This window comes from Streptomyces carpinensis, from assembly GCF_002154505.1.
In the GTDB taxonomy this organism is placed as follows: Bacteria; Actinomycetota; Actinomycetes; order Streptomycetales; family Streptomycetaceae; genus Streptomyces; species Streptomyces carpinensis.
The window spans coordinates 1-56,555 of the sequence record NZ_MUBM01000072.1; the positions used below are offsets into that span (position 1 = coordinate 1).

Below are 56,555 nucleotides of genomic sequence, written 5' to 3' on the forward strand. Positions count from 1 at the left end.
TCTTCGGCGGCTTCGGCGCGGCGTGGCGCGGCGCCTTCGTGGGCGGCGAGCTGCTGGTACGGGCGGTGACCCAGGGGGCGGCGGGGGAGCGGCTGCCGGGGAACTTCCCGGAGTACCAGCTGATGCCGTAGCGGGCCACCGCGAGCGGCGCGGTGCCGGTGGGTGAGCACTTCCTCACGTGGGGTGACGTGCGTGTGGCGTGTCACGGGAGGTGGCGCGCACCCCTCCGCCTCCACCGCCCGGGGCACGGATACGCAGGTGAAAGCCACTCCGAAAGCTTGGTATTGTTGTGTCTGTCGCCGCGGGGAAGAGTCCCGGTCAGGCGGCAGACACCTGGTCCGGGTGGCGGAATGGCAGACGCGCTAGCTTGAGGTGCTAGTGCCCTTTATCGGGCGTGGGGGTTCAAGTCCCCCCTCGGACACTCGCCATAGCGATACGGAAGCGAGGGCCTCGACCTTACGGTCGTGGTCCTCGTTGTATGTCCCAGGTGGTGGAGATGCCCAAGACCTCTTGAGAGCGGGCCCTTCTGCCCGGCGCCGTCTGCGCGCGGCTTGAGTTGTCTGCCATCGGCTACCTCGGTCGGAAGACGCTCCTCGCGGAGCTCAGCAACCGTGATCGCGTCCTCGGTGGCACGCGTGAGGAAGCGGATTGCCTCGCGTAGCTCCGCCCTGCGGGAAGTACCCCGTGATCGTAAGGCTGTGGGAGGACTCCTCACTCCCGCAGAACGGGGGAACCTCAGACGAGCCGAAGTCAGTGTGCAGCGATGCCCCTGGCGTGCGGGAAGACGCCCTCAGGTGGCGGGTGTAACGGTCGATTGCGTGGTGTGCGCGTGATGCGCTCAGCGGGTCGGCGACCGTCGGACGGAGAGGACCGCCACGTCGTCGTGCTGGCCTCCCTCCCCGGCGAACACGCGCGAGTCGTCGTAGAGGGCGCGCGGCAGGTCGGTGGGCGAGAGAGTTGCACGCTGGGTGAGGCGTTCGGTGAGGGGGTAGAACGTGCCGTCGGCAGCGCGCGTCTCGGTGAGCCCGTCTGTGGTCAGCAGCAGAGTCGCGCCGGGTGGGAAGGCGAACCAGTCGACGGTCGCGGGTTCGGCGGCGAGTTCAGCGAGACCGAGGGGGACGCCGGCTGCGAGCGCCGGCATAGTGACGGTGGCATCGTGCACCAACTGCGGGAGAATGTGTCCGCAGTTGATGACTTGCACCTCTTCGTGCCCGTCGACGTTGACGATGAGCGCTGTGACGAACCGTTCGTCGTCGCCGGTCTGCGCGGCGTAGGAGTTGTGCCGTACGACAGAGGCATCGAGGGCATCGACGAGGGCGGTCAGGGTGGGTTCTCGGTGGGCCGTCGCACGGAAGGTGCCGATGACGGCGAACGCGGCGCCGACCGCAGGCAGGCCCTTGCCCTGGACATCGCCGATCAGAACCCGGGTTCCCCACGGAGAGACGACGACGTCGTAGATGTCGCCGCCGACGAGCCGGTCCTCCTGTACGGGCTCGTACACTCCGTCCACCAGGACGTCGTCGGTGAGCATGGGAAGAGGGCGCAGGATCTGGCGCTGCATCGCTGTCGCGGTGGAGCGCAGTCGCAGCATCTCGTGCTCGCGGCTGATCCGACGGTGGCAGGTGTAGACGGACGCCGCGCCCAGGGCGAGGGTGAGCAGCACCATGAGGATCCTGTCGAGCCACGGCCGCCCGTCACCGTGCCGGACCAGCATGGTGACGATGACCACAAGTGTGGTCCACGCAAACACGAACTTCGTCTGGCGTACGGTGCCCAGCGCTGACACCGCTCCCGGCAGGAATACAAGGAGCCCGAGAAGCCACACCGGGGACTCGGACAGGGCACCGAGGACCATCACCAGGGCCGTCATTGCCACCACACCGATCAATACTTCGGTGTCGCGAGGTGGTTCGACGGCCTCGAAGGGACGAGCGAAACTCTTCGGATGCTTACGGGGCACGGGACCTCCCGGGCAGACGGTGCACTCCCCGTACGGTAAGCAGTCCCGGCCGTCGGCGAGCCGCGCCCTGCCGGACACAGTCCCTGCGCCGTGACCAGCGCTGCATGCAGGCTGCACGGCCCGTGCACTCCTTCGGTGGCTCCCGCTGCTCCAGATGGCCGGGCTGGTCCGGAGGAAGCCATCGGACCATGGCAACGCTGTCCGCGCTGTTCCCACGACGCCGTTGGGCACGCGCGCTCCCGGTCATGCCCGCGACCCTGCTCGCGTGGCAGCGCAGGCTCATCGCGGTCGGGCGACTGGCCGGGCGGGCTGCCTGTTACGGAAGTCCGCCCGACCGTACGGTCTGGCTACCGCACGTCGTAGGCGCGCTTGATGGTCTGGGTGACCGCGTTGCCGTTGGCGTCGGTGAAGGTGGCCTTCATCGTGACCTCCTTGCCGGACCCGCCGGTGTGGTCGAGGACGGCCGTCCACTTGCCGTCCTGCTGCTCGGTCGGCGCCTGGGTCCAGGTGGTGCCGCCGTCGTAGGAGTAGGACAGCGAGGCCGCCTTGATCGCGGCCGGGGTGTACCCCGCGTGGCCCTCGACCGACAGGCCGACCCTGATGCCGCTCTGCGCGGGCAGGGTGTTCAGGCCGTCCACCGGCATGTCGTACGCCGGGAAGAGGATCGGCAGGCCGCGCGAGTAGACGTCCGGCTCCCGGTGGGAGCGGAAGCTCCAGGTGGTGGTGACGGCGGTGGAGCGCAGCCAGTTCCGGTCCGAGGTCGGGATCTTCTCCAGGTTCTGGGTGAGCTCGTACGCGGAGTCCTCGTCCGGCACCCTGAACACGCCGTCCGGCCAGGCGCTGGTGGCGATCTGCTCACCGTTGCGCTTCAGCACCAGGTTGCCGAGGTCGCCGAACGACCCGCCGGAGGACCAGTGGTCGCCGGAACCGTCGAGCCAGAGTGCGGTCTGGATGCCGATCAGGTCGCCCTGCCGCTCGGCGGCCAGCATCAGGTTGCCGTCGGCGTCGCGTGGCGCGGCCGGCCGCAGGGGGCCGCCGTACCACTCCTCGGCGCCGCGCTGTCCAGCCTGGTAGGTGCGCTCGTGGTCGCTCATGAACGCGGCGAACGGGAAGCTGGTCATCGCGCCGTGGTACCAGACGTCGTCGCCGGTCGTGTAGTAGGCGGTGCGGGTACCGGGCACATGGACCGTGCCGAACGGGCTCACGGGGACGTAGGCGCTGCCGCTCCAGGAGGGGCGGATGAACATCGCGTCGATGTAGTCGCCCTCCTTGCCCATGGCCTTCCACGTCTCGGTGACCTGGGCCAGCTCCGAGTCCTTGGGCTTGTAGACCTGGTCGGACTGCAGCGGACCCTGGGTCGGGAACGACAGGTTGTAGACGTAGGACGAGCCGTTCTCGGAGCCGGTCGCCCGCCAGGTGGGCCGGAACTCGAAGGTGCCGTTCTTGGCACGTCCGTCGACGTCCGCGTAGAACTTCTGGACGGTGTTGGCGGCCGTGAGCGATCCGGTGATCTGCCACGTGTCGTCCCACGTGCGGGCGTAGCTGAACGTGGTGTTGCCCACCGTCGAGGGGCGGTCGGTGCGCAGGCTCAGCCGGTGGGCCTTGCGGGCGTCGAGGACGACGGTCGTGTCACGGGTGATCCGAAGCTGCGGGCGCGCGAGGTAGCTGACCGATTCGGCTGCGTTGTTCGCGTCGTACGTCGCCACGAAGCTGCTGAGGGAATAGTCGCCCGGGCGCACGCGGTACGTCTGGTCGGTGGCACCCGAGTTGCTGCGGCGCTCGCCCTTGTTGGTGTCGAGGCTGACGAGGTCCAGGGAGGACGTGCCGGTCGCGGGCTTGCCGTTGCGGTCGACGGCCTCGACCCGGAGGGTGACCGTCTTCGGCTGGACGTAGAGCGTGACGGGCACGGAGACGTGCACATCGCTGCCGGTGGCCAGGATCCGACCGGTGACCGCACCGTACTGGGCGTCCTTCAGAGGAACGGTGGGATCGATCCGCAGCGGCACCTGAGCGGTGGCCCCTGCGGGGATCCTCACCTTGCCCTCCTCCAGCTTGACGATGCCGGAGTCCACATCGCTGCCGTCGTTGCCGTGTACGCCGCTGACCTCCAGGCTCAGGGTGAGGTCGTTGCCGCTGGTGTTGGTGAAGGGCACCTGCACGGTGGCGCGGTCCGAGGCATCCTGCGGCCAGTTGTAGCTGCCGGCCTGGACGGCGGGCGCGGAGAGCACCTTCTGGTTCACCGCACCGAACACATCGAGGACCCCACCACCGGTCTGGTCGGCGTCGGCGACCTTGCCGCCGGTGCGAGCTGAGGAGACCAGGGCGACCTTGATCTGCTGTGCGGTCCAGTCCGGGTGGGCCTGGCGGACGACGGCCGCGGCGCCCGCGACATGTGGGGTTGCCATGGAGGTGCCGGACATCGTCCGGTAGGCGTAGATGCCGCGGCCGCCTGCGTTGGCCGCCGAGATGTCGACGCCGGGAGCGGCGATCTCCGGCTTGAGGGTGTGGGTGACGGCCACGGGACCGCGGCTGGAGAATCCAGCGGTGGTGTCGTCGCGGTCGACGGCACCGACGGTCAGCACGCCGGGCACGCAGCCGGGCGAGGAGACGGTCTCGGTGTTCGGGCCGGCGTTGCCGGCGGCGACGACGAACAACGTGTGGGTGTTCTGCGACAGCTGCTTCGTGGCCTGGGCCATCGGGTCGCTGCAGTCGCCGATCGTGGGGTTGCCCAGGCTCATGGAGACCACGTCGGCCTGCTGGTCGACGGCCCACTGCATACCCGCGATGATCCAGGAGTCCAGGCCGTAGCCTTGGTCGTTGAGAACCTTGCCGATGAGCAGGGAGGAACCGGGGGCGACCCCCTTCTTGCGGCCGTCACTGGCCGCTCCGGACCCGCCGACCGTGGAGGCGGTGTGGGTGCCGTGGCCCACCCGGTCGTCGGTCGTCTTTGAGTCCGTGAAGTTCCTGGACTCGGCGACCCGGCCCACCAGGTCGGGGTGCTCGGCGTCCACCCCTGTGTCCAGTACGGCGACCTTGGTGCCCTTGCCGTCGTAGCCGGCCGTCCAGGCCTCCGGCGCGTGCACCTGCGCGGTGGACCGGTCCAGTGTGGCCTCGACCTTGCCGTCCAGCCACAGCTTGTTCACCGTGGAACCGGTACGTGAGCGGGTGTTGGTGATGTCCTGCCAGAAGGTGGCGGCCGTTTCCTTGCTCGCCCTGAAGGCGACGCCGTTGACAGCTGGGAGGTTCAGGCTCGGCTCGGCCCCGCGAGGAGCCGCCGGCGCCCTGTCGGCGACGTTCACGCTGTTCCGGTAGGTGGCGATGAGCGGCAGCGTGTAGGTGTGTGTGTCGTCGTATCCCTGGCGGATGAGCCCAGTGACGTTGAACAACTGCTCGTCGACCCTGCCCTCGGCGACCGCCTGGGAGGCGTTCTCCGGGTAGACGTAGAGGTCCTTGCCCAACTGATAGGTCTGGGCCATCGGCTGTGTGCCGTCCTCGCGGGGCAGCACGGCCGCCGAACTGCGGCCCGAGGTGTCCGTGGTCACCAGTACCTTGTCGCCGGTGACGAGGGTGACCGTCACCTGCTTGCCGCCTGTTGCCGCGGTTGCGCTGCCGACGACGGGTCTCGTCCCCGGAGTTCCGTCAGGTGGCGTGTCCGCCGCCCCGGAAGGCGCGACGGCGGTGACGGCCAGGACGGTGGCGGTCGCCGCGCCCAAGGCCATACGGGTTATGAGGCGCATGAAACTCCTAGTTGCCGCAGTGAACGTGCCGTGCTTGGGCTGCAGCCTGGCAGACCTGCGGATCACGTGGGGACGTCGGGCGCGGCGGGTTTCCCGCATGACGGGTTTCCGTCAGCAGGTCACATTGCTTGACTCGCCCGCACGGTGACGGTCGGGAATTGGCCGGTCGAGGTAGGCCCGGCCGACACGACGTTCGCCCAGTGATCTTGCTTGAGAAAGACGCGGGCGCATCTTCGCTACCCCGGCCGGCAAGTACGTCCCGGACGTAGGCTCCGCGCTCCGCCTCCCGGAGGCTCTGTGTGAGTCCCGCGTGAGCTGGCGGCGACCCTCGCAGGGCGCCACCGACAGAGGCAGACTCCTCGCGGGCCTCAGACAGACGTGGTCAAAGCCAGCCCGCACGTGCGGCGTGCCACCCGAGTTGCAGACGCGAATCCGCGCCGGCAAGGTCCATCAGACGGCGTGTCCTTCTCTCCACGGTCCGTATCGAGAGGCCGAGTTGGGAGGCGGCCCGCCGGTCGGAGAATCCTGCCAGCAGCAAGGCGAGGACTTCGAGTTCCCCCTGGGTCGGGTGCTGATCAACCGTCGGCTCCGCGCGCACACCCGTGGTGGTCGTGTGCAGCGGCCGGGCCTGGGCCCATTCCTTCTCGAAGAGATGGACCAGAGCCGTCAGCAGGCCGCTGCGGTGCACCACGATCGCGCTCGGCTCGCCGCCGGAGTCGGCCGTGTCCAGCGGTACCATGGCGCGCTCCCGGTCCGAGACGACCATTTTCAGTGGCAGCGAGTCGACCAGGCGAATCTCGAGGCCTGCCGTGATGGCCGCGCGCACGTCCCTTGCTAGGTCGGGACCGTCGAGGTAGTCCCTGGCCGCCACGACCCGGAAGTCGACTCCGCGATCCAGAGCGAAACCCTCCGATACGTCGGTGTCCTCGCGCGGCACCGCGACGGGCGCGCCGACGAGGAAGAGGAGCAGCTCCCGCTGGGCTCCGCGCTGCAGTTGATGGAACCGGTGGGCGACTTGCTCCACACCGACCACCACCTCCACGACACCGGCCGCGGACTGTACGGCGGTATTGCGGTACTGCTCGATGAGCACGGAGAACGCGCTCTCGGCCTGGTGCAGAGCATTGCGCTGTTCGACCAGGAACGGGGCCAGGGCCACCGAAGGCGGTGTGAGCCGGTAGCGGACGAACTGGGACCCGGTCGGCTGCCCGACCGGGCCCGATTCCTCATGCTCCGGCTGGGGGGCGACCGACACCAAGCCTCGCGTCTCCATGTCCGCCAGGACACGGGCGGTCTCGGCCGCCGCGATTCCGGTGCTCCGGGCGAGGTCATGCGCGGAGGCCGTCGGCTGGGCCATCAGTGCCGTGTAGACGGCTTCCTCGGTCGGCCCCAGTCCCAGGGCCTGCAGCATCCGGTCCTCCTCGCGGGGCAACTGCGGTGGTCGGTCCTTACCGCAGCTCGCGTGGACCGAGCGGATTCGTGTCACCCGAACCCTATCCCGCTGTCCGGCCTCGGCATCGTGCCCGACGGCCTCCTCCGGAGTTGGAACATGACAGCTAGTCAGGGTGTCCTCCAGCCCCGAGCTCGTCGCGATCCACACCGGGAACAGCGTTTGTGATCGGCGGACGCCGCTACGCTGACCTGCGCCGGCTCGCAACCACATCACGGTGACGTTCGAGTCCGGTTCCCGGAGGTCTGGGGCGTGACGACGATCTCACGCTTGAGGATCTTGCCCGTCGCCCCTTTGGGCAGTGCGTCGGCGAAGGTGACGATCCTTGGGTACTTGTAGGCGGCCACCCGCTGTTTGACGTAGTCACGCACCTGGTCGGGCGTGGTCCGCGCACCGGGTCGGAGGGTGACCACGGCTGCGACCTCCTCCCCATGGATCTCGTGCGGCACGCCGACAACTGCGGCTTCGGCCACGGCGGGGTGTTCGTAGAGCACCTCCTCGATCTCGCGCGGGTAGACGTTGTATCCGCCGCGGATGATGAGGTCCTTCTTCCGGTCGACGATGAAGTAGTAGCCGTCTTCGTCGACACGGGCGAGATCGCCGCTGTGGAACCATCCGTCGCGGATGGCTTCCGCGGTCGCACGCGGCCGGTTCCAGTAGCCCTTCATGACGTTCTCGCCGCGGATCGCGAGCTCACCGACGCCGCCAGGGCCCACGGGCGTGCCATCGTCCGTGACGAGTTTCAGTTCGACTCCGCGGACGGCCAGGCCGATCGAGCCGGCCTTGCGCGGCCTGTCCGGGGGATTGAAGGCGGCGACCGGCGAAGTCTCCGAGAGCCCGTATCCCTCGAGCACAGTGACGCCGAATTCGCGTTCGAAGGCGTGCAGTACCTCGACCGGCAGGGACGCTCCACCGGACACGGCCAGATGAAGCCGGGAGAGGTCGTCACCGTCGCGGATACCGGCGTGAAGCAGGGCCGTGTACATCGTGGGAACCCCCAGGAAGACGGTGACCCCGTCCCGGTGCATGATCTTCAGTGCCTTGACCGGATCGAACCGTGGCAGCAAGGTCAACGTGGCGCCCGCGGCGACGGCGGTGTTCAGAGCGCAGGTCTGCCCGAAGGCGTGGAACAGCGGCAGGCCGCCGAACAGCACGTCGTTCGGCCCGACATGGAGCAGGGTCTTGGCGGCGGTGGCCGCGTTGGTCATCAGGTTGCGGTGAGTCAGCTCGGCGCCCTTGGGGGTGCCCGTCGTGCCCGAGGTGTAGAGGATCACGGCGGTGTCGTTGTCCGCCCGGTCGATGATCCCCGGCATCGGTTCGGTGGTCCGCATCAGGGCGTCGAAGGCCGTCGGGTCCGTGACCACGCATTCGGCCCCGACTTCTGCCGACGCTGTGGCGACTTCGTCCTCGCACAGCGGGGACGCAAGGACGATCCGGGCTCCGGAATCCCGGAGGGCGTGCTCGATTTCACGCGCCTTCAGCAGTGGGTTCATCGGCACTACGACCGCGCCGGCCCGGAGGATTCCGTAGTACGCGACCGGAAAGTGAGCGACGTTGGGCATGACCAACGCGACGCGGTCGCCTGCCCGCACTCCCTTGGTCCGCAACAGCGCGGCTACGCGGGAACTGATGTTGTTCAGTTCGGCATAGGTGAGGACGACGTCGTCCTGGCGGATGGCGACTCGGTTGCCCTCGGACCAGGCGGATTCTGCCAGGAGCGTGGCGAGGTTGTTCATGCGGGCTTCTTCCCCTTGGTCTGCGCTGTTGGCGGACACCGACGGAGGACTGGGACGGTGCGCCCCGGGGAGTCGTGGGCCACGATCACGTCGCGGGGGCTGATCCCGCCGTGGCCGGGGCCGCTGCCCGAGCTGTGCATGTCTCCCCAGAAGTGCGGTGGCAGTTCACGTCCCTGCCGCAGGGTCAGCCACAGCCGTAGTACGTGGCGCTTGAGGTCGGGCTCGTCGAAGTCCTCGTATCCCGTGCGGGAATGCAGGATCGCGTGGTTGCTGAGCAGCAGCAGGTCTCCGGCTTCGAAGTCGACGTCAAGTCGGAGCGCTGGGGACTCTGCCAGTTCGTCGATGAGGTCGAACAGTTCCACGTCCGCCGGGGCAAGACGGGGCACGTCTGGAAATCGCTGAGCGGACTCGAGGTAAGTGCGGTTGTAACGCATGCTGAGCTTGCCTGCCTGCCAGCACGCGAGGGGAACCGTCGAGTACGGACGTTCTTCGGGCGTCTGCTCCTCCCGGCGGTCGAGGAAGTGGGACCGGTACAGGCGCTCGACCAGGTCCGGCCGCCGGGCCAGGACCGCGTTGTAGACCGCCGCCGAGCTGACCACGGAGGTCCGTGCGCCGCGGCGGGCTGTTCGCAGGCACAACAGCCCCAGGGCATCGGATCCGTCGGTGTGGAACGGAAGTCTCTCTCGCGTTTGATATCCACGGGTTGTGGAATCGGACATGGTCCGTCCGGTGTCCCGGGCGTGCCCGAGCATGTGGCCCGCGGCGTTCTGCGACACCGGGACACCCAGGTGCTGGCCGAGCCCCCAGAACAGGGTGCTTGTTCCCGCTTGGCCGTACCGCTCGACCGGAATCCGTTTGACGAGCGCGAAGCCGCGTCCGTTCTCCAGCACGTCGGCGATGCGCTCCATCTCGGCGGCGAGGGTGCGCAGTGGAAAGTCACCGGCGCTCACCTTCAGGAGAGGAACACCCCGCTCGCGCACCGCGCGCAGGGCGGCCTCCAGTTCGTCGATCTGCGCCGGTGAGAGACGGAGGACCCACTCGTCGGAGTCCGCCAGGTCCGGCCCCTTCCACACAGCCGGCCCGGTGCAGGATCGGCGTAGAACGTTGGTCAAGCTCGTCATAGTGATCTCCCCAAGGTCGTGCGCCCGCCCAGCCGAGGTCAGGTTCAGTCCTGCGCCGGCTGGTATCGGAAATGACGCGAACGACTCCTCTCCTTTTGCCGCGGAAAACCCCATGTATTCGGCGCATGCATTGCTCGTGAGGCCATTGATCCGCAGGGGATTTCGACACCGCTTTTCCAGGACTGGTCAACGATTGGACTGTTTGCCATGGTGTTCTCCGTCGGTTGTCCGATCGGCCCGGACGCCCGAATCCAGGCGGTGAGCTCCGTAGCAGTGGTGCAACGCTAGGTCACGAGCGCGGTCGACGCTTGACCTGGCGTGACACCCGACTTATCAATTGGGGACAGAGCCTGGAGTGCGCCCATGAAGCCCCTTGTCCGCAATGCCGCGCTGAGCAGCTACGTCGAGGTCAGCAAGTCTCTCGGCATCGACCCGCGGTCCCTGATGATGCGCGTGGGTCTGGACCCCGTCGGCCTCACGGTCCAGGACAGGTGGATATCCGGCGTGGCCGTGGCCCAGCTGCTCGAGCTCTCGGCGGCGGCCTCACGCCACGAGGACTTCGGTCTGCTCCTCGCCGAGCGCCGCCGTTTCTCCAACCTCGGCCCCATCAGCCTGGTCATCCGCGAGGAGCCCGATGTGCGCAGCGCACTGGAGCTTCTTGTCCGCCATGAGTACATGTACAACGAGATGCTCCACAGCCGGCTCTCCGAGGCCAACGGCCTGGCCACCCTCAAGCTGAGCCTCGAGCCGGGCGAGGCCATGACGGCCCGCCAGTCCATAGAGCTGGCTGTGGGTGCTTTCCATCACCTCCTCCGCAATTTCCTCGGTACTCGCTGGCAGCCGGTGTCCGTGTGTTTCACCCACAGCCCGCCGGCGGACACCGGAACCCACCGGCGCGTCTTCGGCCCCGTAGTGGAATTCGACCGGGACTTCAACGGGATCGTTCTTTACGCCGACGATCTCAACACTCCCAACCCCATGTCCGACCCGCTGCTGCGGACATACGCGCGGCAGTACTTCGAGTCCATCGCCCTCTCGAGGGGCGCGACCGAACTGGACCGCGTGCGCGACCTGATCGAAGTCCTGCTGCCCACCGGGCGCTGTTCGATCGAGCAGGTCGCAGGCAGCCTCGGAGTCGACCGACGAACCGTCCACCGGCATCTGGCAGCCTCGGGTGAGACGTTCTCCTCCCTGCTCAACGCGACGCGTACCCAGATCGCGGAGCAGCTTGTCGCCAATCCCCGCCGCTCGTTGACGGAGATCTCCGGGCTGCTGGGCTTCTCCGCACCGAGCGCCTTCTCGCGCTGGTTCGGTGAGCGGTTCGGTTGCAGCCCCAGGCAGTGGCGCCTCAGGAGGGCCGAGCAGCAGCGCTTCCCGGCGGAATGAGGAGAAGCAACCATCTGACGCCGCGACGTCCCTGGGGGCTGACGCGTCAGGGCCGGGGCGACACCAGTCGCGGAGAGCCGGTCCCCAACTGATAAGTCGGATGTCACCTCAAGTAAAGCGCCTGGCGTAACTCCGCCCTAACTTTGCCTTACCGCAAGGGAGACCGCCGGCCCCACGAACACGAGCAGGGACCCTGCCCGCAGCCGCAGATCTCCCAGGACCCGTTGATCACGTCCGGGAGCTGCCCTCGTGCCCCGGAGTCCCGTCTGCAGTCTCACTCCCATCCTCGCCAAGCCCTCAGGTCCCGCACCGCAGGCAGCGATGTGCGCAGCGAGTGAAGACCCATCATCAAAGGAGATGGACCGTGCACTTCTTCGACGACTCCCTGTACCCGGAGAACCAGGAGAAGCTGGTCATCCAGGCCGCGCCCTACGGGCCGGAGTGGCTGCCCGGTGATGCCGACGACCTCCCGCTCACCATGGACGAGCACGTACAGGCGGCGGTCGACTGCTACAACGCCGGCGCCACGGTTCTCCACATCCATGTGCGCGAACTGGACGGCCACGGCTCCAAGCGCATGTCCATGTTCAACGAGCTGATGGGCCGACTGCGCGAGGCCGTGCCGGACATGGTCCTGCAGATCGGCGGGTCGATCTCCTTCGCCCCCGAGGACGAGGGCGCCGACGCCAAGTGGCTCAGCTACGACACCCGCCACATGGTCGCCGAGATCTCTCCTCGGCCGGACCAGGTGACGATCGCGATCAACACCAACCAGATGAACATCGTCGAGCTCTTCGACGACGAGGACATCGAGGGCACGTCCATCGCCAAGCCGGCGTACTACAAGGCCTACCGGGACATGGTCGTCGAGGCCGGGCCGGACTTCTACCTGGAGCACCTCAAGCGGCTTCGCGCCAACGACATCCAGCCGCACTTCCAACTCGCCAACACAGCGCAGCTGGAGACCGTGGAGCGGCTGATCCGCAAGGGCGTCTACAGCGGTCCGCTGGTGCTCAACTACGTCGCCATCGGCGGCGGGTTCGCCGGCCGGCACCCGGCTGACCTGATCGAGTTCGTCCGCCGTGTCCCGGACGGCGCCGTGCTCACCATCGAGGCCTCCATGCGCGCGGTGGCGCCGATGAATGCGATCGGCATCGCCCTGGGCGCGCACGTCCGGGTGGGCAACGAGGACAACCTGTGGCGGCGCAAAGGCGAGCGGATGTCCTCGGTGCAGCAGGTCGAGCAGATGGTACAGATCGCAGGCGCGCTCGGCCGTGAGATCGCCACCGGGCAGGAGGCGAAGAAGATCTACAAGATCGGCGAATGGTACTCGGACGCCGACGAGACCCTGGCCCAGCTCGGCATGGTGCCCAACCGCCGTCCCGGCCGACGCGGCTTCATGTTGCGCGACGTCAAGAGCTGATCCGACCCGCGAGCGGCGGTCGCGGGACGGGGACAGCACCCAAGCTGGCGCGACTGGGGCCGTCCCGCGACCGCCACCACTCCACACACGAGCAAACGGAGCAAGTCATGGCACACGCCATTCACTTCCACGAATCCGGTGGTCCCGACGTCATGCGGTGGGAAGAGGTGGACGTAGGCGATCCGGGCCCGGGCGAGGTACGGATCCGGCACGTCGCCGTCGGGCTCAACTTCGCCGACACCTATTTCCGCACCGGCCTGTATCCGGCTGCGCTGCCCGCGGGGCTCGGGGTGGAGGCCTCGGGTGTGATCGAGGCGGTGGGCGAGGGCGTCACGCACGTCGCCGAGGGCGACCGGGTGACCTACACCGGCAGCCCACTGGGTGCCTACAGCACGGAACGGGTCATGCCCGCGGATTCGCTGATCAGGCTGCCGGAGGAGATCACCTGCGAGACCGCCGCGGCGATGACCATGCGCGGCCTCACCTCGGCCTACCTGCTGCGCCGGATCAGCCCGCTGAAGGCCGGCGACACCGTGCTGCTGCACGCGGCCGCGGGCGGCGTCGGCCTGATCTTCTCCCAGTGGGCCAAGCTGCTCGGCATCACCGTGATCGGCACGGTCTCCAGCGACGAGAAGGCCGAGATCGCCCGCGCCCACGGTTGCGAGCACATCGTTTACTACCGGCGCGAAGACGTCGCCGAGCGGGTGCGCGAGCTGACCGACGGCAAGGGCGTCCCGGTCGTCTTCGACAGCATCGGCAAGGACACCGTCGCCGGCTCGATGGCCTCGCTGCAGCGCCGCGGCCTGCTGGTGTGCTTCGGCACCGCGTCCGGAGTACCGCCGCTCGACGCCATGCAACTGGCCGTTCACGGCTCGCTCTTCGTGACCCGGCCCGCGCTCGCCGACTACATCGCCGAACCGGCGGCGCGGGACGCCCTGGCCGGTGAGCTGTTCGGACACGTCGCGTCCGGACGCATCAAGATCGAGATCAACCAGCGTTACGCACTCAAGGACGCACAGCAGGCACACCGCGACCTGGAGGCAGGACGGACCACGGGATCCTCGATCTTCGTCCTCTGAGTCCACCACGACCCGCACTACACGTCACCCAGGAGTGAGCACCATGCCCCAGACCGTCAACCCGAGGGAAGACACACCCGCCTTGGTGCGCCCGGGCGTCCTCCGTACTTCGATCAATGTCGAGCCGCTGACCTGCACCATCGGCGCCGAACTGTCCGGGGTGAACCTCGGCGACGCCGCACGCGACGACGACCTGTTCGCCGAGATCAAGCAGCTGCTGCTGCAGTACAAGGTCCTGTTCCTGCGGGACCAGGACATCACCCGCGCCGAGCACGTCGCCTTCGCCGCGCGCTTCGGCTCGCTGGAGGACCACCCGGTGCTCGGCAGTGACCCGGACCACCCGGGGTTGGTCCGCATCTACAAGGACCTGAACAGCAAGCCCGAGCACTACGAGAATGCGCTCCACTGCGACGGCACCTGGCGCGAGTGCCCGCCCATGGGAGCCGTACTGCGCTGCGTGGAGACGCCCGAGGTGGGCGGCGACACGATCTGGATCAACATGGCCGAGGCATACCGCAGGCTGCCCGAGCACATCAAGACGCAGATCGCGGGGCTGCGTGCACGGCACAGCATCGAGGCGAGCTTCGGTGCCGTCATGCCGATGGAGCAGCGGCACCGGCTGAAGGCACAGTACCCGGACGCGGAGCACCCCGTGGTGCGCACCCACCCCGAGACCGGCGAGCAGATCCTCTTCGTGAACTCCTTCACCACGCACTTCGTCAACTACCACACACCGCAGAACGTGCGATTCGGCCAGGACCACGCGCCCGGCGCCGCCAACCTCCTCCACTACCTGACCAGCCAGGCGGCCGTCCCCGAGTACCAGGTGCGCTGGCGCTGGCAGAAGAACAGCGTGGCCGTCTGGGACAACCGCTCCACACAGCACTACGCCGTCCAGGACTACTGGCCCGCCGTCCGCAAGATGGAGCGCGCCGGAATCGTCGGTGACAGAACCTTCTGAGCCCCCGACAGAGACGAGAAAGGTGACGCCGATGGGACTTCACACTGCCGGCAGGGCCGTGCCGGGGACGTCTCCTGCCGAGCCGGCCGTATCCCGCGGGTATGCCTGGCTGGTGTTCGCCCTGAGTTTCGGGCTTCTGCTGTCCGACTACATGTCGCGGCAGGTCCTCAACGCGGTCTTTCCGCTGCTGAAGGCGGAATGGCTCTTGTCCGACGCCCAGTTGGGTTCTCTCAGCGGCATCGTGGCGCTGATGGTGGGTGTGCTCACCTTCCCCTTGTCGCTCCTGGCGGACCGCTGGGGCCGGGTCAGAAGTCTGGTGATCGCCGCGGTGGTGTGGAGTCTGGCGACCTTGGGCTGCGCGGTGTCCGCGGACTACGGCGAGATGTTCCTGGGCCGGTTCATGGTCGGTGTCGGTGAGGCGGCGTACGGGAGCGTCGGTATCGCGGTGGTCCTCAGCGTCTTCCCCGTCACCCTGCGGGCCACGCTCTCCGGAGCGTTCATCGGGGGAGGCGCCTTCGGCTCGGTGCTGGGTGTGTCGATCGGCGGCGTCGCGGCCCAGCAGCTGGGCTGGCGCTGGGCGTTCGGCATCATGGGGATCTTCGGGCTGGCGCTGGCCGCGATCTATGCCCTCGTGGTCACTGAGACGAGACTGGAGCCAACGTCCGGCGGCCGTGGAGGAACGCCGGGTGAACGCACGGCCATCCGGAGCCTGCTGCCGCGGCTGTTCTCGTCGGTCTCCGTGGTCTGCGCCTACATCGGCAGCGGACTGCAGATGTTCGTTGCGATGGCCCTGATGGCCTGGACACCCAGTTTCTTCAATCGCTACTACTCCTTGGCTCCCGCGAAGGCGGGAGTGGCTGCCGGGGTCTTCGCGCTGATCACCGGTATCGGCATGATCGGCGGCGGGATCGTCTCTGATCGTCTCAGCCGCAGGACCGCGGCCCGGAAGTGGAGCGTCGCGATCACCTGCAGCCTCGGATCACTCGTGTTGCTGATGACCGGATTCCTGCTGTCGGTCGGCGTGCTGCAACTCGTACTGATCGGCGCTGGGGCACTGCTGTGCAATGCCACAGCCGGACCCGCGGCCGCCATGGTGGCGAATCTGACGCCCACGGCCATCGCCGCGACGGCCATGGCCACGCTCACCCTGGCCAACAGCCTGCTCGGGCTCGCCCCCGGGCCCGCCGTGACGGGCATGCTCGCGGATCGCCTCGGCCTGCTCGGAGCACTGCAGATGATCCCGCTCGTCGCGTTCGCGGCCGGTGCCGCGTTCACCATCGGCAAGCTCTTCTACGAAAAGGATCTACGTCGCCTGGGCGTGCTCCCCGACGTGCCGCTCAAGAACCTGGAACCGCAGCCATGAGCCCCTCCATACCGCCGGCGGTCGTGATAGTGCCCGGACTGCGTGACCACGTGCCGGATCACTGGCAGACCATCCTCGCCGACAAGATCGCCGACGCCCGTACCGTTCCACCGCTGACCAACGACCGACTCAGCTGCGACGCCCAGGTCGCCGCCCTGGATGAGGTGCTGTCGGACGTCTCCGGGCCGGTCGTACTGGTCGCCCACAGCGCCGGGGTGATGACCACCGTGCACTGGGCGCGACGCCACCGGCGCCCGGTCAGGGGAGCCCTGCTGGCCGCACCCCCCGACTTCGACACTCCACTCCCGGAGGGCTACCCCACCCTCGAAGCACTGACCGAGAACGGCTGGACGCCCGCACCGCGGACACCGTTGCCCTTCCCGAGTATCGTCGCGGCGAGCACGAACGACCCCCTCGCCGACTTCGACCGCGTAGCCGCTCTCGCCGGTGCCTGGGGCAGCCGCCTCGAGAACCTGGGCCCGGTCGGGCACCTCAACCCTGCCGCCGGGTACGGCGAATGGCCGCGAGCCGAGGAGTTCATCCGAGAGCTCGGCCTGACCTCGCCGGACACGTCCGCCTGACGTACGACGCCGGTCCCTCGGGCTCCCTGCTGTCCTCGTCGGGCAGGAGGGAGCCGTGCGTGCCGAGCGCGCATCGGTCCCACCACCCGCACGACACCGCCGTGGAGGCGCTGATGAACACCGACACCGACCTTCTGTGGTCCCCCAGCCGCTCGACCTCCGAGAACTCCAACGTCGCCGGCTTCATGCGCTGGCTGAGCGAGGCACGGGGGCTGTCCTTCTCCGGCTACGCGCAACTGTGGCGGTGGAGCACCACCGACGTGCCGGCGTTCTGGTCGGCGGTGTGGGAGTTCTACGGCCTCGACAGCGTCAGCGGCTACGAAGAGGTCCTGGCGGACCCTTCGATGCCGGGAGCGTCCTGGTTTCCGGGAGCGCGGCTGAACTTCGCCGAGCAATGCTTCGCCCGGGCCACCGACGAGCGTCCGGCCCTGATCACCGTGGCCGAGGGCGGCGCTCCTGCGGAGACGTCGTGGCAGCAGCTCAGGCACCAGGTCGCGGCTGTCGCCGCGGCCCTTCGTGACATGGGCGTGGGACCCGGTGACCGCGTTGCCGGGTACCTGCCGAATACGGCACACGCTGTGGTCGCGTTGCTGGCCAGCGCCGCGGTCGGCGCGGTGTGGACCGTGTGCTCGCCCGACTTCGGCACGCCCAGCGTGCTCGCGCGGCTGCAGCAGGCGCAACCAACGGTTCTCGTCGCCGCCGACGGCTACTACTACGGAGGCAAGGAGTTCGATCGACGCCCGGCGATCGTTGAGATCGTGGACGGGCTGCCCACCATCCGGCACCTGATCACAGTCGACTACCTGTACGCGTCCTCAACCGCGTCATCGTGGTCGAAGCGGCGGGAGGTGGTGCAGCATCCGTGGTCCGCACTGCTCGACACCGAGGAGGAGCTCGGCTTCGCCGACGTCCCCTTCGACCACCCCCTGTGGATCTTGTGGTCATCGGGCACTACGGGAGTGCCCAAGGGCATCGTGCAGGGCCACGGCGGCATCGTCGTAGAGCTGCTCAAGGCGCTCGGTCTCGGTGCCGATCTGCGCAGCGACGACCGCTACTTCTTCCACACATCCACCAGCTGGATGGTGTGGAACTTCATGGTTGGTGGCCTGCTGCACGGTGCCACGATCGTCTTGTACGACGGCAGCCCCACCTTTCCCGACGTCAGTGGTGTCTGGGAGGTCGCCGAGCAGACACGCGCCACGATGGTCGGCGTGGGAGCGGCCTACCTGGTCGCGGGGGAGAAGGCGGACGCACACCCGGCAGCCGAGATCGATCTGAGCGCCCTGCGATCCGTCCTGCAGACCGGCTCGTCCCTGCCCGGGAGCACCTGGCGCTGGGTCTACGACCGTCTCGGTTCCGACGTGTGGTTGCAGTCGATCTGCGGAGGTACCGACATCTGCTCGGTCCTCGCCGGAGGCTCTCCACTCCTGCCGGTCCGGGTCGGCAGGATCCAGTGCCCCGCGCTCGGTGTCGCTCTCGCCGCATGGAATTCCCTGGGACAGCCGGTCGCGGGGGAGCAGGGGGAGCTGGTGGTGACAGCTCCGCTTCCCTCCATGCCCTTGTGCTTCGTCGACGACCACGAGAACCAGCGTTACCTGGCGAGCTACTTCGATGTCTATCCAGGAGTGTGGAGGCACGGTGACTGGGTCACGGTCGATCCGGACCTGTCAGTCGTGGTGGCCGGCCGATCGGATTCCACTCTCAACCGCATGGGTGTGCGCATGGGGTCCGCGGACATCTACGCCGTCGTCGAGCAGCTCCCTCAGATCGCGGACAGTTTGGTCATCGGCGTCGAGCTGCCGTTCGGTAGGTACTTCATGCCGCTCTTCGTCGTCCTCGCCGAAGGGGAGATCCTCGACGACGCACTCCGCGAGAGCGTCGTCGTGTCGATCAGGCGGGAGCTGTCGCCACGGCACGTTCCGGATGTCATCGTTCAGATAGCCGCCGTGCCACGCACCCTGACCGGGAAGAAGCTCGAGGTTCCCGTCAAGCGCGTGATGCAGGGCGCTCGCGCCGCTGACGTGAGCGCTGAGGGTGCGATCACCCACCCGGAGATGCTGGCTTGGTTCGAGGATTTCGCGACCAGGATCCCAGCCGTGACGCTGAAGTGAGGCTCCCCCGCTGTGCGGGAGAGCCCGAGGTGCCGGTGACCATCAGGGCCGTCTTCCGGATCGAGCCCCGTGCAGTCCCGCGGAACGCGTCTGGGGGAGACGAGCATGTGGGGATCGAGTCCGATTCCGCTACCCACAGGCGGATTTCGCTGACTTCACTGCTCGTTGTCTGCTCAGTCTGTGACGTCGACGCCGTAGCCGCGTGCGAGCACGTCGAGTCCGTGGTCGTACCCCTGGCCGACGGCGCGGAAGCGCCAGACGGGGCCGCGTCGGTAGAACTCTGCGAGAAGCAGTGTGCGTTCCGTGGTGGCGGCGTCCAGTGTGGCTCGTGCCAGTGGCGCGGCACCTCTGCCGGGGGCGGCGGTCACCTGGACGGGGCCGACGCCTCCGAACATCGCGTTCCCGTCGATCGCGGCAGCGACGACGACCTTGCGGGAGGCGGGTGGGAGCGAGGTGAGGTCCATGGCGATCGTCTGTTCCGCCGGGCCGTCGGTGAGGAGCCGCACAGTGCCCGCGGGGTTCTCCGGGGCGCCGTAGAAGACGAAGTCCTCATCGAAGGTGACCTGTTCGTCCTCGTACAGCACGAACGCCACGACGTCGATCTCGCAGTGCTCTCGGGGCGCCCAGGACGCGATGGCGTGCCACTGGGGCGCGAGTGCCGCGGACGACGACATCCGCAGGTCGATGACCCCGCCACGCGGAAGCACCAGTGGAGCCTGGGGAATCGCGGCCGCCCTGGGCTCTGCGGCCGGGTCCGCGGCTGTTGCCGGAGCAGCGAGCCAGTGCTGGTCGTGCACGGGGAGACCAAGATCGGTGATCCGGCGCATGCGGCGGTCACGTTCCCCGCCGTCCAGGAGAACGACGTCGGTGACACTGCGGGACAGGTTGACGGCGGCCGAGCCGCCCCGTTCCACCACGCGTGTGCGGGCAGCCACCGCGTCGGCGTGCAGGCCGCCCAGGACGAGTACCCGTCGCCCCGTCAGTGGTTGACCTGTCGGTGCGGGGGCAGGACTGCCGGGCTCCGGATCCCGCGGCACGGGGACGGGCACCTCACGGGCGCCGAGCGTGTCGGCTGCCGGCTCGGGCGCGGTCTCGGCGGTCCCCGGAAGATCCCCGTCTCCTGATCCCCGAGGAACCGCTCCAGCGCGAGCCGCGTGTCCTCGTCGGCCAGCGTGTACGGCGTCGTGAGGTGCTGCGTCAGACTGCCGCGGAGCTGAGCGGCGGCCAAGGTGGGCTTCACGGGGAACTTTCGGGCAAGTCGGGTACCGAGGCCGTCGGTACGCACCGCCGTGACAGCCCGGTGTCGGCACCGTGACGGCAGCCGGCGACCTGAAGCGTCACAACTCCGCAGATGACGGCCCAGATCTGCGGACAGGTCAGTGGTGTGCGTGGTCCAGGAGGGCAGGCCCAGTCCGTGAGGTCCTTGGAGCAGGGGCCGTCCTACAGTTGCCCCCGCCGCTCCGCTCCTTCGGGCCAGACCACCCGCACGGGGACACCCGCGCGACGGGCCTCCATGACCATGTCCGCGGTGCCGCCGCCTCGGCCTTCGGGCTGAGTGCCGTCCCAGACCGCGACCAGCATGTCGGCCCGCGCGAGCAACTCCGCGTTGGCCGCCTGGTAGGCGGGTGGGCCGGCATCGGCGAAAGGCATGGTGACGATCTCCGAAGCAGCGGCCAGCAAGCGATCGAAGGTCGCAGTCTGCTCGGGCTGCACCTTGGCCGTGCGGTAGTCCCGCGACGGCAGTACGGCGACCAAGGCTCCGCCCGCGTCGAGCACGGCTTCGGCGAACAGTGTGTCGGCGCCCGCGGCCAGGCACGACACGCCGACCAAGCCGCCGTCGCACGCCATCCCGGCCAGCAGTTCGTCCAGCGCGGTGCGGACCGGCGCGACGGTCGTCTCCGTGAGATCCATGTGCCCGGTGACGGCGACCGTGGGCATGGCCACCTCCTCGCTGGTCATCCGATGTGTCGGTGATGCTACCTACCGCATCGGGGTCGGCCATTTCATCCGCAGGCAGGTCACGCCTCCCGCGGAACGGGAGCACGGTCACCGTCGCCATACCAGAGCCGCCGAGCCCAGCACGTAGGACGCGGCGAAGATGGCGGGCACCCACTGCTCCACGTGCGTCAGGGGCAGGTACCTGCGCCAGTCGCGGCCCTCGCCGAGCAGGACCCACTCGGCGCGGGAGTACGCGAAGGCGGGCAGGCGCTCCTCGAGCAGGCCGATCACCTGCCACTTGGCCGCGTTGAGCTGACGGTAGGACCGGACCATGGCCCACCAGGCCGCACACTGGGACAACAGAATCGCCAGGCCGGCGGCGAGCACCCAGCGCGACACGGCTGACAGCCCGTGGCCGGCAAGGGCCGCGACGGCCGCGACCACCGCGGTGTTGACCGAAAGAAAGAAGGTGTTGGCCAGGTTGCGGCGGGAACTGACCCTGTCGGCCATCTCCACACAGAGCCTGTACTGCTCGAGTATCGCTCCCTGGTACTTCTCGGAGGCCGTCGCGTAGTCGGACGGAGAGACGGCAGGGTTCCAGAGAAGATGCTGACGGTCAGTCACTTGCCCATTGTCCACGCCCGAAGCGGCTCGCGCAGGCGCTGCCCCCGATCCGCGAGGCCGACTTCCGTCACGGTGAGCCATCGTGCCGTCCCGTCCATCGAGGTGACGCGTCCGTCAGAAGTGCAGTATCGACCAGACCAGGAAACCCAGCAGTGCGAGCGGAGCGCCGAACATGGTGGCGAACAGTGGCACCTGGCGACGCGTGGGGCGTGCGTGGGTGGGCAGCCGCAGCTGGACTCCCGGCCAGCGGACCGCCAGGCGGTCGTACACCGGCCGCAACCCGTAGACGAAGCGCGACTCGATGACGCGTTGGAAGTTGCCGGGTGACCGAGGGGTGTCGAAGCGCACGAAACGAGGTGTCCAGTCGTCGTCGAAGTAGATGGCGCCGCGGATCTGCGCCTTGTACTTCACCAGTCGGGCTCCGTCCGGATATCCCGGGAGTGAGGCGGGGAACAGGGCCGCGACATCGCGTCGGAAGGACTCGTAGTCCTCCTGCCGCATGGGAACCAGCAGCACCAGCCGTGACGGGGGGACCAGGGCGACGGCCTGGGCCAGTTCCCAGCGCAGTGCCGCTCCCCGCCCCGCGCCCATGAGCACCAGCCCGGAGTCACCGGCCTTCGCCATGAGCCGCAGGACTGTGTCCTGCCAGCCGTGCTGGTCCAGGTACAAGCGCCTCGCTCCCACCTCGGGCAGCCGCTCTCCGGGCCGGCCGACGGCGACCATCGGCCCGAACGGCCGCACGGCGACTTTCAGCTGCTCTTCCTCCGTGCGCAGGGCTTGATTGGAGATGTGCGCGTCGCCGAAGCTGCTTCGCAGATCGGCGCCGGGCCGGAAGTCGCCCAGAGCCGGGTCGTCGGTGAAGGTCCGTAAGTACAGGACGAAGGGCGGGCCGTCCAGTACCTCCTGGGCCGTGGTGATCGGACTGAGGTGCCGCTTTCCCTGGCGTACCGTGTACCTGGCCGCCATCAGAATTCCCACGCCGATCAAGCCCAGCGCGGCGCCCACCAGCGGTGACCAGACCGGCTTGCTCCCACCCGGCCGCATGGCGGCGAAGCAGACGAACTCAAAGGCCGCACCGACCGGCAGCAGTACCCAACCGAACGACAGCAGCATCACGCCCAGTACACGCGACTGTCCGCGCGGAGCGCTCGCCCTCACCTCGCCCACCGTTGTCTGCCTCCCCGTTCCGGACACAGCACGACAGCACAACTTTCCCACAGCGGAGGGTAGTTGTCGGCACTGCCGAGCTTCAGGCGCCGGGCCACCTGCTCGACACGGTGCCGACCACGGCCCACACCGTCTTGCCGCAGCGGCGGTCGGTGACGCCCCAGTCGTCGGCCGGGGCGGTGACGAGGAGGAGGTTGCGGCCGGACTCGGCCTCGGGCTCCACGACGGCGGTGACGGTGGGCCGGTGTTCCGCGCGGGTGTCGGAGACCTCCACGCGCAGCCGCCCGCCGTCCGCCGCGGCGGCCAGCCGGACGTGGAAGTCCCGGCCGTGTACCCGCCCGTGCCGTACGGCGTGGGCGCACAGCTGATCAGGGTCAGCGTTTCGTTGACGTCGCCGTCGTTAGGGGTGGCCGTGGCGAACTCGGCCGTCGCCGCGGATCCGGAGGGCGAGTGGTGCGGGGAGGAGGAGAGGTGCATGTCGTCAGCGTCGCGACGGTGACCGGTGTGTCACCAGGGGCGCCGCCTGTACGGGACGCCGCTGTACGCGACGGCGGGACGCCCGTACACGGCATGGGGAAAGCCGGCCTCGAGCGACGGGACAGACGGAGTCGCTATCGCCGCCGCGGGCGGGAAGAGACGGACGGTGTCCGTACGGCGGGGTTCGGTACGCGCGCCGTTGCCGTGCGCGCTTCCACGCGATCGCCTTGTTGTTCCGCCTTCGCGACGGGGATAATGACCGCCTGCTTGGCAGTGACCTTACTCGGAGGGCCTGTGAGTGCTGGTGCGCAGCCGGATCCCGCATCCGTGCCCGGACAGAACTTAGATCGCAACGCCGCCCGTCAGTGGCTGAAGCTCCAAATCGACAAAGAACCCCCGATCCTCAAGCAGATCGTGGCCCTGCACAAGGAAGCGCAGCTGAACGCCTTCAAGGCGCGGGACGCCAAGAAGAAGCGAAGCGCTAAGGACAGGTTGAGCAACACCCCGGTGACCGGCCTCCTGCGCAAGCAGGCCGACGTCAACCCCATGGTGCTCCTCGCGGCGGGGGTGGCCACCGCCGATCACATTCTCGAACTGGGTGCGAGCCGACTAGCGGCGCGGGCCAACATAGACGCCAATGCCGCCTCGAAATGGATGAACGCGGCGAGGGACGTCAAACGGGCACAGCCCGGTGACGACCTGCCCGCGCTCTCACCGTCCGACTGGTGCGAGGAGGACGTGAGCCTGGTTCGGTCCCTGCTGATCCTCGAGTCCGCCGGTCTCCTCCGGTACGCCACGCACACCCAGGGTCTCTCCTACGCCAGCGACCGTGCTCGGGCCGTGCTCAAGGGAACGAACTGGCTGCGGTGGAAGTTCAAGGCAAGTGCGAGCGACGACTTGGCCGCGAACGTCGCGGAGCTGTCCGAGTGGATCTCCTCGGGCAACGGCGAGGCCAATCTGGAGCAGGTCGAAAGCCACCTGGCCAGGCACCTGGCGCTGGTCGACGGGCTGCGTGATCCGAACGAGGTCGCCCGCCTCTGGGGCTACAAGCACGAGGAGCTTGTGACCCTCTTGCGGGAAGAGATCCCTTGACTCGGAAGGGGCCGTACGCATCGGGACTACTCCGACGCGGTCTGAGACCCCGACTCACGCTGTGACAGAAACCTCAAGACAGAGACCGCAAGCAGGACCATCGACCGAGGGGGCGCGTTGACGGCCAGGGACTTGGAACTCGCTGAAGCGGTGGAAGCCATTCGCAACGAGTTGCTGAATGCGGCCGCACGAGGAGCAGGGAACGACGTCACTTTCCAAGTCGGACCCATCCAGATGGAATTCACCGTCGAGTTGCGCAGAGATGTCCGGGCACGAGGCGGAATCAAGGCGTACGTCCTCTCGGGAGAGTTGGACGCGGGAAGGAGCAGGACTCGCACCCATCGCGTGTCCTTCACCTTGGAGCCCCGGCGGGCAGACGGCGATCCGCTGCTCGTCGCCGCGGACGGCGAAGGCGGCACCGCCGGTCTCACCACGGCAGGGCCCCTGTGACCAGCCGCCTGCCTGAGGGGCGTTCGCTCGGCCCCAGCCATGAGCGTGTCGCCGCCGTGCTGTGCGACGGCCGGACGGGCAGCGGCTATCTACTGGCGCCCCGGGTGGTGCTCACGGCCGCGCACGTCGTCGGCGACAACGGCAGCGCACGCGCGATGGTGGTGCGGGGCAGCGGGGCTCAGCAGTGTGAGGTCGTCTGGCGGCGGCATGACGCGGAGTGCGACGCCGCGTTGCTCGTGTCGCGCCGAGCCCTGGTACGACCGGAAGCGGCGGCCCGTCCGCAGCAGGTGACCTGGGCGCGGCTCACGGACGAGTCGCCGATCCGCTGCCAGGCGATGGGGTTTCCCCGGGCTCAGTGGGGCCAAGGGCGGAACCTGGACATCGAGCACATCGAGTGCGCCTTACGCCCGGCGTCCGGCATCGTGCGCGGTCGATACGTGCTGGACGTCAAGGACGTCTCACCCGAATTGGCGAGCGGAAGATCACCGTGGGAAGGCATGTCAGGAGCCGCCTTGTTCGCCCGGGGTGGACTTCTGGGCCTCGTTGTCGAGGCGCCGCGCAACTGGCGTCACCAGCGATTGGAAGCGATCAAGAGCAGAGCGCTTCTCGATGACGCGTCGTTCACTTCGGCGCTGAAGCGGTACACCGGAGATCGTCCGTTCACGGTCGACCTCTCGTCCGTTCCCCGCCGGCCGAAGCCGTTCCGACTGGCTGGTGTTCTTCACTCGACCCCGCGGGATCTGGCGGTGACCCTGCGAGCCAGTTGGGCCGTTGCCCGCGAGCAGCTCTTCGAGGGCAGGGGAGCGGCCCGAGACGGCTCGGACAAGGTGCAGGAACTGTCGGATTGGTTGCGTCAGTTCGACGATCCTGTCGGCGACGTGGTCGCGACCCACCGAGAGCCGACCGACCAATGGCTCACGGATCCGCAGCTGGGAGACGACCTGAAGGTGCTGCGCCTGCTGTGCCGACTCGACCCGGAAGGGGAGCCGGTTTGGCGGGGCACCGCCGTCACCGGCGAGATGCTGGCCCGTGCGTGTCTCCGGGGATTCGACAACAGTGGTCCGGAGCTGGAGCTGTACGAGGCTCTCTGCGAGGGCGGCCTGTTGGAAACCTTGGCGGGTTTCACCCAGCTGCGCTGGATGGCTGGGATGCAGGACGCCTGGACCGAGGCGCAGGCAGCCTGGCTGCGGATGATCGAACGTGCGCCTGGTCTGCCGAGCGGAGTGAGCGAGTGGGCGCGCGGCGAGGCGAAAGCACTGTTGCTGGTGGGTCTTCTCACCCGTCACAGTCCTGTGGCCCGGCTGCGCGCCTTCGGTGAGCGGGCGGCGCCTTCTCACGCTGGACGGGTCGAGTGGTACGACTGGATGCGCTCGCGGGACGGTGGAGCGGAGACGGCCATCGGGTGGGTGGTGCGTACCGCCCTCGCTGCGTACGCGACCGCCGAGTTCGAGCACGCCGAAGCCGCCGAGCGCACCGCGAAGGAGGCGGCGGAAGCCCGGATGGCTCGGGTCCTGGAGCATGCACGAGAAGGGCGGGACCGGGACTGGGCCCGGCTCGAAGCCGAGCGGTGTTCGTCCAAGGCCCAGCTCGGTGCGGTGACCCGCGCGGCGGCATGGATCGGCATGTGGGGCGTGGTCCTGGTCTCGGTTTCCTGGCTCATGTGGGGCTGGGTGCAACCAGACGTCGCCTGGCAGGTCGCCTGGGAGTTCGGCGCGCTTTCGCTGGCCGCGTTCCTGGGCCGACTGCGCACGGTTCTGAGGTTGGGAGCGGCCTATCGTCCGCCGGTGGAACACCTGGGTCGCTGGCTGCGCGATGAGGGCTTCGCGGCCGGAGCGGGCAGGGTGTGTCTCATCGCGGCACTCTCCCTGGTCGCCGGAGTGATCGCGCACAGTGGTTTCTGGTTCGTGGCCTGTCTCGTGCTTGCGCTGATCGGGGTGCTCGTCGCTGCTTGGGTCGGGATCGTCCAGGACTGGGACGAGGACTATCAGAAGCGTTTGAAGGAGTTCAGGTCCAGGCAGGACGGCACGGTATGGAGAGACATCGCGCGTGACGCCCAGTCACCCTCACCTGCCGATCGGGCGAAGGCTTACCGGAGATTCACCGAGCAGTTCGGTGGGCTGTATCCGGGCTCCAAGGACGTGGCCAAGTGAACGGGTGGGGTTTCCGGAGGGGATCACGTCCCGTGTGGCGTGCGGCTCGTACGGCGGCGACGGCACAGTCCGCGCGCCGACCTGTTCCCGCTCAGGGCGAAGCTGCTTGCCGCGGCGGCTGCTGCGCCGGCGTGAGCCAGAGGCGTGAGGGTGTGGGTGAGCCGCGCGGGTGCGAACCGACCTGACCACTCTCACATGGCGCTGCCCGCCGCCCGGCCCAGCCATGGGCATCCGCTGGGACACGATCGATGCGGGCCTCGCCATGCTGTTGTCGCAGGACTACAAAGAGCTCGCCGACCTGTACAGGCCAGGGGCCTTCAACGACTACATCCGCCTTTACTACCCACCGGAGGGCTCCGGCTCCGGCACGCAGTAGGAACAACCGCCCGGCGCCACGGACAGCGGAGACCACCTTTCCCCGGCCGGTCCGCCACGGGACAGCGGAAGTCACCTTCCCCTGGCCGATCCGCCACCGGACAGCAGAAGCCACCCCCGGCCGGTCCGTAACCGGCCGGGGGAGTCCTCATGTACGCCCGCGGTCACGCAATCCGCCCCGGATCTCCCAGCCGGGGTCGGACGTGCCAGGGGGCGCCGTCCGGCAGCCGGGGCAGGCCGGCAGCCCACCTGGGCCCGCCACTCGGACGGTGCCTCAGAGCGTCGCCACTCGGCCGGCGTACCGCTGCGTCCAGCCGGTTCCGGTGCCGTCGGTGATCACCACGTCGTAGTAGCCCTGTTCGGTCGGCCAGTCGACGACCACCGACTTGCCGCCGGCCACGTTATGGTGCCGGGTGCCGCCGGCGTAGTCGTTCGCTGCCAGGGTGTAGTGGATCGCCCGTCTGCCGTCGTTGCGCAGGGTCAGCCGGACCTTGGGGTGCGGGCCGGTGACGAGTTCCGCGTCGACGCCCGGGATCGCGAGGTTGGTCCGGCCGGCGGGGACCACCTGTCCAGCGAAGGAGCGTAGGAAACCGTCGGGCCCGTAGACGGAGAAGGCGTACTTCCCGTCGGTCTCGTTCGCGTCCCAGGTGTACTGGCGCGGGCCGGCGGCGGAGACGGTGAACGGCGTGTTCGAGAAGTCGAGGTACTTGTCCGGGAAGACCTGAAGGCTCACGGCCTTGCCGTCCGGGCCGCCGGCCAGCGTCATCGAGACGGTCACCGTGCCGGCGGCGCGGTCCTCGGTGAGCGTGGCGTGCGGGTGGAAGGAGAGGCCGCGTGGCTTCATTCCGCCCTCCGGGAACGACGGTGGCGTTCCGTCGACCGGGTCCGCGATCTCCACGGGGCCCGGCCGGGGATGGGCGAAGTCGAGTGCGCTGGTCAGGTCTCCGGCGATCGAACGGCGCCAGTCGGTGATGTTCGGGCAGGTGAACGGCTTGCCGAGGTGCTCGGCCCAGGTCTCGAGGAACCTGACGACCGAGGTGTGGTCGAACACCTCCGAGGCGACATGGCCGCCGCGTGTCCAGGGCGAGACCAGCAGCATCGGTACCCGTGGGCCGAAGCCGTAGGGGGCGGTGCCGGAGAACTCGCCCGCCGTGCCCGGCTCGGGGCGCGGCGGCAGCACGTGGTCGAACTTCCCGTCGTTCTCGTCGTAGGTGATGATCACCAGGGTGTGGTTCCAGATGGCCGGGTTGCTCTGCAGCGTCTGGAGCACCTTGTTCATGTAGCGCTCGCCGTGGACGGTGTCGAAGTTGGGGTGCTCGCTCCACGCCGCCGGCATGACGACCCACGAGACCTCCGGAAGCGGGTGCTCGGCACCCGGTTCGCAGGCCGCGATGAGATCCCTGAGCACCGCGTTGAGGTTCTCCTCGGAGTCGTCGTTGGGCGTGGTCGCGCCCGAGTAGACGAAGGAGTTGGCCTTCCAGATCTTTCCGGTGCCCGGAGCGAGGTCCTCCTCGCTCGCGATCCGCGGGTCGAAGACCCGGAAGCTGTTCGTCACGTTGCAGCCGTACTCGCCGACGAAGCCGCTCTGCAGGCTGCGGCCGACACCGTTGCCGCTGTTGTCGGAGTAGACACGCCAGTTGATGCCGGCCTGCTCCAGCTGCTCGGGCACCGTCCGCCAGGTCCGGGTGTAGTTGTTCTGCCCGGCGTTGGATGTCTCGCCGCCTGCCGTGCCGGACATCAGGTAGTAGCGGTTCGGGATGGTCGGCCCGTGCAGCGAGCAGAAGTTCATGTCGCAGACGGTGTACTGGGAGGCGAGCGAGTACATCCACGGCATGTGGTCGGGTGTGTAGTACCACATGCAGTGATCGCCCTTGTCCTTCACCCAGGTGTTCCAGCGGCCGCCGTTGGCGCCGTAGAAGTTGTGGTTGTCACCCCAGGTGGCGGTCGAGACGGCCGGCGTCACGATGTCGCCGTTGGCGTCGCGCTGCTGGAAGACGTTCGTGCCGTCCTGGAACTTCAGTACCTGCTTGTCGTCCTGCCCTCGCGCACCCGGTAGTTGGCCGAGGTAGTGGTCGAAGGAGCGGTTCTCCTGCATCAGGACCACCACGTGCTTCAGATCGGACATGTCACCGCTGAAGTCCTCCGGCAGGGCGTGGTCGGCGGCACGCGCGTCCGTGGCGCCGGCGACGTCGGCGATGGAGCCGACGGCAAGTGCGCCGAGGGCGCCCGCGGCGGTCTGGAGCGCTCTGCGCCGGGTGACTCGGAGTTCACCGCGGGGACTGTCGGCGGACGCGGGTTCGGTGGTGATGGGCGTCATCAGTGGGACCTCTCGGGAGAAGACGCTGAGAAGGGGAGAGGACACGTGGCAGTGCGGGGCGGGGCCAGGCAAAGGAAGCCGGCGCGCACGTCGTCCATGGACCGCACCACCGCATGTCCTGCGAGAACGGACTCCGTCGCGGCGGGGTACGCCCGGCCGGGCGGAAGCGGCCGGCCGGCGGACTTCGCCCGCAGCTCGCGGACTTCCACGCCGCGCGCGTCTTTCGAGCGAGGGACCGACGCCCATGGTGCATGCCAGGAACAAGTGAGAAGGGGCGGAGTGAACGGCCGGCTACCACACGCGGAAGCCAATGCACCGACAAGTGATCTGTGGCTCTCCGGTCACGCCGGAGCGGTCGTGCCCACGGCCACTCCGCATTCCCACCCTTGGGCCTGTCACCGCGGCGCCACGCCCTGGAGTGGGTAACGCGGACACACTGTCGACCATGGGAGGAACGATAACTTCCGAGCTGCCGGACCGGGCGATGATTCCACCTTTGGCCGGCTTTACGGCGGACGACCGCCCCCGCCCCCGCTCAGATTTGAACGATCGTCCAGCAGTGGTCTTGTACGATCGTTCAGTCCAGTCCTAGACTCCGGGCATGGTAGCCATCACCGTCTCTGACGTGCAGGAGATCGAGATCGGGTTCGATGCTGATCCGGCCCGCTCGATGTCCCTTCGAGCCGAGGCATACACCGAGCCCAAGTGGCTTCAGGCAGACCTCCGGGGGATCTTCGCCCGGACCTGGCAGTGGATCTGCCACCTGGAGAAGCTCACCGCCCCGGGCAGCTATGTGTCCGCGACCGTGGCGGGCATGCCGATCGCGGTCGTCCGCGACGGCGCCGGAAGCCTGCGCGCCTTCTACAACGTCTGCAAGCACCGAGCCCACGAACTGCTCTCGGGCGCGGGCACCACCCGGAACATCGTGTGTCCGTACCACGCATGGACCTACGGACTGGACGGCACGTTGAAGGCAGCGCGCCGCGCCGACGCCATGCCGACCTTCCACAAGTCCGAGATCTGCCTCGACCAGGTGCTGGTGGAGGAGTTCGGCGGGATGGTCTACGTCAATCTCGACACGGCGGCAGCCCCCCTTGCCGAGCGGGCCGGTGACCTGGCGGCGGACATCGCGCGGTGGGCACCCGACGTGGCCGACCTGACGCATGCCAGGCGCCTCACCTACGACGTGCGAAGCAACTGGAAGAACGTGATCGACAACTTCCTGGAGTGCTACCACTGCCACATCGCGCACAAGGAGTTCGTCGATCTCGTGGACATGGACACCTACGAGGTGAAGACCCACGGGATCTGGTCGAGTCACTTCGCCAAGGCCGGCCTGCACGAGAACGCCGCCTACGACGTGTCCCAGGCGACGGTCGACGATCACGCGGTGTGGTGGCTCTGGCCCAACACCTGTCTGCTCCGCTACCCGGGCCGGGGCAACTTCATGGTGTTCCAGGTCGTCCCCGCGGGCCCGGACCGCACGCTGGAAACCTGGGACTTCTTCCTCGAAACCCCCGAACTCACCGAAGCGGAGGCACAGTCCGTCCGCTACATCGACGAGGTTCTGCAGGCGCAGGACATCACCTTGGTCGAGAGCGTCCAGCGCGGCATGAGTACGCCCGCTTTCGACCAGGGCCGCATCGTCTACAACCCGGAGGGCGCGGGACTGTCCGAACACGGCGTCCACCACTTCCACGGCCTGGTGCTGGATGCCTACCGATCCCTGGCCGGCCTGCCGCGGAGCACGCGGCCGGAGCGGATCCCGTAGGGGCCCCGAACTCGGGAAGGACGCGACATGCCGAAATCAGTGATCATCACCTGCGCGCCCACCGGCGGCATCCACACACCGACGATGTCCCCGCACCTCCCGGTGACGCCTGAGGAGATCGCACAGGCATCGATCGAGGCGGCTGCCGCCGGGGCGGCGATCATCCACCTCCACGCCCGCAACCCGGCGACAGGGCGGCCCGATCCGAGCCCAGAGCTGTTCCAGCAGTTCATGCCGCAGATCTCGGCAGGCTGTGACGCGGTACTGAACGTGTCCACCGGCGGAGGCCTCGGCATGACGCGCGAAGAGCGCCTGCGAGCGGCCGTGGCGACTTCCCCGGAGATGGCGTCCCTCAACGTCGGTTCGCTGAACTTCGGGATCTTCCCGATGCTCGACAAGCACACGAACTGGAAGCACGACTGGGAACCCTCGTTCCTCGAGATGACCCGCGACTTCGTGTTCAAGAACACCTTCGCCGACATCGAGTACGTCGTGAAGGAGCTCGGTAAGGGCCATGGCACCAAGTTCGAGTTCGAGTGCTACGACCTCGGCCACCTCTACAACCTCGCATGGGTGGTGGACCAAGGATGGGTCGAACCGCCGTTCTTCGTTCAGATGGTCTTCGGCGTCCTCGGCGGGGTCGGAGCAGACCTCGACAACCTCCTGCACATGCACACCGTGGCAGACAAGCTGTTCGGCGGCAGCTACGAGTGGTCCGTCCTCGCCGCCGGCCGCCACCAGATGCCGTTCGCGACCCAGGCCGCGATGCTGGGCGGCAACCTTCGCGTCGGCATGGAGGACAGCCTGTACATCGGACCGGGTGAGTTGGCCGCCTCGAACGCGGCTCAGGTCAGAAAGATCCGCGGCATCATCACCGAGCTGGGGCATGACGTCGCCACGCCGGCGCAGGCGAGGCAACGACTCGCCCTCAAGGGAGCCGAGCATGTCACCTTCTGAGACGACCGAACCCTGGCCGAAGCCGGCCGACGTCTCCCATGTGGCCGCGCTCGGAGGAGGCGTGATCGGCCAGAGCTGGATCGCGCTCTTCCTTGCCGCCGGAAAGACCGTCGCTCTGTACGACCCCGATCCCACCGCTGGGGACAGGGTGCGGGAGGCGGTGGAGCGGGCCTGGCCGGCTCTACGCGGCCTCGGACTGACGACGCGACCGAGCCCCCCGGACCGGCTGACGATCTGCGACGATGCCCGCGCGGCCGTCGACGGCGCGGACTTCGTCCAGGAGAGCGTGCCGGAACGGCTCGACGTCAAGCACGAGCTGTACGAGCTCATCGAGCCCGTGCTCGGCGAGACCGCCCTTGTCGCCTCGTCGGCATCCGGTCTGACGCTGAGCGAGCTTCAGCGCGGATGGACCGAGCCGGCGCGGCTTGTCCTCGGGCACCCGTTCAATCCACCGCACTTGATCCCACTGGTCGAGGTGATGGGGAACGAAGCGACCGATGCTCGGGCCGTGCCGTGGGCGCGCCGCTTCTACGAGACGCTCGGCAAGGTGACCATCGAGGTCAAACGCGAGGTACCCGGCCACGTCGCCAACAGGCTGCAGGCCGCGCTCTGGCGAGAGGCGATCCACCTCGTCAACGAGGGCGTGGCCAGCGTCGAGGACGTCGACGCCGCGGTGTCGGCAGGACCCGGGCTGCGCTGGGCCGCCATGGGGCCGACGCTTCTGTTTCATCTCGGCGCCGGCGAAGGAGGTCTGGAGGCCTTCTGCGACCGGTACTCCGAGAGCTTCCACCGCTGGTGGGACGATCTCGGCGCCCCCCGTCTCGACGCGTCGACGGTCGAGCGGCTCGTCCTCGGACTGGCTCAGGCCAAGGGAAACGCACCGGTGGAGGACCTCGCCGAGCAGCGCGACGCACTCATCCGGTCCTTCATCGCGGCGAAAGGCCGAGTCCCTCCCACGTGAGCCGTGGCCACTGCCTAGTGCCGCATCAGGCAACCTTTGCCCTGGACTCAGACATCAACCAGCGCTGGGAACCTCTTGCTCCTTGCTCAGCAAGATCCCGCGTGGTCCGAAACCGGACGCGGAGTAGAAGCCGACGGCGTCCTTGTTCGGAGCGAAGATGCCGGCGTAGATGATCGAGACGCCGCGCTCCACGGCAGCTCGCTCCGCTGCCGCGACCAAAGCCGCCCCCACCCCGCGGCCTCGATGTCCGTCCAGGACCACGGTGTGGATCTCGGCCCCGCGACGGGGCACCAGGATCTGGTGATCCGGGGGCTCCGCCAGCAGGATCACCTCTGCCATTCCCACCACCTCACCCTCCACCTCTGCGACCGAGACCAGCACCTTGGATCCGTCTGCGAGCACCTCCTCGAAGTGCCTCCGCACCGCTTCGGCATCAGGAACCCGGTAAATGTCTGGTGCGAGTTGGATGTGCCGTTCGGCATTGGCGACGCGCAGATGGACAAGAGCGGGCACGTCCCTGCGTTCAGCGGGACGGACCAAGAGCGCCATGCGCAGAGCCTCCCACCGCCTCGATCTGGCAGCAAGGCATGCCCCTGACTCACGCAGGGGCAAACGTTGCCTGATACGGCACTAGTCGGCGAGTGCGATCTCCTCACAGCGCCTCACGCTTCTCCGGATCGAGGCCTGGTCGAGCCCGAGGAGCGCCGTCAGCCACAGGCCGTTCTGCACCACATCGATGTCTGCCGCCCGGCGATGGGACTCACCCCGCGAAATCGCCGGCCGCGCCGTCCGGATCAGCGAGGCCAGGCCGGCCCTGTACTTCTTCTGCGCTGTCGTATTGATCTGGGCGAAGTCCTCGTGGGCCTGAGCGAGAGCCCACAACTGAAGTCGCAACGACAGGTACTCCGCCGTGAGGAACTGCGGTTCCGCGACACGGCGGAGCGCGATGCGGACCTGCTTCTCCGGCGGAAGAGAAGCGTCCACGGCGAGAAGAGCGACATCCTGCTCCTCGATCCGGTGCAGCACCGCCCGGATCAGGCTCGTCTTGTCCTCGTAGTGGTAGTTCACGAGACCCAGCGCGACCCCGGCCTCACGGGCCACCGCACGCATACTCACGCCGGAGATCCCGTGACGGGCCAGCAGCTTCAGCGTGGCATCGAGGATCCGGGCCTGCCTGTCCACCGGCTGATCGCTACGGTCCGCGTGAGCATCCATGGGCCAAGATTAATCAGCCGGGGTCTTCCACCTGGCGTGGTGTCCCGGCGGCACAAGATCGCCGAGGAAGTGATGAGCATCCGACGCCGACTCGGTTCAGACCTGTTCGCGGCGTTGCGTGCGGACAGCACCGACGCCGAGCGGGATCGGTGATCTGTGACGCTCGGCGGGTCGGCCTGGCGGGGCTCGCCGTGTTGACCGTGGCTGACAGCCGGATGCGGCACGGCCGGGGCGCGCACCCAGGAGGCTGAGCGCATCGGTGCAGCGAACACGGGCACACGGCGGATGCCCCGTTCGAGGCGGTCGGCGATAGCCATCGAAGGAATGCGCGGAGGCGGTCTTGGACCACGTGGTGCAAGCTTCGAAGAGCAGGCGGCACCTCGCCGGTAGGCGGCGGTGTGAGGTTCGCGCCACCTTCAGCCCGCCTTGGGCGGGATGACCTGTGAAGGACGATCATGAGTGTGAGGGATCCGAACGGCGGGCACGCGGAAGCTGCGGATCGAAGCGTCACGGCGGCAGGCGCCGTCGTAGCCGAGGGTGATGTGCCATTGGCGGGATGTGCGGCGCTGGTGACGGGCGCGTCCAGCGGCATCGGTGCGGCCACCGCCTTGTCGCTGGCGCGGCAGGGCGCCGCTGTGGCAGTGGTCGCCCGCCGTACGGGGCGGCTGGAGGAACTGGCCGCGGTGATCCGTGATCGGGGTGGCTCGTGCAGCGTTCTCACCGCTGATCTTGGAGACGCGGTGCAGGCACGTCGGGCCATCGAGGAGGCCGTGGATTGTTTCGCGCGGTTGGACGTGCTCGTGAACAACGCCGGCTACGTAGCGATGGGCACCATCGAGGGAGGCGACCCCGCGGAGTGGGAGCGGATGATGGATCTCAACTTCAGCGCCGTCCTGCACCTGTCGCAGGCGGCGTTGCCCCACCTGCTCCGCGCGGCGGCGAACGGTCCGCGCGGGATCGCTGATCTCGTGAACGTCAGCTCGGTCGGGGGCCGGGTGGTGCGTAGGAACAACGGTGTCTATTCGGCGACGAAGCACGCGGTGGGCGCGTTCAGCGAGGCCCTGCGTCAGGAGGTAACCGGAAGGGGCATCAGGGTGGGACTGATCGAGCCGGGTATGACGGTGACGGAGATGTCGACCGGCCCGGGGTCCGCTGCCGCCCGCGGCATGCCGCAGAACGCCTGGCTGCAGGCCGAAGACATCGCCCGCGCCATCACCTTCGTGATCACTCAGCCCCCGCATGTCGCCATCAACGAGATCATGGTCCGCCCCACGGCCCAGGAACGCTGACCGTCGACCTACTGGGGACGTTCCATGACCGGCCTCACCGTTGTCCTGCTGCTCGTGGTCCTCGCCACAGCCGTGGCGACCGGTGCCAGGCGCTGGAGCCTGCCCGCTCCCTCACTGCTCGTGATTGCCGGTCTGGTCGTGGGGCTGATGCCCTGGGTTCCCGAGGTGCGCCTGCCGCCTCAGGTGATCAACGTGCTGGTGCTGCCTCCACTGCTCTATGCGTCGGCCGGGGAGATCTCGGTCCGCGACCTGCGCACCGTGTGGAGGCCTGTGAGCGGACTGGTCTTCGGTCTGGTCCTCGCCTCGGCCGTCGGCGTCGGGTACGTTGCCACCGCGATCACTCCGCTCACCGCCGCGGCCGCGCTCATCCTCGGTTCTGTCCTGGCCAGCACCGACCCCGTGGCCGTCACCGCGCTCGGCCGGCGCCTGTCTCTCCCACCGCGCGTGCAGGCCCTGGTGCAGGCGGAAAGCCTGTTCAACGACGCCACCTCGCTGGTCCTGTACAAGGTCGCCGTGGCGACCGCGGTTACCGGCAGCGCCGTCAGCGTGCCCGGGACCGTTGAGCAGTTCCTGATCCTCGCAGGCGGAGGAGCCCTCATGGGTGCGGCGGTCGCCGTGGTGGTGACCCTGATCCGCAGACGGACCGACGACCCCATGCTGGAGACGGTCATCGCATTGGTCACTCCATACGCCTCCTACGTCATCGCGGAGGAGTCACACACCTCCGGCGTGACCGCCGTCATCGTCTCCGGGGTCGTCCTCGGCAGCACCGGCCACAAGCTCAGCAACGCCTCCATCCGCCTCCAGATCCACGCCGTCTACGACACCGTGACCTTCCTCCTGGAGAGCGTCGTCTTCGCCCTGATCGGCCTGGAGCTCCCCTCGGCCGTCCGCCACCTCGCGCACGACGAGCACGGCTGGCCGCTGTGGGTACCGGTGATCGCCTTCACTCTGCTGGCGATCCGCCTGCTGTGGATCTTCCCGCTGTCCGCGCTGATCCATCGCCGGCACAGGATGGGCGACAACCCCCTCTCCTGGCGCGTTCCGGCCGTCTTGTCCTGGGCGGGCACCCGAGGCGTCATGCCGCTGGCCGCGGCTCTCTCCATCCCTCTGGTCACCCACACAGGGGCGCCGCTGCCGCACCGGGCACTCATCCTCATGCTCACCACCGGGACCGTCGCGCTCACCCTCGTCTTCCAGGGTTTCACCCTGGCCCCTGTCGTCCGCCGCTCCGGCATCGCCCTGGAACCGGGGCACACCGCTCGCGAGGAGGCGCGGACCCGCCGGCACATCGCCCACGCCGCGCTCGCAGAACTCGAGCAGCTTGGTGATCCGGATGAGCTCGCCGATCTGGGTGCCGCCGCGCAGGCCGCCTTGAAACAGGCCCGTCGTCATCTCGAAGCACGCATCCACCAGGTGGAAGACGCCCACTACAGCGACCCGGACGCCCGTCCCGCCGACGCCTACCGCGAGATTCGCCGGACACTCATCGCCATCGAGGCGGCCGAGCTCCAGCACCTCTATCAAGCGAACAAGATCAGCAACGCCACCCGGCGCCGCATCCAGCACGAACTCGACCTCGAGGAAGCCAGCCTCCGCCCCCGCGACTGACTGAAGTCCGGTTGGTGGAACTGCCCTCGTGCCACCTCGACCGTATCGTCAGCGGTCCTCTCCCTCCTCGGACACCACTGATCATGTGCGGATGACCGCGTCTCACCTGTCGGTGATCTCGGAGAGCCATGCCGTGTCCTCCGGGTCCGGCGCCTCGAGGTCGGATGCGGGCAGCCAACGGACCTCGCCCGTTCGCAGGGCGACCGTGGCCCGCGGCCGCATCGGCCCGTCGCCCCTGCGCGTGAGCAGGACGAGCTCCCAGACCGTCGCCGTCATGGCGTCGAGCCGGGTGGCGCAGTCGGCGGTGACTCGCCGCGGATCCCGGGTCCGCCCCAGGGACAGATGTGGAGTGAAGTTCTTGGCGGGCCCACGACAGCGCGGGAACCGCTGCTGCAGTACGCGGTGCAGGTCCGCCCACGGCGCCCCGCCGGCCGCTGTCGGGTCGAGCCACACGGTGAAGTACGCCCTGTGCCGGAAGGTGCGCACCCCGTCCAGCCGGGCGGTGAAGACAGGCGTCTGGGCCGTCGCCGAGGCGAGCAGCGGGGCAGCCCGCTCGAAGTCGGACTCCGGCACGAAGCCGAAGAGCACATTGACATGCGGCGGCCACCGGTGGATCTGCGGATCGTAATCCCGGCGGATGTCCTGGATCGGCGGCCACAGCTCCGCGGGCGGGATCCAGGCCACCGCGGTGCGGGCCGTCGGGGACACGTCGAGGACGCCGACGGGCTCACCCCTGCCGGAGCTCGTGTCGAAGCTCAGGTCCGCTTGTGCGTCCCGCACCCGGCCGGCGCCCGACGCGTCGATGCGGTCCACGCCCGTGGCCCGGTCCCAGACCACCTCGCCGTCCGCCTCGATGAACACCACCCGGTGCCACGGGATGTCGCCCCCGGGCACGAAGGAAGGCAGCGGGATACGGGCGAGGCCATCCCCGCGCCGGCTGATCCCCAGCACGAACCGGGCCGGGTCGAACCGCGGGTCCCAGCGGACCCGGTGATAGATCTCGTCGCTGGTCCGCATCACGCCTCCTCTCCTGCCGTCACACCCCTTCTCCTCCAGGGTGCCGCCCGCCCTGTGCTCGACGGTTGTTCCGCCCGCATCGCGACGCATCAGGTGCGCGTGGTGACGGTGCCGACGTATGTCGAGACGAGTCGTCTCGACAGGGTCGGCGATCGGGGCAGTCGTCGAGGGTCGCCCGGGGAGGCTTTGGACATCCGCACGGCCCGGCGGTGCCCGCCCGTCCGCGTGCTCGACCACGCCCCCCGTGTCGGCGCCCGGCTGGTATCGGCCGGCCAGTCGCGCCACCTTGAGCGCGAGGTGCAGCGACAGACGCTCGTTTCCGTCTTTGAGGCTGGTGTCCGCGAGCTCTTCGACCCGTTGCAACCGGTAGTACAGCGACGTGCGGTGCAGGTTCATCTGCTGGGCAGTGGCGCCGGCGCTGCAGGCCAGGTCGAGGTAGGTCTCCAGAGTCTCGAGCAGGGGCAGGTGCAGTGGGTTGTCGAGCAGCCTCTCCAGGCCGGGATGGACGCCCGCGCTGCTCATGTCCTCGCTGGTCAGCTGGGAGAGCACCCGGTAGATGCCGAGCTTGGACCACCGGGCGATCGGGCCGACCGCCGGAAGCTGCAGCGCGACGCGCATGGCGAGCGCGGCCTCGTCGTAGGACTTGCGTAACTCGGCCAGACCGGAGCGGACCTGGCCGACGCCGACCACCGCGCCGGACACCGACGGCAGCCCGCGGACCGCGCCCTGCAGGGCCGCGTTCAGGTGGGCGGCGATGTCGCGCACCTCGACGCAGGTGCGGCGCCGCTTGCAGCGCACGAGCAGCACGCCGTGGTCGTACCGCGACATGTGCACGGCCCGGCGCGGTCCCATCCAGCGCCGGCTCTCCAGCAGGGCCTGCTCCACCGCGATGCGCGCCAGGTCGTCCAGGCGTCCGCCCGGACGCATGCTCAGCTTCGCGGCCATCGCGACCGCGGGGCCGTCGTCGGCCAGAGAGCCCGCGTCGAGCAGCGCCAGCGCTCCGTGCCGGCGTGCGTCCGGCTCGTCGGCGAGCAGTAGCCGGATCGCCTCGGTCTCGTGCTGCGACGCGATCTCGCCTGACAGGTTCTCGCGGTACAGCGCGAGCGCCAAGTCCGTCGTGGTCGTCGACACGCTCGCGATCTCTTCGTCGGTCATCGACTCGTCCGGATCGAGGAACCACAAGAACCCGAGCAGCAGGCCGCCGTGCCGGATGGGGATGCACACCCGGGGCAGCATGTCCAGCCGCGGGCAGGCCGGCGTGCGGATCGCACCGGTCGCCTGCTGGACACCGACCTCCCGGAAGAACGCGATCACCTCCGCGGTCGTCTGCCGACGCAGGATCGACCGCCGCCGTACCTCGTCCATCGGCTCGATCTGCTCGCTGTACACGACGACCCGCTGCCGCCGGTCCTCTATCAAAGCCGCCCGACCGGCCCTGGTGGCTATGGAATCCACGATCGCCTGGAGCTCAGACACCATCGCCTCGACTCTCGCCACGTCGACTCGCTGGCCACTTACGGTAAGCATGAGGTTACCCACGCGAGGCAACATCATGTCTCAAACCCATCGTGAGCCAAGGGAGTTACGCCGGCATCAGCTGAATCGAGCGGTGACCCGGCCGGAGGCCGGACCGGCGGGCGTGGACGAGCGCGACCGCGCGGTGCTCGCGGTCGCGCTCGACCTGTGCGCCGGCACGCCTCCAGGCCAGTACGGTCCTGGCCCGACGAACGTGACGGCCGTGGAACCTCTGGCAGAGGCCGTTACTGCTTGACGTGGAGCTGGTAGACGCCTCGGCCGAAGGTGGCCGCGAAGACGGTGCCGCCGTCGGCGCTCAGCTTGACGTCCAGGACCGGGCAGTTCGGCAGCTGCGAACCGAGCCGCTCCCAGTTCTTCTTGCCGTTCTTCAGGTTGAAGACGCCGTAGTCGGTGCCGACGTAAAGCTGGTTGTGGGCCTGGTCGTAAGTGACCATCCAGACCGGGGCGTTGGGCAGGTTGCCGCTGATGTTGGTCCAGGTGGCACCGCCGTCGTTCGACTCCCACACGTTCGCGGCCAGGTCGCCCTCCCGGTAGGAGGAGAAGCTGGCGTAGACGTGGTCGGCGTTAGCCGGGTCGGCGACCAACGAGGTGACCCAACGCTGCGGGAGTACGCCCTTGCCGAGCTGGGTCCAGGTGGGGTTGTCGGAGTTGGCGTCGGTGGTCTTCCAGACCTTGCCGGTGTCGGTGCCCGCGTAGATCGTGCCGGCCGGCGACGTCGGCGTGCCGGTGGTCTTGGCCGGGGCGATCTGGGTGACCGCGCCGTACTCGTTGGCGTAGTAGAGGTCGGGGTTGATCTCGTTCGCCGGGACCTTGCCGGGCAGGCTCTCCGGGCTGTCCGGCGTGGCCGGGCTGATGAGCTTCCACGCGTCGGTGCCGTTCACCGCGCCCCTGGCGGAGCGGGCGATCGAGGTGCCCGCGACGTAGACGTACTCGGGATCGGCCGGGTCCGGCACGATCGGCATGTCGGTCGTGATCCGGGTGCCGGACGGCCACGCCGGGCTGGAGAAGCTGGTGCGGGTGCTCGACGTCGAACCGGTCGCCGCGGCGTCCACCGTGCGCTGGCAGCTGATGCGCGGCGGGGACGGTTGCGAACAGGCGTAGTAGACGAGCTGGTTGTTCGGGTCGATCTGGACCCAGTGACCGTCACCGCCGCCGTAGGAGTTCAACTGCGTCAGGTCGGTCGGCTCGGCGCCCGGCGTCCAGGTGCGGACGCTGCCGTTGTCCTGGAGTCCGGTGGCCATGCGGGACGGATCCTGTTGCGACACCGACAGATGGTACGACTGGATCCACGGCTCGACCTTGGCCTTCGTCCACGTGCGGGTGGCGCCGTTCTGGGTGGAGTAGTAGACGCCTCCGTCGCCACCGTTGTAGACCCGGCCGGGCTCCTTCGGGTCCCAGACCATGGCGTGGTGGTCGGAGTGCGGGCCGCTGGAGGTGGTCCAGGAGTTGCCGCCGTTGCTCGACTCCTTGAGGCTCACGTCCGCGGAGAACAGGTGGTTCTCGTCGGCCGGGTCGACCCACAGCCGCCCGAAGACCCACTCGTAGCCGCCGGTGACGGATCCGGGTTCGGCGCCACCACAGGTCCAGGTCTTGCCGGCGTCGTTGGAGACGTAGAAGCCCTTGTCGGGGCCGTTGGCGCCGGCGAACTGGATGTAGACGCGGTTCGGGTCGCTCGGGGCGAACGCGATGCCGATGCGGCCGAGGTCCGCGTCGGTGTTCAGACCGCTCTTGGTCTGGTCCCACGAGCAGACCGGGCCGTCGATGCTGGAGTTGTCCTGGCGGGTCCAGGTGGCGCCGCCGTCCGTGGAGCGGTACAGGCCGGAGCCGGTGCCGCCGTACTGGAACGCGCCGTCGTTGCGGGAACGGTCCCACAGCGAGGCCAGGATGATGTCCGGGTCGGCCGGGTCGATGGCCACGTCGATCGCGCCCGTGGTCTTGTTGGTGGGCGCGAGGGACAGCTTCCAGTCCTTACCACCGTTGGTGAGGTGGTAGAGACCGCGCTGGCCGGACGACCAGGACAGTGATCCCGTCGCGGCCGCCCATACGTCTTTCGCGTCCTTCGGGTTGACCTCGATGCGGCCGAACGCGCCGCTGTCCTTGAGTCCTGCCTGCTGCCAACTGCCGCCGCCGTCGGTCGACTTGTAGATGCCGTCGCCCATGAAGGTGTCGCCGCCGCCGGACGGGTTCGCCTCACCGGTGCCGGCCCACAGCGTGCCGTCCGAACCGCGGGCGAGCGCGCCCATGGCCTGCTGGGTCTCGGTTGGATAGGCGGGCGTCCAGTTGACGCCGCCGTCGGTGCTCTTCATGATGCCGCCGCTGGACACCGCGGCGTAGACGGTGCTCGGCGAGGTCGTGGGGTCGAGGGCCAGGTCGATGACGCGACCGCCGATGTTGGTGCCGCCTACGAACTGCCACGGCTTGTCGGCGTCGCCGGTCGGGATGCGAGCCGCCTGTCTCCGCGCCAGCGTGATCTGTCCCGCTGATATCGGCCGGCCGGCACTGGCCATGATGCCGAGGTAGTTGACGGGAGCCTTTTCCTCCTCCTCTTCCTCTCCTTGGTCCTCGCCCGCCACCTTGTCCTTGTCCTGCACCGCGGACCGGTCGGGGCCGGCGTTGCCGCTCGACACGACCATGGGGGTCACTCCCGCCACCGTGCCTGCGGCAACGAAAAATATGCCCAGACGCAGGAGCTTGGCCGACTTCTTCATATGCGCGTCACCTTCTCGGCGATCTGGTCGACATCCGCATGTGCGCCTCGCTTTCTTGGCGACCCAGGGGGAACCCGCGCAGCTACCGGCACCACGCGGCTGCCCGGACTGTATGGACCCGGTTCGGTGGGCGTCTTCGAGCAGATGTAGAAGGTTGACGGATGCCCAGCCGTACATTTGACGGAGCTTCGATCGGGCCGGCTCGCCGATCGCCGGTGCCGTGGCGAAGGAGCCGCCCGCCCACGTCCCTGACATGCCGTCACGGCACGTCTTTGCAGTGGCAGGTGATCGGCGGCAATCGACATCCGTCTGATGGCCGGGTGCCGGATTCCGACACGCGCCGGGAGACGCCGCGCCTGCCACCTCCGTACGGTTCGCCGCACGACGCGGTCCGCAGGAAGGCCGGGTGTTGCCGATGCGTCCGATGCGCACGTACCGCCGCCCCCGTCCCCCAAGCCGCCGGACGGCCGCCTTGTCAGCGCCCGCGTGCGACCTCCTCGCGACGGGCTTCGGGGCCGTCCTGGCATCGGCCGGCACGGCGCCCGACGTTCCCGAGCCGGTGGTGAACGGCGTGGATCCGCAGCGGGCGACGACCTTCCCGGACGCGCAGGCGACGAGCGGCGACCTGACCGATCCGGCATACCAGGAGGCACGCCGGCGAGCTCCCGCCGACGCACGCGCCGGCGTGGACAACGCGCTCGCCGCCAACCGGCTGGACGCGATCTTCACTCCGGCGCGAGGCGGCGCTGCTGTCCTACGCAAGCGCCTACGAACAGGCCACCACGCTGTAAGCAGCCCAGCATCCCTCCCTACGCTGAGGAGTTGAGTTGAAGCGTTTCCTGATAGCCGTCGCGACGGCGTCGACGATGGCGCTGGTGCCGGCCGTCGCCGCCGGGGCCGAGACCGACCCGCCACCGGGCATCGTCGTGCAGAACGGCGTGACCCAGCCGGTCTTCGGCAACGACGACGCCATCCGAGAGCATGTCTATGTGGAGTCGGCCTTCGACAGCGACCACGACGGCGAGAACGACCTGATCTCGCTCGACATCATGCGTCCACGGGCCACCGAGAAGGGCCTCAAAGTGCCCGTGATCATGGACGCCAGCCCGTACTACTCGACGCTCGGCCGGGGCAACGAGTCCGAACTCAAGCAGGACACCGACGGTGACGGGCTGCTCGACAAGTGGCCCCTGTACTACGACAACTACTTCGTCCCCCGCGGGTATGCGGTCGTGCTGCTCGACATGGTCGGCTCCCACAACTCCACCGGCTGCCCGACCACGAACGGAACGCCGGACAACCTGAGCGCCAAGGCGGGGATCGACTGGCTCAACGGCCGGGCGAAGGCGCACGACGCCGCCGGCAACCCCGTCACCGCCGACTGGCACAACGGCCGTACCGGGATGATCGGCAAGTCCTACGACGGCAGCCTCGCCCTGGCCACCGCGGTGACCGGCGTCGAGGGCCTCTCGACGGTCGTCGACATCTCCGGCCCGTCGGACTACTACAAGTACACCCGCGAAAACGGGGTCGTGACCCGGAGCAACCACTACGTGGCCTCGCTCGCCAACACCGTGACCGACCCGGACCGGCGTGCCTACTGCAAAGCGGTGCGGGACGAGATGAGCGCCGCCGACGGAGACGCCACCGGCGACTACTCGGCGTTCTGGGACGAGCGCAACTACGTCAAGGACGCCGGGAACGTGCGCGCGAGCGTGTTCATGGTGCACGGCCGCAACGACGACAACGTCCGCCCCGACCACTTCAGCGACTTCTGGTCGGCGATCTCGGCGCGGGGCGTGGAGCGCAAGCTGTGGCTGTCCGAGGAGGGGCACGTCGACCCGTTCGACTTCCGGCGCGCGGAGTGGGTGGACACGCTGCACAAGTGGTTCGACCACGCGCTGTGGAAGGTGCCGAACCGGATCATGTCCGAGCCCATGGTCGACCTAGAAAGCGGCCCCGACGTGTGGCAGACCTACCCCACCTGGCCGGTGCCCGGCAGCGCCCGTACCCACCTGTGGTTCCGCGGCGGCGGCGCCGACGGCGCGGGCGCATTCGGCCTGCAGGCCCTGCCGGGCCGGCCGACCACCGCGTCCTTCGACGACGACCCGGCCCAGACCGAGACGCAGATGATCGCGGACCTGACCGCGACGAACTCGCATCGACTTGCCTACCTCTCGCAGCCGCTGTCCGAGCCCCTGCACGTCTCCGGCGTCCCGCTGGTGCACATCCAGGCCTCGGCGGACAAGACGGACACCAACCTGGGAGCGGTGCTCGTCGACTACGGCACCCAGACCCGCGTCGGCTGGGAACGCTCCGGTGAGGGCATCACCACGCTCAATACCGAGGACTGCTGGGGCGAGAGCAGCGCCGCCGACGACGCCTGCTACAAGCAGACGATCAAGAACGTGATCACCGCCGACCGTGAGCGGGTCAGCAAGGGCGTCATGGACGCGCTGAACCGTAACTCGCTGACCGAACCCGAGCCGCTCGTGCCGGGTCAGGAGTACGATTTCACGCTGCCGCTGCTGCCGGTCGATCACGTCTTCCCGGCCGGACACCGCCTGGGCCTGGTCGTGGTCGGCAGCTACCGGAACTACTCCAGCGTCGCCGACCAGAACAGGGCGCACATCACCGTGAACACCAAGGCCAGCAATCTTGATCTGCCGGTCGTCGGCGGCCGACAGTCCGCCGCCCGCGCGGGGTTCTGAGGAGCGCTTTACGCTCGGCCGGGTCTCGTGCGGCGTCGGCCAGCAGTCGAACGCGGCGGCCGACACCGGTAGCCGGGTCCTGTGGATGGACAGCACCACGGCCGACACCGACCTGGTGATCCGAAGCCGCCCGGCGGGCAACTGCGACTGAGCGTCACCTTCCGCGCGACCACGGATGAACGGACCGGCCCCCGGTGCTCTCCGGACGCTGTCGGTCGATTCGGACTCCTGGTCACTGCGCCCCGCCGATCTCTTGATCGGCGGGGCGCAGTGCTGCGAGGTGGCGGGTGCGGGGGCGTCCTCCACGAGGACACGCATGTGGCATGACCGCACCGATGAGGTACTCGGCAAGCACAAGGTCAGGAATTCCACCGGACCGGCAGCTGACGCGGGCCGCGGATGAGCATGCCCTGGCGCCAGGTCAGGGCGGCCGGGTGGGCGTCGAGGGCGAGGCCGGGGCAGCGTTCCAGCAGGGCACGGATCGCGATCCGGGCCTCCAGGCGAGCGAGCGGCGCGCCGAGGCAGTAGTGGATGCCGTGGCCGAAGGCGACATGACCGCCTGCGGGCCTCCGGATGTCGAAGCGGTCGGGGTCGGGGAAGCGTGCCGGGTCGTGGTTCGCGTCCGCGAGGGCGACGAGGACCAGCTCACCTCCTCCGGGGATGACTGTGGTGCCGATCTCGACCGGCTCTGTGGTGAACCTGAACGTCGGCGTTTCCACCGGCCCGTCGTAGCGCAGCATCTCCTCGACCGCGTTGTCGATGAGCGTCATGTCCTCGCGCAGTAAGGCGAGTTGGTCGGGATGGGTCAGCAGGGCCAGTACGCCGTTGGATATCAGATTGACCGTGGTTTCATGTCCAGCGACCAGCAGCAGCCAGGCGGTACCGCGCAGTTCGTCCGCGGACAGCCGGTCGCCGTCCTCGTCGGTGGTGCGGATCAGGGCGCTCATCAGGTCCTGGCCCGGGGCCCGGCGCTTGCGCTCCAGCAAGTCGGCGAGGTACGCGGACGTCTCACCCGTCGCCGCCAGCCGCGCCTGCGGGTCCGGGTCGGTGAGGATCGTGCTGGTCCAGGCGCGGAAGGCGGCCCGGTCCAGCATCGGGACGCCGAGCAGCTCGCAGATCACCGAGATCGGCAGCGGGAACGAGAGTGCCTCGACGAGATCGGCCCGCCCTTCGGGAAGCGCCGTCATCGCGTCGAGCAACTCGTCGGTGATCTGCCGCACACGTGGCGCGAGCCGCTCGATCCGGCGCGGAGTGAACTCGCGGACGACGAGCTTGCGCAGCCGCTCATGGTCCGGTGGGTCGGAGTTGAGCATGTGCGGCCCCGCGGCCGGACTGGAGATCGGAAAGGAGGGCGAGGCGTTCTTCCACTGCTTGGACAACCGAGGATCGACGAGCGCGGCCCGGCCGGCCTCGTACCCGACGACAAGCCAGGCCTCCGCACCCTCCGGGATCCGCACCTTGTGCACCGGCCCGCGCTTGCGCAGCGCCGCGTAAACCGGATACGGATCGCGGACGAAGTCCTCGCCCATCGCGATCAGATCGATCACCTCTGCTGCCGCCATCGCCTGCCCCCGTCTCCCCGTTCGCCCCGACGCTAGCAGTGGGCGACCCTCGGGCGAAGGACGCATCCAGCCGAACCGGGCGGGAGACACCTGGCATGTCGCGGACGACGAAGAAGCCCACGGCGACCGTATGAGCCCGAAGACCATGCCATGAGGGCCGGGTGGAGCCCGAAATGAAAGCACCTACCCGTCTGCCTCCTCGGTAATCGTTCGAACGTGTGGTTTTCGCGGGATATGCTTGCGCGGCGCATGCAGTTGCGTGCCGCAACCAATCGAAGATGCAGGAGTATGACCGAAATGTCGGCCATATCGGCGGGGTCCGGGTCACCCCGTGGCGCCGCGGACACCCCCGGCGTCTTCGAGCGGCGGAGCGGCGCGGCGCATCTCGCCGAGGCCGTGGAACGGCTCACGCACACGTTCCTCAAGACGCGCCAATACATGATCGACCGCGCCCGCCACGACGTGGACTGGGCGGCTCTGCTGCTCCTCGCCGAGGTGGTGGCACGCGGCCCGGTGCGGGTGACGGAACTGGCCAAGGCCGTGCAGTCCGACCCGTCCACGGCGAGCAGGCATGTCTCGCAACTCGTCCGGGGCGGCTTCCTCGAACGGCGCGCGGACGCGATCGACGGACGGGCCAGCGTCCTCACCGCGACGGACCGGGGGCGCGCGGTGGTCGACGCCCGCAAGGAAGAGCGTGGCAGGCACTACGAGCAGATGCTGAGCGACTGGGACGACGGGGACATGGAGCAACTGGCCGCCTTGCTCGAACGGCTCCTCGACGACGCCTTCATATACAAGAAGAACGTGCTCGCCGGCCAGGACCGGAACCGGACCCACCCGGCGACCCGAAAGGAATCACACGCATGACGTCCAACGCCGACTCCGCGTCGGCCCCCGCAGAAGCAGGCGCCTCAGGGCAGGCCGTGCCGAGCGGATACTCCCACCGCGAGATCCTGGTGATCCTTTCGGGCCTGCTGCTGGGCATGTTCCTCGCGGCGCTGGACCAGACCGTGGTCTCCACTGCCATCTACAAGATCGGTGAGAGTCTGCACGGGCTCACCGCGCAGGCCTGGGTCACCACCGCGTTCCTGATCACCTCGACCATCGCTACGCCGCTCTACGGCAAGCTGTCCGACCAGTACGGGCGCAAGCCGTTCTTCATGTTCGCGATATCCGTGTTCGTGCTCGGCTCGATGCTGTGCACGCTGTCCACGTCGATGTACATGCTCGCCGCGTTCCGCGCCTTCCAGGGCATCGGCGCCGGTGGCCTGTTCTCGCTGGCGCTCGCCATCATCGGCGACATCATCCCGCCGCGTGAGCGCGCCAAGTACCAGGGCTACTTCATGGCCGTCTTCGGTACGTCCAGCGTGCTCGGCCCGGTCATCGGCGGCGCGCTCGCCGGTGCGGGCACGGTCGCCGGCATCGACGGCTGGCGCTGGATCTTCCTGATCAACGTGCCGATCGGCATTGCCGCGCTGATCGTCGTCGCCAAGGTGCTCCACCTCGACCACCAGCGTCGCGACCACAAGATCGACTACTTCGGCGCGGTGGCGCTGATCATCGCGCTCGTCCCGCTGCTCATCGTCGCCGAGCAGGGTCGTGAGTGGGGCTGGGGCTCGGGCCGCTCGCTGGTCTCGTACATCGTCGGCGCCGTCGGCATCGTGCTGTTCCTGCTGGCCGAGCGGCGCGCGGGCAATGACGCACTGCTGCCGCTGCGGCTCTTCCGCAACCGGATGTTCGCCGTGGGCACCGCGCAGTCGTTCATCATCGGTATCGGCATGTTCGGCGGCATCACCCTCCTGCCGCTCTACCTCCAGCTGGTCAAGGGCAACTCCCCCACGAAGGCAGGCCTGCTGACGCTGCCTCTGGTGCTCGGCATCATGCTGCTGTCGCTCGTCTCGGGACAGATCACCTCGCGCACCGGGCGCTACAAGATCTTCCCCGTGATCGGCTGTGTGCTGCTGGTCGCGGGCATGCTGATGCTCTGGCGGGTGTCGGCGGACAGCGGGCTGGCGTACGTCGACATGGCAATGTTCGTCGTCGGCGCCGGACTCGGTCTGAACATGCAGACGCTCGTGCTGGCCATGCAGAACGCGGTCTCCCCTCGGGACATCGGGGTGGCGACCTCGTCCGCCACCTTCTTCCGCCAGATGGGCGGCACCATCGGCGTCGCCGTCTTCCTGTCCATCGTCTACTCGCTGGTGGTCGGCAAGATCTCCGACGCCTTCCGGGCCGCGCAGCACACCCCGGCCTTCGAGAAGGCCGCGTCGGCCCACCCGGACCAGCTGAAGATGCTGACGGACACCAACACCGACGCGCTCAACGACACCTCCTTCCTGGCCAAGCTCGACTCGACCCTGGCCCACCCGTTCAAGGTCGGCTTCACCGACTCGATCTCGGTGGCCTTCCTGGTCGGCGCCGCAGTGCTCGTCATCGCCTTCCTGCTCTCCCTGCTGATCAAGGAGGTTCCGCTGCGCACGTCCGCGGCGGCGTTCTCCAAGGACGAGCAGGAGAAGGCACCCACGGGAACAGCCGGGAACACGGAGGGCGCGGGCTGCCCGGAGGGCTCCGGCGCCGGCGCACAGTAGGAACAACCGTCCGGTGCCACCGGGCAGCGGGAACCGCCCGGCGCCACCGGACGGGTGGCCCGGCCAGTGACGGCCGGGCCACCCGTCTGCGCTTGGGGGCGCAAGGCCATAGGCCGTCCCAGCGCATTGGACGCCTCACGCCGGCATTCCCTGCCCATCCCTGACACGGATCACCGGACTCTCCGTGCGGAAGGCCGCCCACGCCGGAATCACACCCGCCTTGCTCGGCTCATCGACATCGACACCCAAACGACAACGTCGGCTCCCAAGACCCACAACCAGGTCTTGGGAGCCGATGTCGCGCACGGGCCGGGATCGACCCGAGAGCGTCCGCCCGAGAGGGTCCGGGCCCTCACCGCGTGCCGGCCGGGATCAGTAGCTGAACTGCTGCACCTGCAAGTCGAACGCGCCGTACGTCCAGCCGGTCCGGGTGGACGGGTCGAGCTGGATGGAGTTCATCTGCCCGCCGTGGACCAGGGACCCGCCGTGTGCGGCGACGGTGAACCCGGAGAGGGTCCGCAGGACGGTGCCCGAGGCGAGATCGATGATCACCAGCTGGCTGGTGGCGTTGCTGTCCAGGACCAGGGGCTGCTGGTAGCCGAAGTACGCCTGGCCGGGGGGTGTGGGGTACGAGACGACCGCGATCTTGTTCTTGCCGTCGATCGCCATCGACGTCGGAGCGCCCTGGCGGACGGTGATCGACGCGTCCTGGTCTCCGGTGGCCGTGTCCAGGCCCGTCAGCACCGCCGTCGGCACGATCTTCGTGCTGATCGCCGTCGCCGACAGGTCGTAGAGGTGGCCCTGGTTGTCGGAGTCGAAGCCGTAACTGCACCCGGGCATCGATCCGGCCTCGGTGACGGCTCGGGTCGTCAAGTCCACCCGGGGCACGACCATGCCTCCCAGGCACAGGAACGCCGACGCACCCTTCGCCAAGTAGACGGCGCCGGATGACGTGTCGAAGTCCAGCAGGGTGTACGTGCCCTTGGGCACACCAGGCAGGTCGGCCGGGATCGGGTCGCCGGAGGTCCCGGTGGCGAGATCGACGGGCAGGACGAGGTCGCTGTTGTCGGAGCCGCGCAGCAGCACCGCTCCCCGGTCGTGGACGGCGTCGACCCGGCCGGCGACGAACGTGTACTGACCGGCCTTCAGCGTGGTGGAGCCGACGAGCGTGCCGGTGGCGGTGTTCCACGTCTCCACCCGCACATCGCCGCCCGGTGCCGCCTGGTGCACCGCGAGGGCGCGGTGTGCGTCCCCTGCCACGCCCAGCACCTCGTAGTCGGAGCCGTTGCCGGCGTCGGAGGCGATGACGGCGCCGTAGTCGCCGGTCGCCGTGGAGTAGCGCCGGAGTTCGGTACCGCCCGAGGTGGTGCGCAGGGCGGCGACGGAGTCGGAGCCGGCCGCCGCGAAGCTCAGCACGGTGCTGCCGTCGGGGGCGAGCCCGTCGTCGACCGCCAGGGTGGAGGACGGCGAGGCCTGGCCGACGATGTGGTGGTCCTTGTCCAGGGCGAACACCCGCACGCCGTAGCTGTCGGAGCCGGCCAGGCCGAGCGCCAGGGCGTCCAGGTGCAGCGAGCCGGAGGTGGCCGGCAGGACCCGGTGGACGACGGAGGGCGTGTTCACGCCGTCGTTGTCGAGCTGGTCGCCGTCCGCGTTGGTGAACGTGTTGACCGAGCCGTAGACGGTGGGGCCGGGCGCGGAGAACTCGACCTCCGCGTACGCGGCCTGGTGCACGCCCCGCACGTCGTAGTGCAGGTCGAACCCGGGTGCGACCCGGGTGACCTCGGCCGTGTGGCCCTCGACGCGGTTCTTCCCCGTGAGGGTCGGCGCGGCCGGACGGTCCGCCGCCGTGCCGCCGGCGACCCGGACCGGCGCGAACTCGCCGTACCTGACGGCCGTGGGGATGCCGCCGAACCCGGAGGTCGAGATGCCGATGCCGTAGATCCCGCCGCCGCCGGAGAACGCGTCGGCCGGGACGGTGACGGTGCCCTTGGTGCCGGTGAGCTCCTGGTGCCAGGCGGCGCTGAACACCGGTCCGAGGGTCGGGTTCCAGTGGCCGACGCCGGACACCACCAACTGCGGTGCAGAGACGTTCTCGACACCGGTCAGGTCGTAGGACACGGTGACCGGGTGCCCCTCGGTGACGACCGCGGGCGCCTTGGGCGCGGTGGCCTCGGCGTACCGGCCGTCGCTGGGGCCGACGGTCAGAGTGCGGGTGGCGGTGGCGCGGGTGCGGCCGTCGACGGCGACCCGGTAGGTGACCGTCACCCGGCGGTCGGTGGTGGAGACGTCCGGAAGCCCTGCCGCGGCGAGGAGCTGATGTGGCGTCACCCGGATCGCCGGGCCGTCCGAGCGGAACACGGTCGATCCGACGGTGAGGGTGTACTGGGCGTGCTCACCGTCCAGGCCCATCACGTCACCAGCGAAGGTGACCGGTCCCACCAGGCCCTCCCCGGTACCGCCGGACGCGGCGTCGCCGAGGTCGATGCGGTCCTGGTCGGTCGTCTCCGTGAAGTCGCTGCCGAGCCCGCCGATGGTGACCCGGTGCGCGACCGACAGCCTGACGAGGGACGGGGTGCCCGCGGGGCGGTCCAGTGCCCGCTCGGTGGCCGCGGTGACGTCGATCTGGGGGCCGACGTGCAGCGTCCGGTCGATCTGCGGTGGGGTGGGCACGTCCCGTCCGGTCTGCTTCAGAACGTCCCTGACCTGGGCCGGAGTCAGGTTGTGCCCGCCGAGCCGGCCGGCTTGCAGGACGACGGCCGCCGCGGCGGCGACCTCCGGCGCGGACGCGGACGTGCCGCCGTTGAGCGACACGGACACGTCCTGCGCGGAGCCTCCGGCGGGGTGGGAGAACGCGAGGACGTTGTCGCTGGGCGCCGACACGTCGACGCGGGTGCCGAAGCCGGAGGAGAAGGTGCCGAAGCCGCTGATCCGGGTCTCGGCGGTGGTCGCGGCGCCGTCCGCCCCCTGGGCGAGGGTGTCGTCCAGGGTGGTGCCGCCGACGGCTATCGCGCCGCTGTCGGGCACCTTCGACGGGGTGGTGGACTCCGCGTCGTCGTCGATGTTCGTGGCCGACTTCTCGCCCGGCGCGAGGTCGGTGGGGGTGCTGCCGCCGTCGGGGCCGACGGAGGCGGGGGTGTACAGGCGGGTGCCGTCGTTGGAGGAGATCGACACCACGATGCCGTCCCGCTGCACGATGGAGGCGACGACCGACCGGATGAACGGGTCGTCCTCCAGGTAGCGGCCGGGGAAGCCCTCCGCGTCGGTGCCGAAGCCGAGGCTCGCGGTGATGACGTCGGGCCTGGGCGACTGGTGCGCGGCGGCCAGCAGCGCGCCGGCTATCCGGTCGATGGTGGGCTGCTGCGGGACGACGAGGCGGTAGTCGGCGCCGGGCGCGATGCCCAGCAGGTCGGTGTAGCCGCTGCCGGTCGCCTCAGGGCGCTGCCGGTCGTGCGCCATCGGGGCCATCACGCTGAAGTCCAGCATGGCCTCGCCCAGCGCGGGGTCCTGGTTCTCGGTGGACGCGGCGCCGTCCAGGCTGCCGTCGTCGCCGGCGACGTAGGTGGGGATCAGCGGCATCGACGGCAGGTCGAGGTAGCGCCGGCCGTCCCTGACCACCGTGGTGGGGCCGTTCGACCGCACGTAGTCGTCGCCGCCGTCGGCCATCGACTGGTCGGTCAGGTCGCCGATGGAGACATTGGTGATGGTCTCACCGTCGCCCGGCTGCTGCCCGTAGTGGCCCAGCAGGGAGAACGCGCCGACGGCGTCGACGCCGCCGGCGTTGAGGAGCGCCTGGGCGGAGGTGTTCAGTCCGTAGTTCTCCGGTACTGAAGCGGGGTCGGTGCCCTGGGCCGGCTTGGCGGTGACCGTCTTGGCGGCCTTGGTCACCGCCGAAGGCAGCGGCCGGGCACCGCTGTTCATGGTGTTCACATAGCGGTCGGGTTCGGCGTAGGAGACCCCCGGGGTGCCCCGCAGGGCCCGCGCCACGGCTGCCGAGTCGCGCCGGCCGGTCTGCAGCACGTAGGTGCGGGACAGGTCGGCCGCGTCGTCTCCCAGGCGCGAGCGAGCCGCTGACGTCAGGTCGCCGGCGGCCGACGCCGACAGGCCGGGGAACAGCGGGCGCAGGGACTTGGCACCGACCGACCGCAGCTTGGCGTCGAGGTCGGGGCTGCTGGTCTGCGGGACACGGGCTGCCTGCCGGGTACCGGCCACCTGGTGGCCCGTCACCGATGTCGTCGGGTCCAGAGTGACCAGGACCTGGCCGGGGACGGCGCCCTGGTGCTGGGCCGGCGGTTTGGGGACCGCCCTGCCCGAGGAGGTGCCGTCGAGCGGCGTCCGGGCCGACGGCATCGCGGCGGGTTGCGGCGCGGCCTGGGCCGGTACGGCTAGGGCGACGGCGGAGGACACGACGGCCAGGGCGACAGACAGCCGGGCGAACCGGCTGCCTGGCGAATGGCGACGCGGGGGCATAGGGACACCTTCCGAGGGGGGCAACACGTCAGGGACGTCTGCCCGCTCGTCATCGGGGTGGGAGGACGTCCCTTTCAGGGGAAGATGCCAACTACATGCAAGACAGCACAAGATTGCGACAGTGGCCGAAGTAAGCCAGGTGGCGACGTGTCGCCACACGAGGGCGGAAGAGGGAATGGAACTTAACGTACTCGGACTTACCGCCGATACAGAGCATGCCTACACCGCCCTCATAGGCCTGCCGCGCTGCACCGCGTCCGAACTCGGCGGGGTATGCGGGCTGTCGGCCTCCGCTGCCGGGCGGCTGCTGTCGCAATTGGTCAAGTACGGTCTCGCCACACGCGCCGCCGGCCGTCCGCCGCGCTTCACGGCGACCGCACCCGAAGTCGCCGTCACTGCGCTGATCCAGGAGCGGGAGCACCAGCTCGACGCGGCCCGCTCACTGGTGCAGCGGCTGGCGGAGACACACCGGGAGGCGAACCGGATCAGCCACCCGGACATCGCCGTGGAACTCCTCACCGACCGGGGGGACATCAGCGCCGCCGTGCACCGGCTGACTTCGAGGGCCCGCCGCGAGGTACGCGCCTTCGACCGCCCCCCGTACATCGACCGCCCGGGCGCCAACCTGGAGACCCAGACGCAGCGGCAGCGTACCGGCGTCAGCCATCGGGTGATCTACAACCGTGCGGCGGTGGCCTGGCCCGGCCGGCTGCACAGTGACATCCTGCCGAGCGTGCGCGGCGGCGAACAGGCACGGGTCCGGGCCGATTTGCCGCTGAAACTGGTGATCAGCGACGATCAGACCGCGATCATCCCGTTCAGCCTGGCGCCCGGCGGCCACTCGGCGGCGTATCTCATCCATCCCTCACCGATGCTCGTGTCCCTGGAGGCGCTCTTCGAAGCGGAGTGGGAGCGCGCCGTGCCGCTGCGGGCCACGGCGCCGCCGCGGGTCGCCGACACCGCGGTGGAGACGGTCCCGGCGAATCCGGGGCCGGCCGCACATGTGGACACCGAGCGTCGGGCCCTGCTGACCATGCTCAGCTCCGGCCTGACCGACGCGGCGATCGCCCGGACGCAGGGCTGGAGCCCGCGCACCACGCAGCGCCGCATCCACGGCCTGATGACCGAGCTCGGGGCATCCACCCGGTTCCAGGCCGCCGTCATGGCGGCCCGCCGGGGGTGGCTGTGACGTAGTGAGCAGACGGCGGCACACACTCCGAACAGGCCGAACTCACACAACGCGGTGGGTGTCTTCTCCCCGTGTCTCCGGCTGAGAGGCCATGGGGTGAGGTCGAGGACGCGTGCACTCCTGGCGGACCGAGCGTATGAATCGTTCTGCGTGCGGGTTGCAGTTGGGGCTGCGCCGCGGGATCTTCGTGACGGCCTGACGCGCTCCGCGGAGCTGGAACTGCGCCACGGCAGCCGGACGGACGTGTTCTGCACCTACACCAACGCGGCCCAGCTCAGCCTCGACCTGGGCCGCGTAGAGGGCTGCATCGCTCTGCTCGACTCCCTCCTGGCCGAACCGGACGTCGCCGCCGGAGATCTGGACGACCGGCTCGTCGCCCAGCTGCGTCTGACCCGCGCCCGCGCGCTGCACGCGGGCGAGGACCTCAAGGCCGCCACGGGGGAGTGCGCCGCCCTCGCGGCCGAGTCGGCCGGCTGGGACGACGACCCCGGGAGCCACGCCGTGATCGCCGGGGAGATCGCCGTACTCCTCGCCGAGTCCGGCGAGTTCGGCCGGGCCCGCGAGGCCGCGGACCAGGCCCTCGCCGCCCACGCCCGGGGCCCGCGCTACGAGCAGCTCCGCAGCTGCCTGCGCGAACTCGCCCGCCTCCAGACCCAGCGGCAGGGTTCCCAGGGCCTGGCCGACGCCTTGGCCTTACTCGCCGATGCGGGCAGGATCGCCGACGAGGCCCGCGCCGCGGAGTACGAGGCCCGCCGCCGCTCCCTGGACAGTGCCCTGGCACCCGCGAGACGGACGCAGTCGGCCCACTCGCCGGGGTGGTCCTCGTCGGGACCCGGTTCGCCGAGCAGGTGATGTGGCGGGCGCCGTGCCGGGGCGACAGCCCGCGCCGGCACCGGGGCGCCGCCATCCCTGTCCACCCGGCGGCGTGGATGCGCTGAGCGATGTCATCGACACTCTCGGCGAAGCCTCTTCCGTGCCGCCCCCTTGTCTCGAAACCCTTGATCGACGGACGTGCTTGAGCCCGCCCGGGTGGTGTCCGGGTCTCTGCGGCGCTCGCGGGGTGAGCGCATCGATGGTGGCCACGGCCGCGACGGCGAGGTCGGCGGCGTGCGGCACGCCGGCTCGCCGGCTCGCCGGGGGAGCGTCCCCGGTGACGCGGCGTGCCGCCGGGCACGGTCCGGAGTGTGTCGCCCAAGGCCGGGCGGGGGTACTCGAGCGCAATCGGGATGGTCTGGCACTTCCTGCTGGTCGAGAACGAGCTCGGCCTCAAGGTCGGCCAGGGCATCGGGATCGGCCCCGAGGACGTCGCGGGGCTCAAACCGCTGGACAACCAGACCCTCACCGACGAGGACCAGCAGCGTCTGGCCAACCTGGGCAAGAATCCGCCGCGGAACGTGGAGGGCCTGGTCATGACCCACTGCGTTCCGGACGAACGGCACGTCGTGAACCGCTGACCGACCGCCCGACCGCCCGAC

At 69.0% G+C, this 56,555-nt stretch carries 36 protein-coding genes, 1 tRNA gene and 3 pseudogenes; 23 read left to right on the forward strand and 17 right to left on the reverse strand.

The annotated features are described in order from the left end of the window. Nucleotides 1–336: 336 nt before the first annotated feature. Nucleotides 337–421 (forward strand) — tRNA-Leu (locus BZY54_RS10160). Between the two features lie 417 nt (nt 422–838). Here the strand turns inward: BZY54_RS10160 and BZY54_RS10165 are convergent. The 5 genes from BZY54_RS10165 to BZY54_RS10190 all read right to left on the reverse strand — a co-directional run bounded on the left by BZY54_RS10165 (nt 839) and on the right by BZY54_RS10190 (nt 10,004). Then, on the reverse strand, nt 839–1,870 hold the full coding sequence (locus BZY54_RS10165) for a PP2C family protein-serine/threonine phosphatase (protein ID WP_086724709.1): 1,032 nt from the start codon (nt 1,868–1,870) through the stop codon (nt 839–841). A gap of 437 nt (nt 1,871–2,307) precedes the next feature. Next, the gene (locus BZY54_RS10175) at nt 2,308–5,697 is read right to left on the reverse strand and encodes a S8 family peptidase (protein WP_086724711.1); all 3,390 of its coding nucleotides are present in this window, start codon (nt 5,695–5,697) and stop codon (nt 2,308–2,310) included. A gap of 382 nt (nt 5,698–6,079) precedes the next feature. Then, on the reverse strand, nt 6,080–7,108 hold the full coding sequence (locus BZY54_RS10180) for a helix-turn-helix domain-containing protein (protein WP_086724713.1): 1,029 nt from the start codon (nt 7,106–7,108) through the stop codon (nt 6,080–6,082). Between the two features lie 251 nt (nt 7,109–7,359). Next, complete coding sequence (locus BZY54_RS10185; RefSeq protein WP_086724716.1) at nt 7,360–8,883, reverse strand: long-chain-fatty-acid--CoA ligase; 1,524 nt, start codon at nt 8,881–8,883, stop codon at nt 7,360–7,362. Next, nucleotides 8,880–10,004, reverse strand: a complete 1,125-nt coding sequence (locus BZY54_RS10190; protein ID WP_158103832.1) for a TauD/TfdA family dioxygenase — start codon at nt 10,002–10,004, stop codon at nt 8,880–8,882. Before BZY54_RS10190 ends, BZY54_RS10185 begins: the two co-directional genes overlap by 4 nt. 363 nt (nt 10,005–10,367) lie before the next feature. Here BZY54_RS10190 and BZY54_RS10195 point away from each other — a divergent pair, with 363 nt between their 5' ends. The 7 genes from BZY54_RS10195 (at nt 10,368) to BZY54_RS10225 (ending at nt 18,908) form a co-directional block, all read left to right on the forward strand. Beyond that, entirely contained in the window at nt 10,368–11,390 is a 1,023-nt protein-coding gene (locus tag BZY54_RS10195) for an AraC family transcriptional regulator (RefSeq protein WP_086724720.1), read from the forward strand. Between the two features lie 364 nt (nt 11,391–11,754). After that, complete coding sequence (locus BZY54_RS10200; RefSeq protein WP_086724721.1) at nt 11,755–12,813, forward strand: beta-keto acid cleavage family enzyme; 1,059 nt, start codon at nt 11,755–11,757, stop codon at nt 12,811–12,813. Nucleotides 12,814–12,920: 107 nt separating this feature from the next. Beyond that, on the forward strand, nt 12,921–13,892 hold the full coding sequence (locus BZY54_RS10205; protein ID WP_086724723.1) for a quinone oxidoreductase family protein: 972 nt from the start codon (nt 12,921–12,923) through the stop codon (nt 13,890–13,892). Between the two features lie 43 nt (nt 13,893–13,935). Next, a complete protein-coding gene (locus BZY54_RS10210) occupies nt 13,936–14,853 on the forward strand; it encodes a TauD/TfdA dioxygenase family protein (RefSeq protein WP_086724724.1) in 918 nt (305 codons plus the stop codon). A 31-nt stretch (nt 14,854–14,884) separates the two neighbouring features. Continuing rightward, nucleotides 14,885–16,216 carry an MFS transporter gene (locus BZY54_RS10215; RefSeq protein ID WP_086724726.1) on the forward strand — a complete coding sequence of 444 codons (1,332 nt, stop codon included), beginning with the start codon at nt 14,885–14,887 and terminating at the stop codon, nt 16,214–16,216. Further along, a complete protein-coding gene (locus BZY54_RS10220) occupies nt 16,213–16,797 on the forward strand; it encodes an RBBP9/YdeN family alpha/beta hydrolase (RefSeq protein WP_086724728.1) in 585 nt (194 codons plus the stop codon). Before BZY54_RS10215 ends, BZY54_RS10220 begins: the two co-directional genes overlap by 4 nt. A 113-nt stretch (nt 16,798–16,910) precedes the next feature. Further along, complete coding sequence (locus BZY54_RS10225) at nt 16,911–18,908, forward strand: acetoacetate--CoA ligase (protein ID WP_086724773.1); 1,998 nt, start codon at nt 16,911–16,913, stop codon at nt 18,906–18,908. Nucleotides 18,909–19,081: 173 nt separating this feature from the next. Here the strand turns inward: BZY54_RS10225 and BZY54_RS10230 are convergent. The 5 genes and pseudogenes from BZY54_RS10230 to BZY54_RS52150 all read right to left on the reverse strand — a co-directional run. Further along, nucleotides 19,082–20,005: pseudogene (locus tag BZY54_RS10230) on the reverse strand (TerD family protein); the annotation flags it as partial. A gap of 343 nt (nt 20,006–20,348) precedes the next feature. Then, a complete protein-coding gene (locus tag BZY54_RS10235; RefSeq protein WP_086724775.1) occupies nt 20,349–20,846 on the reverse strand; it encodes a hypothetical protein in 498 nt (165 codons plus the stop codon). A 108-nt stretch (nt 20,847–20,954) separates the two neighbouring features. Beyond that, the gene (locus BZY54_RS10240) at nt 20,955–21,470 is read right to left on the reverse strand and encodes a RipA family octameric membrane protein (protein WP_086724732.1); all 516 of its coding nucleotides are present in this window, start codon (nt 21,468–21,470) and stop codon (nt 20,955–20,957) included. Nucleotides 21,471–21,584: 114 nt separating this feature from the next. Next, the gene (locus BZY54_RS10245) at nt 21,585–22,583 is read right to left on the reverse strand and encodes a hypothetical protein (protein ID WP_143668031.1); all 999 of its coding nucleotides are present in this window, start codon (nt 22,581–22,583) and stop codon (nt 21,585–21,587) included. 136 nt (nt 22,584–22,719) lie between these two features. Continuing rightward, entirely contained in the window at nt 22,720–23,001 is a 282-nt protein-coding gene (locus tag BZY54_RS52150) for an ATP-binding protein (protein ID WP_341868678.1), read from the reverse strand. Nucleotides 23,002–23,441: 440 nt separating this feature from the next. Between BZY54_RS52150 and BZY54_RS10255 the strand changes: the two genes are divergently transcribed. The 4 genes from BZY54_RS10255 to BZY54_RS50235 all read left to right on the forward strand — a co-directional run bounded on the left by BZY54_RS10255 (nt 23,442) and on the right by BZY54_RS50235 (nt 27,182). Further along, nucleotides 23,442–24,206, forward strand: a complete 765-nt coding sequence (locus BZY54_RS10255) for a hypothetical protein (protein ID WP_086724734.1) — start codon at nt 23,442–23,444, stop codon at nt 24,204–24,206. Nucleotides 24,207–24,338: 132 nt separating this feature from the next. Further along, the gene (locus tag BZY54_RS10260; protein WP_244217071.1) at nt 24,339–24,656 is read left to right on the forward strand and encodes a trypco2 family protein; all 318 of its coding nucleotides are present in this window, start codon (nt 24,339–24,341) and stop codon (nt 24,654–24,656) included. After that, nucleotides 24,653–26,806 (forward strand): S1 family peptidase, encoded by a 2,154-nt coding sequence (locus BZY54_RS10265; protein WP_107419678.1) that lies wholly within the window; start codon nt 24,653–24,655, stop codon nt 26,804–26,806. The genes BZY54_RS10260 and BZY54_RS10265 overlap by 4 nt, the downstream gene beginning before the upstream one ends. Before the next feature lie 169 nt (nt 26,807–26,975). Continuing rightward, nucleotides 26,976–27,182 (forward strand): hypothetical protein, encoded by a 207-nt coding sequence (locus tag BZY54_RS50235; protein ID WP_143668032.1) that lies wholly within the window; start codon nt 26,976–26,978, stop codon nt 27,180–27,182. Nucleotides 27,183–27,455: 273 nt separating this feature from the next. Here the strand turns inward: BZY54_RS50235 and BZY54_RS10270 are convergent, their stop codons facing one another. Further along, nucleotides 27,456–29,498, reverse strand: coding sequence for an alkaline phosphatase family protein (locus BZY54_RS10270; RefSeq protein ID WP_086724747.1), 2,043 nt, complete (start codon nt 29,496–29,498; stop codon nt 27,456–27,458). 601 nt (nt 29,499–30,099) lie between these two features. Between BZY54_RS10270 and BZY54_RS10275 the strand changes: the two genes are divergently transcribed. Genes BZY54_RS10275 through BZY54_RS10285 form a run of 3 tightly spaced genes read left to right on the forward strand, consistent with a single transcriptional unit; the run spans nt 30,100 to nt 33,187 of the window. Continuing rightward, a complete protein-coding gene (locus BZY54_RS10275; protein ID WP_244217072.1) occupies nt 30,100–31,269 on the forward strand; it encodes an aromatic ring-hydroxylating oxygenase subunit alpha in 1,170 nt (389 codons plus the stop codon). 27 nt (nt 31,270–31,296) lie between these two features. Beyond that, nucleotides 31,297–32,226, forward strand: coding sequence for a 3,5-dioxohexanoate:acetyl-CoA acetone transferase (gene kce / locus BZY54_RS10280; protein WP_086724749.1), 930 nt, complete (start codon nt 31,297–31,299; stop codon nt 32,224–32,226). Beyond that, entirely contained in the window at nt 32,213–33,187 is a 975-nt protein-coding gene (locus tag BZY54_RS10285) for a 3-hydroxyacyl-CoA dehydrogenase NAD-binding domain-containing protein (protein ID WP_086724751.1), read from the forward strand. Before kce ends, BZY54_RS10285 begins: the two co-directional genes overlap by 14 nt. 54 nt (nt 33,188–33,241) lie before the next feature. On the opposite strand, the gene BZY54_RS10290 is transcribed toward BZY54_RS10285, so the two are convergent. Continuing rightward, nucleotides 33,242–33,736, reverse strand: coding sequence for a GNAT family N-acetyltransferase (locus BZY54_RS10290; protein WP_086724753.1), 495 nt, complete (start codon nt 33,734–33,736; stop codon nt 33,242–33,244). An 81-nt stretch (nt 33,737–33,817) separates the two neighbouring features. Continuing rightward, nucleotides 33,818–34,402: a TetR/AcrR family transcriptional regulator gene (locus tag BZY54_RS10295; protein WP_086724755.1), complete on the reverse strand. Its 585-nt coding sequence runs from the start codon at nt 34,400–34,402 to the stop codon at nt 33,818–33,820. 461 nt (nt 34,403–34,863) lie between these two features. Here BZY54_RS10295 and BZY54_RS10300 point away from each other — a divergent pair, with 461 nt between their 5' ends. Together BZY54_RS10300 and BZY54_RS10305 are read left to right on the forward strand one after the other, a co-directional pair. After that, nucleotides 34,864–35,691, forward strand: a complete 828-nt coding sequence (locus BZY54_RS10300) for an SDR family NAD(P)-dependent oxidoreductase (protein ID WP_341868677.1) — start codon at nt 34,864–34,866, stop codon at nt 35,689–35,691. Nucleotides 35,692–35,715: 24 nt separating this feature from the next. Continuing rightward, complete coding sequence (locus tag BZY54_RS10305) at nt 35,716–37,302, forward strand: Na+/H+ antiporter (protein WP_086724761.1); 1,587 nt, start codon at nt 35,716–35,718, stop codon at nt 37,300–37,302. Nucleotides 37,303–37,404: 102 nt separating this feature from the next. On the opposite strand, the gene BZY54_RS10310 is transcribed toward BZY54_RS10305, so the two are convergent. Together BZY54_RS10310 and BZY54_RS10315 are read right to left on the reverse strand one after the other, a co-directional pair. Next, nucleotides 37,405–39,798, reverse strand: coding sequence for an RNA repair domain-containing protein (locus tag BZY54_RS10310; RefSeq protein WP_158103833.1), 2,394 nt, complete (start codon nt 39,796–39,798; stop codon nt 37,405–37,407). A gap of 281 nt (nt 39,799–40,079) precedes the next feature. Continuing rightward, nucleotides 40,080–42,563, reverse strand: a complete 2,484-nt coding sequence (locus BZY54_RS10315) for a WD40/YVTN/BNR-like repeat-containing protein (protein WP_086724764.1) — start codon at nt 42,561–42,563, stop codon at nt 40,080–40,082. 827 nt (nt 42,564–43,390) lie between these two features. On the opposite strand from BZY54_RS10315, the gene BZY54_RS10320 reads away from it, so the two are divergent. Next, nucleotides 43,391–45,274, forward strand: a complete 1,884-nt coding sequence (locus BZY54_RS10320; protein WP_208640610.1) for a CocE/NonD family hydrolase — start codon at nt 43,391–43,393, stop codon at nt 45,272–45,274. A gap of 359 nt (nt 45,275–45,633) precedes the next feature. Here BZY54_RS10320 and BZY54_RS10325 read toward each other — a convergent pair whose 3' ends face one another. After that, nucleotides 45,634–46,836, reverse strand: coding sequence for a cytochrome P450 family protein (locus BZY54_RS10325; RefSeq protein WP_086724766.1), 1,203 nt, complete (start codon nt 46,834–46,836; stop codon nt 45,634–45,636). A 288-nt stretch (nt 46,837–47,124) separates the two neighbouring features. Between BZY54_RS10325 and BZY54_RS10330 the strand changes: the two genes are divergently transcribed. Together BZY54_RS10330 and BZY54_RS10335 are read left to right on the forward strand one after the other, a co-directional pair. Continuing rightward, on the forward strand, nt 47,125–47,703 hold the full coding sequence (locus BZY54_RS10330; protein ID WP_208640611.1) for a MarR family winged helix-turn-helix transcriptional regulator: 579 nt from the start codon (nt 47,125–47,127) through the stop codon (nt 47,701–47,703). Further along, nucleotides 47,700–49,424, forward strand: coding sequence for an MDR family MFS transporter (locus tag BZY54_RS10335; RefSeq protein ID WP_086724767.1), 1,725 nt, complete (start codon nt 47,700–47,702; stop codon nt 49,422–49,424). The genes BZY54_RS10330 and BZY54_RS10335 overlap by 4 nt, the downstream gene beginning before the upstream one ends. Before the next feature lie 372 nt (nt 49,425–49,796). On the opposite strand, the gene BZY54_RS10340 is transcribed toward BZY54_RS10335, so the two are convergent. Beyond that, nucleotides 49,797–53,891 carry a S8 family serine peptidase gene (locus BZY54_RS10340; RefSeq protein WP_086724770.1) on the reverse strand — a complete coding sequence of 1,365 codons (4,095 nt, stop codon included), beginning with the start codon at nt 53,889–53,891 and terminating at the stop codon, nt 49,797–49,799. A gap of 175 nt (nt 53,892–54,066) precedes the next feature. On the opposite strand from BZY54_RS10340, the gene BZY54_RS10345 reads away from it, so the two are divergent. The 3 genes and pseudogenes from BZY54_RS10345 to BZY54_RS10355 all read left to right on the forward strand — a co-directional run. Next, nucleotides 54,067–55,080 carry a helix-turn-helix domain-containing protein gene (locus BZY54_RS10345; RefSeq protein WP_086724772.1) on the forward strand — a complete coding sequence of 338 codons (1,014 nt, stop codon included), beginning with the start codon at nt 54,067–54,069 and terminating at the stop codon, nt 55,078–55,080. 195 nt (nt 55,081–55,275) lie between these two features. Continuing rightward, nucleotides 55,276–55,860: pseudogene (locus BZY54_RS10350) on the forward strand (hypothetical protein); the annotation flags it as partial. Between the two features lie 446 nt (nt 55,861–56,306). Continuing rightward, a pseudogene (locus tag BZY54_RS10355) lies at nt 56,307–56,534 on the forward strand (catalase); the annotation flags it as partial. Between the last annotated feature and the right edge of the window lie 21 nt (nt 56,535–56,555).

Excerpts from the sequence above, each read along its gene's own strand:
- BZY54_RS10275 (WP_244217072.1), top strand. The coding sequence starts at position 30,100 with ATGGTAGCCATCACCGTCTCTGACGTGCAGGAGATCGAGATCGGGTTC.
- BZY54_RS10340 (WP_086724770.1), bottom strand. The coding sequence starts at position 53,891 with ATGCCCCCGCGTCGCCATTCGCCAGGCAGCCGGTTCGCCCGGCTGTCT.
- BZY54_RS10185 (WP_086724716.1), bottom strand. The coding sequence starts at position 8,883 with ATGAACAACCTCGCCACGCTCCTGGCAGAATCCGCCTGGTCCGAGGGC.
- BZY54_RS10270 (WP_086724747.1), bottom strand. The coding sequence starts at position 29,498 with ATGACGCCCATCACCACCGAACCCGCGTCCGCCGACAGTCCCCGCGGT.
- BZY54_RS10345 (WP_086724772.1), top strand. The coding sequence starts at position 54,067 with ATGGAACTTAACGTACTCGGACTTACCGCCGATACAGAGCATGCCTAC.
- BZY54_RS10235 (WP_086724775.1), bottom strand. The coding sequence starts at position 20,846 with ATGCCCACGGTCGCCGTCACCGGGCACATGGATCTCACGGAGACGACC.
- BZY54_RS10190 (WP_158103832.1), bottom strand. The coding sequence starts at position 10,004 with ATGACGAGCTTGACCAACGTTCTACGCCGATCCTGCACCGGGCCGGCT.
- BZY54_RS10285 (WP_086724751.1), top strand. The coding sequence starts at position 32,213 with ATGTCACCTTCTGAGACGACCGAACCCTGGCCGAAGCCGGCCGACGTC.
- BZY54_RS10180 (WP_086724713.1), bottom strand. The coding sequence starts at position 7,108 with ATGCTGCAGGCCCTGGGACTGGGGCCGACCGAGGAAGCCGTCTACACG.
- BZY54_RS10295 (WP_086724755.1), bottom strand. The coding sequence starts at position 34,402 with ATGGATGCTCACGCGGACCGTAGCGATCAGCCGGTGGACAGGCAGGCC.
- BZY54_RS10315 (WP_086724764.1), bottom strand. The coding sequence starts at position 42,563 with ATGAAGAAGTCGGCCAAGCTCCTGCGTCTGGGCATATTTTTCGTTGCC.
- BZY54_RS10210 (WP_086724724.1), top strand. The coding sequence starts at position 13,936 with ATGCCCCAGACCGTCAACCCGAGGGAAGACACACCCGCCTTGGTGCGC.
- BZY54_RS10245 (WP_143668031.1), bottom strand. The coding sequence starts at position 22,583 with ATGCTGCTGTCGTTCGGTTGGGTACTGCTGCCGGTCGGTGCGGCCTTT.
- BZY54_RS10305 (WP_086724761.1), top strand. The coding sequence starts at position 35,716 with ATGACCGGCCTCACCGTTGTCCTGCTGCTCGTGGTCCTCGCCACAGCC.
- BZY54_RS10175 (WP_086724711.1), bottom strand. The coding sequence starts at position 5,697 with ATGCGCCTCATAACCCGTATGGCCTTGGGCGCGGCGACCGCCACCGTC.
- BZY54_RS10290 (WP_086724753.1), bottom strand. The coding sequence starts at position 33,736 with ATGGCGCTCTTGGTCCGTCCCGCTGAACGCAGGGACGTGCCCGCTCTT.
- BZY54_RS10225 (WP_086724773.1), top strand. The coding sequence starts at position 16,911 with ATGAACACCGACACCGACCTTCTGTGGTCCCCCAGCCGCTCGACCTCC.
- BZY54_RS10310 (WP_158103833.1), bottom strand. The coding sequence starts at position 39,798 with ATGGTGTCTGAGCTCCAGGCGATCGTGGATTCCATAGCCACCAGGGCC.
- BZY54_RS10325 (WP_086724766.1), bottom strand. The coding sequence starts at position 46,836 with ATGGCGGCAGCAGAGGTGATCGATCTGATCGCGATGGGCGAGGACTTC.
- BZY54_RS10165 (WP_086724709.1), bottom strand. The coding sequence starts at position 1,870 with ATGACGGCCCTGGTGATGGTCCTCGGTGCCCTGTCCGAGTCCCCGGTG.
- BZY54_RS10195 (WP_086724720.1), top strand. The coding sequence starts at position 10,368 with ATGAAGCCCCTTGTCCGCAATGCCGCGCTGAGCAGCTACGTCGAGGTC.
- BZY54_RS10205 (WP_086724723.1), top strand. The coding sequence starts at position 12,921 with ATGGCACACGCCATTCACTTCCACGAATCCGGTGGTCCCGACGTCATG.
- BZY54_RS10220 (WP_086724728.1), top strand. The coding sequence starts at position 16,213 with ATGAGCCCCTCCATACCGCCGGCGGTCGTGATAGTGCCCGGACTGCGT.
- BZY54_RS10335 (WP_086724767.1), top strand. The coding sequence starts at position 47,700 with ATGACGTCCAACGCCGACTCCGCGTCGGCCCCCGCAGAAGCAGGCGCC.
- kce (WP_086724749.1), top strand. The coding sequence starts at position 31,297 with ATGCCGAAATCAGTGATCATCACCTGCGCGCCCACCGGCGGCATCCAC.
- BZY54_RS10330 (WP_208640611.1), top strand. The coding sequence starts at position 47,125 with ATGACCGAAATGTCGGCCATATCGGCGGGGTCCGGGTCACCCCGTGGC.
- BZY54_RS10215 (WP_086724726.1), top strand. The coding sequence starts at position 14,885 with ATGGGACTTCACACTGCCGGCAGGGCCGTGCCGGGGACGTCTCCTGCC.